Source organism: Flavobacterium sp. (genome assembly GCF_025352015.1).
Taxonomy (GTDB): Bacteria; Bacteroidota; Bacteroidia; order Flavobacteriales; family Flavobacteriaceae; genus Flavobacterium.
In genome coordinates this window covers 1-56,360 of sequence record NZ_JANXUG010000074.1, presented here as the reverse complement: position 1 = coordinate 56,360, position 56,360 = coordinate 1, and the positions used below count along the sequence as shown (strand labels likewise).

49 protein-coding genes and 1 tRNA gene are annotated in these 56,360 nt (G+C 33.3%); 23 read left to right on the top strand and 27 right to left on the bottom strand.

All coding sequences use genetic code 11. The annotated features are described in order from the left end of the window. Positions 1–22: 22 nt before the first annotated feature. The 8 genes from Q0Q96_RS07445 to Q0Q96_RS07410 form a co-directional block, all read right to left on the bottom strand. A complete protein-coding gene (locus Q0Q96_RS07445) occupies positions 23–523 on the bottom strand; it encodes a DUF5683 domain-containing protein (RefSeq protein ID WP_293873108.1) in 501 nt (166 codons plus the stop codon). 59 nt (positions 524–582) lie between these two features. Beyond that, positions 583–1,479, bottom strand: coding sequence for a ParB/RepB/Spo0J family partition protein (locus Q0Q96_RS07440; RefSeq protein ID WP_293873106.1), 897 nt, complete (start codon positions 1,477–1,479; stop codon positions 583–585). Positions 1,480–1,482: 3 nt separating this feature from the next. Then, positions 1,483–2,253 (bottom strand): AAA family ATPase, encoded by a 771-nt coding sequence (locus Q0Q96_RS07435; protein WP_293873112.1) that lies wholly within the window; start codon positions 2,251–2,253, stop codon positions 1,483–1,485. Positions 2,254–2,620: 367 nt separating this feature from the next. Beyond that, positions 2,621–3,502: an SDR family oxidoreductase gene (locus Q0Q96_RS07430; RefSeq protein ID WP_293873104.1), complete on the bottom strand. Its 882-nt coding sequence runs from the start codon at positions 3,500–3,502 to the stop codon at positions 2,621–2,623. A gap of 32 nt (positions 3,503–3,534) precedes the next feature. Further along, positions 3,535–4,662, bottom strand: coding sequence for a methionine aminotransferase (locus Q0Q96_RS07425; protein ID WP_293873102.1), 1,128 nt, complete (start codon positions 4,660–4,662; stop codon positions 3,535–3,537). 269 nt (positions 4,663–4,931) lie between these two features. Further along, on the bottom strand, positions 4,932–5,498 hold the full coding sequence (locus Q0Q96_RS07420; RefSeq protein ID WP_293873100.1) for a YceI family protein: 567 nt from the start codon (positions 5,496–5,498) through the stop codon (positions 4,932–4,934). 21 nt (positions 5,499–5,519) lie between these two features. After that, positions 5,520–6,152, bottom strand: a complete 633-nt coding sequence (locus tag Q0Q96_RS07415) for an NAD(P)H-dependent oxidoreductase (RefSeq protein ID WP_293873099.1) — start codon at positions 6,150–6,152, stop codon at positions 5,520–5,522. Between the two features lie 9 nt (positions 6,153–6,161). Then, the gene (locus tag Q0Q96_RS07410; RefSeq protein WP_293873097.1) at positions 6,162–6,620 is read right to left on the bottom strand and encodes a MarR family transcriptional regulator; all 459 of its coding nucleotides are present in this window, start codon (positions 6,618–6,620) and stop codon (positions 6,162–6,164) included. 164 nt (positions 6,621–6,784) lie between these two features. Here Q0Q96_RS07410 and Q0Q96_RS07405 point away from each other — a divergent pair, with 164 nt between their 5' ends. The 3 genes from Q0Q96_RS07405 to Q0Q96_RS07395 are packed head-to-tail and all read left to right on the top strand — an operon-like array spanning position 6,785 to position 9,127. Then, positions 6,785–7,102, top strand: coding sequence for a rhodanese-like domain-containing protein (locus Q0Q96_RS07405; RefSeq protein ID WP_293873095.1), 318 nt, complete (start codon positions 6,785–6,787; stop codon positions 7,100–7,102). Positions 7,103–7,159: 57 nt separating this feature from the next. Beyond that, the gene (locus tag Q0Q96_RS07400; protein ID WP_293873093.1) at positions 7,160–8,464 is read left to right on the top strand and encodes an NAD(P)/FAD-dependent oxidoreductase; all 1,305 of its coding nucleotides are present in this window, start codon (positions 7,160–7,162) and stop codon (positions 8,462–8,464) included. A gap of 3 nt (positions 8,465–8,467) precedes the next feature. Continuing rightward, positions 8,468–9,127 (top strand): M15 family metallopeptidase, encoded by a 660-nt coding sequence (locus Q0Q96_RS07395; protein WP_293873091.1) that lies wholly within the window; start codon positions 8,468–8,470, stop codon positions 9,125–9,127. Here Q0Q96_RS07395 and Q0Q96_RS07390 read toward each other — a convergent pair. The 7 genes from Q0Q96_RS07390 to tsaD form a co-directional block, all read right to left on the bottom strand. After that, positions 9,124–9,693: a hypothetical protein gene (locus Q0Q96_RS07390; protein ID WP_293873089.1), complete on the bottom strand. Its 570-nt coding sequence runs from the start codon at positions 9,691–9,693 to the stop codon at positions 9,124–9,126. The genes Q0Q96_RS07395 and Q0Q96_RS07390 overlap by 4 nt on opposite strands. Positions 9,694–9,696: 3 nt before the next feature. Further along, entirely contained in the window at positions 9,697–10,881 is a 1,185-nt protein-coding gene (locus Q0Q96_RS07385) for a class I SAM-dependent methyltransferase (RefSeq protein ID WP_293873110.1), read from the bottom strand. Between the two features lie 81 nt (positions 10,882–10,962). Then, positions 10,963–11,919: a zinc metalloprotease gene (locus Q0Q96_RS07380; protein WP_293873087.1), complete on the bottom strand. Its 957-nt coding sequence runs from the start codon at positions 11,917–11,919 to the stop codon at positions 10,963–10,965. Positions 11,920–12,081: 162 nt separating this feature from the next. Then, positions 12,082–12,720 carry a DUF4159 domain-containing protein gene (locus Q0Q96_RS07375; RefSeq protein ID WP_293873085.1) on the bottom strand — a complete coding sequence of 213 codons (639 nt, stop codon included), beginning with the start codon at positions 12,718–12,720 and terminating at the stop codon, positions 12,082–12,084. Next, positions 12,717–13,910, bottom strand: a complete 1,194-nt coding sequence (locus Q0Q96_RS07370; protein WP_293873083.1) for a thioredoxin family protein — start codon at positions 13,908–13,910, stop codon at positions 12,717–12,719. Before Q0Q96_RS07370 ends, Q0Q96_RS07375 begins: the two co-directional genes overlap by 4 nt. After that, positions 13,903–14,619 carry a 16S rRNA (uracil(1498)-N(3))-methyltransferase gene (locus Q0Q96_RS07365; RefSeq protein WP_293873081.1) on the bottom strand — a complete coding sequence of 239 codons (717 nt, stop codon included), beginning with the start codon at positions 14,617–14,619 and terminating at the stop codon, positions 13,903–13,905. Before Q0Q96_RS07365 ends, Q0Q96_RS07370 begins: the two co-directional genes overlap by 8 nt. A gap of 2 nt (positions 14,620–14,621) precedes the next feature. Beyond that, positions 14,622–15,644: a tRNA (adenosine(37)-N6)-threonylcarbamoyltransferase complex transferase subunit TsaD gene (tsaD, locus tag Q0Q96_RS07360; protein WP_293873079.1), complete on the bottom strand. Its 1,023-nt coding sequence runs from the start codon at positions 15,642–15,644 to the stop codon at positions 14,622–14,624. Positions 15,645–15,846: 202 nt separating this feature from the next. On the opposite strand from tsaD, the gene Q0Q96_RS07355 reads away from it, so the two are divergent. From Q0Q96_RS07355 to Q0Q96_RS12260, 8 genes are all read left to right on the top strand, one after another. After that, a complete protein-coding gene (locus tag Q0Q96_RS07355) occupies positions 15,847–20,286 on the top strand; it encodes a translocation/assembly module TamB domain-containing protein (RefSeq protein ID WP_293873077.1) in 4,440 nt (1,479 codons plus the stop codon). Between the two features lie 139 nt (positions 20,287–20,425). Beyond that, the gene (pfkA, locus tag Q0Q96_RS07350; RefSeq protein WP_293873075.1) at positions 20,426–21,412 is read left to right on the top strand and encodes a 6-phosphofructokinase; all 987 of its coding nucleotides are present in this window, start codon (positions 20,426–20,428) and stop codon (positions 21,410–21,412) included. 105 nt (positions 21,413–21,517) lie between these two features. After that, positions 21,518–22,525 (top strand): type I glyceraldehyde-3-phosphate dehydrogenase, encoded by a 1,008-nt coding sequence (gene gap / locus Q0Q96_RS07345; RefSeq protein WP_293873073.1) that lies wholly within the window; start codon positions 21,518–21,520, stop codon positions 22,523–22,525. A gap of 43 nt (positions 22,526–22,568) precedes the next feature. Further along, positions 22,569–23,420, top strand: coding sequence for an N-acetylglucosamine kinase (locus Q0Q96_RS07340; protein ID WP_293873072.1), 852 nt, complete (start codon positions 22,569–22,571; stop codon positions 23,418–23,420). 475 nt (positions 23,421–23,895) lie between these two features. Next, a complete protein-coding gene (locus Q0Q96_RS07335; protein WP_293873071.1) occupies positions 23,896–24,051 on the top strand; it encodes a hypothetical protein in 156 nt (51 codons plus the stop codon). Positions 24,052–24,407: 356 nt separating this feature from the next. Further along, entirely contained in the window at positions 24,408–24,590 is a 183-nt protein-coding gene (locus tag Q0Q96_RS12270; protein ID WP_366069151.1) for a hypothetical protein, read from the top strand. Next, the gene (locus tag Q0Q96_RS12265) at positions 24,591–24,974 is read left to right on the top strand and encodes a Fic family protein (RefSeq protein ID WP_366069158.1); all 384 of its coding nucleotides are present in this window, start codon (positions 24,591–24,593) and stop codon (positions 24,972–24,974) included. A 15-nt stretch (positions 24,975–24,989) separates the two neighbouring features. Further along, positions 24,990–25,361 (top strand): hypothetical protein, encoded by a 372-nt coding sequence (locus tag Q0Q96_RS12260; RefSeq protein ID WP_366069149.1) that lies wholly within the window; start codon positions 24,990–24,992, stop codon positions 25,359–25,361. 669 nt (positions 25,362–26,030) lie between these two features. Here the strand turns inward: Q0Q96_RS12260 and scpA are convergent. The 5 genes from scpA to Q0Q96_RS07305 form a co-directional block, all read right to left on the bottom strand. Then, on the bottom strand, positions 26,031–28,175 hold the full coding sequence (scpA, locus tag Q0Q96_RS07325) for a methylmalonyl-CoA mutase (RefSeq protein ID WP_293873070.1): 2,145 nt from the start codon (positions 28,173–28,175) through the stop codon (positions 26,031–26,033). Between the two features lie 2 nt (positions 28,176–28,177). After that, complete coding sequence (locus Q0Q96_RS07320; protein ID WP_293873069.1) at positions 28,178–29,539, bottom strand: methylmalonyl-CoA mutase subunit beta; 1,362 nt, start codon at positions 29,537–29,539, stop codon at positions 28,178–28,180. 9 nt (positions 29,540–29,548) lie between these two features. Further along, positions 29,549–29,902: a septum formation initiator family protein gene (locus tag Q0Q96_RS07315; RefSeq protein ID WP_293873068.1), complete on the bottom strand. Its 354-nt coding sequence runs from the start codon at positions 29,900–29,902 to the stop codon at positions 29,549–29,551. Positions 29,903–29,904: 2 nt separating this feature from the next. Next, positions 29,905–30,513 carry a uridine kinase gene (gene udk, locus Q0Q96_RS07310; RefSeq protein WP_293873067.1) on the bottom strand — a complete coding sequence of 203 codons (609 nt, stop codon included), beginning with the start codon at positions 30,511–30,513 and terminating at the stop codon, positions 29,905–29,907. 120 nt (positions 30,514–30,633) lie between these two features. Then, positions 30,634–30,708, bottom strand: a tRNA-Pro gene (locus tag Q0Q96_RS07305). Positions 30,709–30,856: 148 nt separating this feature from the next. On the opposite strand from Q0Q96_RS07305, the gene trxB reads away from it, so the two are divergent. After that, positions 30,857–31,804 carry a thioredoxin-disulfide reductase gene (gene trxB / locus Q0Q96_RS07300; protein WP_293873066.1) on the top strand — a complete coding sequence of 316 codons (948 nt, stop codon included), beginning with the start codon at positions 30,857–30,859 and terminating at the stop codon, positions 31,802–31,804. On the opposite strand, the gene Q0Q96_RS07295 is transcribed toward trxB, so the two are convergent. From Q0Q96_RS07295 to Q0Q96_RS07280, 4 genes are all read right to left on the bottom strand, one after another. Continuing rightward, complete coding sequence (locus Q0Q96_RS07295) at positions 31,805–32,641, bottom strand: DUF2807 domain-containing protein (RefSeq protein WP_293873064.1); 837 nt, start codon at positions 32,639–32,641, stop codon at positions 31,805–31,807. It abuts the gene before it with no gap. A 74-nt stretch (positions 32,642–32,715) separates the two neighbouring features. After that, positions 32,716–33,456, bottom strand: a complete 741-nt coding sequence (locus tag Q0Q96_RS07290; protein WP_293873062.1) for a head GIN domain-containing protein — start codon at positions 33,454–33,456, stop codon at positions 32,716–32,718. Positions 33,457–33,458: 2 nt separating this feature from the next. Continuing rightward, entirely contained in the window at positions 33,459–35,228 is a 1,770-nt protein-coding gene (locus tag Q0Q96_RS07285; RefSeq protein WP_293873060.1) for a PspC domain-containing protein, read from the bottom strand. Between the two features lie 4 nt (positions 35,229–35,232). After that, positions 35,233–35,562, bottom strand: coding sequence for a PadR family transcriptional regulator (locus Q0Q96_RS07280; protein ID WP_293873058.1), 330 nt, complete (start codon positions 35,560–35,562; stop codon positions 35,233–35,235). A 261-nt stretch (positions 35,563–35,823) separates the two neighbouring features. Here Q0Q96_RS07280 and Q0Q96_RS07275 point away from each other — a divergent pair, with 261 nt between their 5' ends. The 10 genes from Q0Q96_RS07275 to Q0Q96_RS07230 all read left to right on the top strand — a co-directional run bounded on the left by Q0Q96_RS07275 (position 35,824) and on the right by Q0Q96_RS07230 (position 46,857). Next, a complete protein-coding gene (locus Q0Q96_RS07275; RefSeq protein WP_293873056.1) occupies positions 35,824–36,279 on the top strand; it encodes a DUF4442 domain-containing protein in 456 nt (151 codons plus the stop codon). A 73-nt stretch (positions 36,280–36,352) separates the two neighbouring features. Then, positions 36,353–37,255 carry a TIGR01777 family oxidoreductase gene (locus tag Q0Q96_RS07270; RefSeq protein ID WP_293873054.1) on the top strand — a complete coding sequence of 301 codons (903 nt, stop codon included), beginning with the start codon at positions 36,353–36,355 and terminating at the stop codon, positions 37,253–37,255. 272 nt (positions 37,256–37,527) lie between these two features. After that, positions 37,528–38,097, top strand: a complete 570-nt coding sequence (locus tag Q0Q96_RS07265; RefSeq protein ID WP_293873052.1) for a nucleotide exchange factor GrpE — start codon at positions 37,528–37,530, stop codon at positions 38,095–38,097. 55 nt (positions 38,098–38,152) lie between these two features. After that, on the top strand, positions 38,153–39,262 hold the full coding sequence (dnaJ, locus tag Q0Q96_RS07260; RefSeq protein ID WP_293873050.1) for a molecular chaperone DnaJ: 1,110 nt from the start codon (positions 38,153–38,155) through the stop codon (positions 39,260–39,262). A 161-nt stretch (positions 39,263–39,423) separates the two neighbouring features. After that, complete coding sequence (locus Q0Q96_RS07255) at positions 39,424–40,347, top strand: ATP-binding cassette domain-containing protein (RefSeq protein WP_293873048.1); 924 nt, start codon at positions 39,424–39,426, stop codon at positions 40,345–40,347. Next, complete coding sequence (locus Q0Q96_RS07250; RefSeq protein WP_293873047.1) at positions 40,347–41,651, top strand: ABC transporter permease; 1,305 nt, start codon at positions 40,347–40,349, stop codon at positions 41,649–41,651. Before Q0Q96_RS07255 ends, Q0Q96_RS07250 begins: the two co-directional genes overlap by 1 nt. A 101-nt stretch (positions 41,652–41,752) precedes the next feature. Next, positions 41,753–42,856: an ATP-binding protein gene (locus tag Q0Q96_RS07245; protein WP_293873045.1), complete on the top strand. Its 1,104-nt coding sequence runs from the start codon at positions 41,753–41,755 to the stop codon at positions 42,854–42,856. Then, complete coding sequence (locus Q0Q96_RS07240; protein WP_293873042.1) at positions 42,849–43,538, top strand: response regulator; 690 nt, start codon at positions 42,849–42,851, stop codon at positions 43,536–43,538. Before Q0Q96_RS07245 ends, Q0Q96_RS07240 begins: the two co-directional genes overlap by 8 nt. Before the next feature lie 18 nt (positions 43,539–43,556). Continuing rightward, positions 43,557–45,491: a KUP/HAK/KT family potassium transporter gene (locus tag Q0Q96_RS07235; protein WP_293873037.1), complete on the top strand. Its 1,935-nt coding sequence runs from the start codon at positions 43,557–43,559 to the stop codon at positions 45,489–45,491. 10 nt (positions 45,492–45,501) lie between these two features. Then, the gene (locus Q0Q96_RS07230) at positions 45,502–46,857 is read left to right on the top strand and encodes an outer membrane beta-barrel protein (protein WP_293873034.1); all 1,356 of its coding nucleotides are present in this window, start codon (positions 45,502–45,504) and stop codon (positions 46,855–46,857) included. 45 nt (positions 46,858–46,902) lie between these two features. On the opposite strand, the gene Q0Q96_RS07225 is transcribed toward Q0Q96_RS07230, so the two are convergent. From Q0Q96_RS07225 to Q0Q96_RS07215, 3 genes are all read right to left on the bottom strand, one after another. Then, entirely contained in the window at positions 46,903–49,179 is a 2,277-nt protein-coding gene (locus tag Q0Q96_RS07225) for a BamA/TamA family outer membrane protein (protein WP_293873031.1), read from the bottom strand. Further along, a complete protein-coding gene (locus Q0Q96_RS07220; RefSeq protein WP_293873028.1) occupies positions 49,172–54,148 on the bottom strand; it encodes a translocation/assembly module TamB in 4,977 nt (1,658 codons plus the stop codon). Before Q0Q96_RS07220 ends, Q0Q96_RS07225 begins: the two co-directional genes overlap by 8 nt. 120 nt (positions 54,149–54,268) lie before the next feature. After that, complete coding sequence (locus Q0Q96_RS07215; protein ID WP_293873025.1) at positions 54,269–55,696, bottom strand: L-serine ammonia-lyase; 1,428 nt, start codon at positions 55,694–55,696, stop codon at positions 54,269–54,271. A gap of 139 nt (positions 55,697–55,835) precedes the next feature. Between Q0Q96_RS07215 and ytxJ the strand changes: the two genes are divergently transcribed. Next, positions 55,836–56,126, top strand: a complete 291-nt coding sequence (gene ytxJ, locus Q0Q96_RS07210) for a bacillithiol system redox-active protein YtxJ (protein ID WP_293873022.1) — start codon at positions 55,836–55,838, stop codon at positions 56,124–56,126. Positions 56,127–56,360: the final 234 nt, after the last annotated feature.

Genomic DNA, 56,360 nt, shown 5'->3' with positions numbered 1-56,360 from the left:
ATCCCAACAAAGCTATTTTCATTTAGAATTTGTAATTAAAAGTGAATCCCACATTGGGTTTGTAATCCATTTGATTAAGATACATTTCAGGTTTTAAAGACAATTTATCATTTACGTTAAACTGCGTAAAATGGGCATCTATATTGGCTTCCACTATATTTAAAACATAAAATACAACGCAAACCAATAAAGATAGATCTCTATTACGCTGGTAAAATCGTTGCGCCGCTATTAATCGGGCATTGTCAAGATATTGAAATTCATCGTCACTAAAACCTTCCAATCTTCGCTTGTAGGCATCGCGATAGTTATGGTATTTTTTATTATTGGTAATATAAAAGTACAGACTGGTGGCTATGGCGCCATAAACAATAGGGATTTTCCAATATTTTTTATTGTAAGCTTGCCCCAAACCAGGTACTATTGCCGAATAGAAAGCGGCTTTAGATGGTCTTAACGGATCAATTCCTTTAGATTTTATGCTATCTTTTGTTTTGATGGCAGTACCAATTTCTTGCGCCAAGAGATTTTGATTTCCAAATAGAAACAGGAGAACAGCTATTTTATAAATCTTATGCACTATTATTTTATTAATTTTATAATGCGGTTAAAATCTTCTTCAGAATGGAAGGGTATAGAGATTTTACCTTTACCATTTCCAATAATTTTCACGTCTATTTTTGAACCAAAAAAATTCACAAGTTCCTTCTTTTGTTCATCGTGTATAGTAAATGTTACTGTTTTTTTTGCCTTGGCTGTAGGGGGTTTAATACTATTTTGATAATTTTTGACCAATGCTTCTGTTTCACGAACGGAAAGGTTTTGACTTACAATTTTCTGATAAATATCGGTTTGAATGTCTTGGTTCTCAATGTTGATAATTGAACGACCATGTCCCATACTAATGAAACCGTCGCGGATTCCGGTTTGAATGATAGGATCTAATTTTAAGAGACGCAAATAATTGGCAATCGTAGACCGTTTTTTTCCCACGCGCTCACTCATTTGTTCTTGTGTCAACTGAATTTCGTCAATCAATCTCTGATAAGAAAGAGCAATTTCTATGGGGTCTAAATCGTGACGTTGAATATTTTCTACTAAAGCCATGATCAATGACTCGTTGTCGTTGGCAATTCGGATGTAAGCAGGAATGGTGGTAAGGCCCACTAATTTTGATGCACGCAAACGTCTTTCTCCCGAAATTAATTGGTAGTTATTGTAATCTAATTTGCGAACGGTAATCGGTTGAATAAGTCCTAATTCCTTAATGGATGAAGCCAATTCCTGAAGCCCATCTTCATTAAAATTACTTCTAGGCTGAAACGGATTAATCGTAATGGCATTTATGTCCAATTCGATGATATTGCCAACTACTTTATCTGCATTTTTATCATTAACCGATCTAATATCATTGTCAGGATCTTTCAACAAAGCCGATAATCCTCTCCCCAACGCTTGTTTCTTTATAGCTTTTGCCATGGCTTATTTGCTGTTTTTCTTGATAATTTCTTGTGCCAAACTTAAATAGTTTGTAGCACCTCTACTAGTAGCGTCAAAGTTAATAATACTTTCGCCAAAACTTGGTGCTTCGCTTAATTTTACGTTGCGCTGGATAATGGTTTTAAAAACCATGTCACTAAAATGTTTTTGCACTTCTTCGACCACCTGATTCGACAAACGCAAACGCGAATCGAACATCGTTAACAAAAGCCCTTCAATATCCAAATCGGGATTATGAATTTTTTGAACACTTTTAATTGTGTTTAGCAATTTTCCTAAACCTTCCAAAGCAAAATATTCGCATTGAATTGGAATCACAACACTATCAGCAGCGGTCAACGCATTTAAAGTTAGCAATCCTAATGAGGGAGCACAGTCAATTATAATATAATCGTAATCATCTTTTATACTTTCCAACGCTTGTTTGAGCATGTACTCGCGGTTTTCTTTGTCGACCAATTCGATTTCAATAGCAACCAAATCAATGTGCGACGGAATTATCCAAACATTTGGGGCGCTACAAGCAATTATAGCTTCTTGCGGAGTATTGCTATGTTCCAAAATTTGATAGGTTCCAATACTGATGCTTTCTATATCAATGCCCAAACCAGAACTGGCGTTGGCTTGCGGATCTGCATCAATTAAAAGCACTTTTTTTTCTAAAACACCCAGTGATGCTGCAAGATTTACAGAAGTTGTTGTTTTTCCAACACCACCTTTTTGATTGGCAATAGCAATGAATTTACCATGTATTCTTTGTAGATTTTGAGTGGTAAAAATACAATTATTTACGGCTTTGCCAAGTGATTTTTGTTAACATTGTTGTAAAGTCCTGAGAGAGAGGAAAGAAGAAAGAGAAAAGAAAAAAGATTTAAAATTTTGAGGATTTGAAATCAATATTATTATCAAAAAGGCTTATTTTTTAATGTATACCTAACAATAAACAATAAAAAGCAAAGAATTGCAGGTAATACAATTAGTAAAACAATTCCTGTCGATTTTAAAGTTATATATTTTGATAACGTTTCTTTAAAATACCTTTTGTAACAAAGATTAAAAACACAATATCTAATAAGTAAAATAGTTAAATTATATATTCTATTTTTCTATAATCCATATTCTATTTACTTCCCTTATTCTTAATCATTGCCTCTAACATATCCCACATTTCCTGTGGTATTTTTTCAAGCATATTAAATTGTCCCGCGCCTTGTAACCATTCGCCGCCATCAATAACGATTACTTCTCCGTTGATATAAGCCGAAAAATCGGAAACCAAATAGGCGGCTAAATTGGCCAATTCCTGATGATCACCCACACGCTTTAAAGGCACTTTTTTTGCCATATCAAACTTTTCGGCTAAATCTCCTGGAAGTAATCTGTCCCAAGCACCTTTGGTTGGAAATGGTCCCGGAGCAATGGCGTTCATTCTGATTCCGTATTTTGCCCATTCTACAGCTAAACTTCTCGTCATAGCAAGCACTCCCGCTTTGGCGGTTGCGCTTGGTACGACATAGCCTGAACCCGTCCATGCATAAGTGGTTACAATATTCAGGACGTTGCAATTGGTTTGTTTTTCGGCAATCCAATGTTTTCCGAAAGCAAGCGTGCAGTTTTTAGAACCTTTTAAAACAATGTCAATTATGGTATCAAAGGCATTGACAGATAATCTTTCGGTTGGTGAGATGAAGTTTCCGGCTGCATTATTTAGTAAAACATCTACTTTACCAAAAGTTTTTATTACTGCTGCAAGCATGGCTTCGACTTGGTCATAATGGCGCACGTCGCATTGTATTGGTAAGCACTTTCCAGAAGTTGTTTTTTCTAATTCGGTTGCTGTATTTTTTAACTTTTCTAAATCGCGAGAAGTAATGGCGACTTTAGCACCTAATTCCATGAAATATTGAGTCATGGCTTTGCCTAATCCGCTTCCGCCGCCGGTCACTACGATTACTTTATCGGATAAAGCATTGTCACGAAGCATTTTTGCTGAAAAATTCATAAGGTTTAATTTTTAGTAAATATATATTTTAATTATAATTTTTGCAATCTCTCTGCAGCTTGTATCAAAGTCTGATCATCTTTCGCAAAACAAAAACGGATGCATTTAGTATCTTTTCCATTAGCATAAAAAGTTGAGATGGGAATGGTTGCTACTCCAAATTCGATTACCAATCTTTTTGTAAAATCTAAATCATTTTCGTCAGAAATAGCGGCATAAGAGGCAACCTGAAAGTAAGTGCCTTCGCAAGGTAAAAGTTGTAGTTTAGTGTCTTTGAGTAAATTTCTGAAGAAATCTCTTTTTTGTTCGTAAAAACATCTTAAACTCTTCACATCAACACTATCTAAATACTCGGAAATGGCTATTTGCGAAATACTATTGACACTAAAAACCATGAATTGATGCACTTTTTTGATTTCTTTCATCAAATGTTCTGGAGCAATAGCGTATCCAATTTTCCATCCTGTAATGTGAAATGATTTTCCAAAAGAAGAAATGCTTATGCTTTTATTCCAAAGTTTTGGTCGATGATGAACAGAAATGTGAGCCTGTTCAAAGGTGATGTATTCATACACTTCATCTGAAAGAATAAGCAGGTTAGGGTAGGAGTCTACTAATTTTTCTAGTTGAAAAAAATCAGTTGAAGTCCATGTTTTTCCAGTTGGATTATGCGGATTATTGATGATGATGAGTTTGGTAGTATCGTTTGTAACTATATTGATGGTTTCCCAATTTGGGGTGAAATCATCGTTGAGTAAAACTCGGATTGGCTTGGCACCAATTAACAATATGGGCGCCTCATAACAATCATAACTTGGGTCCAAAATAATAACTTCTTCATTGGCATTCACCAGAGCTTCTAGGGTGGCAAATATTCCTTGTGTAGCACCAGCAGTAATCAATATTTCGTCCTTTGGATTAACTTTTCGTTTATAAGACTGTAGTATTAGTTCAGCAATCTTCTCTAAAAGTGGCTGATAGCCGCTCATGGGCGTATACTGATGTACGTTTTGTGACGCTAACTTAATTAGTATATTAGTTAATCTTATGTCAACTGAAAAATTTGGGAACCCTTGCGAAAGGTTGATGGCGCTGTAATCAATTGCCATTTGTGACATAATGGTAAAAATACTTGTTTTTATATGAGGTAGTTTTGACATTTACTTTTTTTGAAACCTAAAAGTACAAAAAAAGCACTTCCAAACGGGAGTGCTTTTCAACATAAAATTATGGTAGTATTATTTTTTGTTAGTTTTTGGCATATCAGAGGCAACTATATCTCGGATACAAACATATTTTCGTTTTTCTTGATAAGAATACAAATTATAATTCTTGTTGTAGAAATCGAATCTAATCACAAAGGCAAAAAAATAATAAAAAAAACCTCGAAAAGTTTATTTTCGAGGTTTTGTGTTTTTTTAAAACAAGATTAATACTGTAGCGTCACAGTTAAAGTAAAATCATCGTAAATCGCTTTGTCACCAATGCTTTCAAAGAAATTTTTTGAATTGTATTTAATACCATATTTTGTTCTATCGATAGTTACAGCTGTTGTTGCGGTATTTCCTTTTGCATTCAAATCAAAAGTTACTGGATTTGTAATTCCTTTGATGGTTAAGTCACCAGTTACAGTATAAACCCCGTTTGGTTTTGCAGTAATTTTTTTAAACACTAAAGTTGAAGTCGGATACTTTTCTGTACCAAAAAAATCTTCTGATTTCAAATGACCATTTAGTTTTCCTTTCCAATCCCCTGTTAAATCTGTAGAAGTCAGCGAAGTCATATCAACAGTGAAATTTCCACCAGCTACTTTTCCGTCCTTAAAAATTAAATTTCCGTCTTTTAAATTTACAGTTCCAGTGTGTTCTCCAGTTACTTTTTTACCAACCCACGTAATGGTACTTTTTTGAGCATCAATTTTTTTTGATTGTGACATTCCAGCTGTAGTTCCTAAAATTACTACTAATGCAATTGCGATTTTTTTTAAATTTTTCATTGTTTTTCTTTTAAGTATTGATTATAAATTTATAAATAATTCTTCGTTTGATTTACGTACTTTAACATAATGTTGGGTTGCGTCTTCTTCATGGCGGTACCCAATGGTTGCAATCACAACCGCATTAAGACCTAATTTGTCTAAACCTAATATTTCATTTACTTGCTCTGGTATAAATCCTTCCATTGGAGTTACATCTATATGCAATTCGGCAGCACTGTTCAATAAATTGCCTAGAGCCAAATACGTTTGTTTGGCAGTCCAAATATTTCTAGCATCTTCAGGTAAGCTTGTTACTTTTGATTTCATAAAATCAATATATCCTTGAACTGATTCTAGTGGAATTCTTCTAGTTTCGATTAGATTTTGAAAATACGAATCGATTTCAGTTTCGCCAATGTTGGTAATATTAGCAAAAATAATTACTTGCGATGCGTCAACAATTTGCGATTGTCCCCATGCTGCGGGTTGTAATTTTGCTCTTAATTCTGAATTTTCAACAAAAATTACTTTGTACGGTTGTAAACCATAAGAAGAAGCGCTTAATTTGATAGCTTCTTTTAAAGTTTCTAAATCTTCTTTGGATACTTTTTTTGATGTATCAAATTTTTTTGTTGCGTAACGCCAATTAGCGTTTTTAATAAAGTTGCTCATAGTTAAGTGTTAAATTATTGTTCTATATTTTTCTAATAAGATATTCAGTTGCTGTAGTTCTTCAGCAGATAAATTATTTGCAAAAAGTTGTTCGTGAGCTATCACAACTGGATCTAATTCAGTCAAAACGGCTAATCCTTTTTCTGTAATCAAAATTTCAATTTTTCGACGGTTATTGGGACAAACTTCGCGTGTTACATACTCTTTCAATAACAATTTATCAATCAATCTAGTGGTGTTGCTGCTTTTGGACAACATGCGTTCTTGAATAATGCACATGTTTGCTGGATACCCTTTTTGTCCGCGTAAAATTCTTAAAACGTTATATTGTTCTCTCGAAACATCGTAAGGCTTTAAAATTTCATTAAACTTATCTACTATAACATTTTGGGTATAAGAAAAATTTAAAATAACTTTTTTAGCAGCGTCCAAGGTAACTGTTGATTTTATGAGATCTTCGATTTTCATTAATGTTTGTACAAAATTTGTAGATACAAATGTAAAAATATTTATTGTTGTACGTACAAATGTTGTGTTATTTTTTTGTTAATATTTATTTTAGATGTTAAGAGAATGTATTTCGCTTTATTCTTTATTTTAAAATAAATACATTAGCTGATTAAAAAAAAAATATGGATTTATCACAGCAAGATTGGAAAAAACAGTTGGACAGAGACCAAAATGCGGTTATTCTTGATGTTAGAACATCAGATGAATGTAGCGACGGAATTATTCCACAAGCTATTTTTAATGACATTTATAAAGGTCAACTATTCATAGATAAATTAAATGAGTTAGATATTTCCAAAAATTATTATGTTTATTGTAAAGCAGGAGCAAGGAGCGCACAAGCATGTGTTATTATGAATCAAATGGGTTTTGAAAATACTTATAATCTCGTTGGTGGTTTTATGAAATGGATAGGAGATGTGGCTTTTATGGAGGATTAATAATTGTTATGAAGTAATGCTTCGTAACTTTGTAAATCAATACCTAGAAGTTCCAAAATGAATATTCCAAATAGCACTCAAAAAAGAGTTATAATCATCGGTGGTGGATTTGCAGGCATTGCTTTAGCCAAAAAACTTAAAAACAAAAATCTTCAAGTAGTTTTGCTTGATAAACACAATTATCATACGTTTCAACCCTTGTTGTATCAGGTCGCAACAGGGGGATTAGAAGCCGGATCGATTGCGTATCCTATTAGAAAAGTCATTCAAGAATATCCCAATTTTTATTTCCGAATGACATCAGTAAAAGAAATTGATACGCCAAATCAAAAAATTATTTCTGAAATTGGAGATTTGCATTATGATTTCTTGGTCATTGCCACAGGTTCTAAAACCAATTATTTTGGTAATAAAGAAATTGAGCGCAACGCAATGTCGATGAAAACTATTCCGCAATCGCTTAATATTCGTAGTTTAATTTTAGAAAACTTTGAGCAAGCTGTCTTAATTAAAGATGAAACCGAAAGAAATGCTTTAATGAATTTTGTCCTTGTGGGAGCAGGACCTACAGGAGTTGAACTCGCAGGTGCTTTGGCAGAAATGAAAAAAGTTATTCTTCAAAAAGATTATCCAGATTTAGATATTTCTAAAATGCAAATTAATTTGGTGCAAAGCAACGATCGGGTTTTGAATACCATGAGTAAAAAATCTTCAAAAGAGGCGGAAGAATTTCTATTAAATTTAGGAGTTAAGATTTGGAAAAACATTCGAGTTACCAACTACGACGGAAGGATAATCACCACAAACACCAGTTTAAATTTTGATTCTGCCACCGTTATTTGGACTGCGGGAGTTCAGGGGGCTAAAATTAATGGATTGGATGCTAAATCGTTAGTAGAAAAAGTGGACAGAATTCGGGTCAATCAATACAACCAAGTAGTTAGTTATAACAATCTGTTTGCTATTGGCGATATTGCTTCTATGGAAACTCCAGATTATCCGCAAGGACATCCGATGATGGCACAACCAGCACTGCAACAAGGAAAATTATTGGGCGAAAATTTAATCCGTTTAATTCATAAACAAAAAATGACTCCTTTTGAATATAATGATAAAGGTTCCATGGCCACTATAGGTCGAAACTTGGCGGTTGTCGATTTACCACACTACCACTTTAGTGGCGTTTTTGCTTGGTTTGTTTGGATGTTTGTGCATTTGTTTTCACTTATTGGCTTCAAAAATAAAGCAGTAGTTTTCCTTAATTGGGTTTACAATTACATTTGGTTTGATCGCGAAGGACGCCTAATCATTAGACCTTATAAAAAGAAAAGCTTTACTACTTTTACTAGTGATGAGATTTAAAGTATGAAAAAAGTAATTTGTTTATTGCTAATTAGTTTACTGTTTTCCTGCAAAGCAACTTACATTGATTCGAAGAAATCTTCGGTTTTATTGGATATAACAAAAGAAGTAGATAGTAATGCTTTTGTTAATTTAAGGAATTACAGTCGCGATTTTGTGTTTGACATGAAATATGCAACTACCGATAATTTTCTAAAAGAAAAAGTATATCCTTGTGATGAATGTTTTCTTCGAGTGAAAACCGTAAAAGCCTTATTAGTTGCTAATAAATCGTTTTTAGAAAATGGTTTTAGAATAAAAATCTACGATTGTTATCGTCCGAAATCCATTCAGAAAAAAATGTGGAAAATTGTTCCAGATGCTAATTTTGTTGCTAATCCCAAAAAAGGTTCTATTCACAATCGGGGTGGCGCTGTAGATATTTCACTTGTCGATTCGATTGGAATAGAAGTAAATATGGGAACCAAATTTGATTTCTTTGGTGAAGAAGCCAGTCATAATTATCAAAACCTTTCACCAGAAATACTTTCCAAAAGAAAATTTTTAAAAGAAATAATGCTTCAGAACAATTTTAAATCTTTTGATTCCGAATGGTGGCATTACAATTTGAAAGGAAGTAGCAAAGATAAAGTTGAAAATTTAAAGTGGCATTGTTTGGATTAATTTTCGATGCACTTCAAATAATCAATAAAGTAATTTTCGGGCTGATATACTTTTTTATCCAAATCAGAAATTAAGCTTGTTTTGAAAGGAAAATCTATGGTTTCACCGGAATATTTGACTCTCATAAAGGTTACAGGCGACTCCTTTAACGAGTCATAATTTTCTTTTGAAAATACGAACGAACCACTCATAACGCGACTATTAATATCTTTATCGTTTCGTAATAATGTACCACAAGTTTCGTTTCCGGCGTAAAGTAAGGTTACAATTTTTCCATTATTCAACTGCAAATAAATTCTTGAATTCGAATCAAAACAATTGGCTTTGATAAAATTTGAACTTCGTTGCAAAATTTGGGTTTCTAGACCTAAAACTCCATTGTTTTTGGACAAAGCAAAAAAGAAATTTGTAGAATTTCCAGCAAAACTTCTCTCAAAAATAATAGATTGTTTCAAAAGTTTATATGTCCCTAAACTGTCGGTTATATTGGTGTCAATTTCACAAGGTTTTTGAGCATAGAGACTTAAATTTAATAACAGGAATAAGGATAATATGTAATTTTTCATTGGTTATTTTAATTTGTTGCAAAGTAAAACTATTTTATCATTATTCATATCGGTTGTAAAAAAACAAAATAAATCGCCACCATCTTTAATTGCCCATTTATTTCTAATATAATCTACAGTTTCAGGAAAGTTTCGAGTAGTAATATTTGCTTTTTCTCCTTTAAAAATTGACTTCATATTTTGCTTATTATAGTCCAATTTTTTTAGAATTTCGAAAATTCTTCCAGGAAAATCAATTAAGTTTTTCGAAGTATATAAATGCGAATGTTGGTGTAGTTTTTTAACCTCAAATTGCGTTGTTATTTCTTTAAAACCAGCCGCTTTCATAATAGCAGCATTAGGTTCATAAAGATATTTTTCGGGTAATGAATGCTCGTCTAAAACAGTATTTGAACTTAAATAAAATGAAAAATATTCGCTATTGTTTTTCAATAGATTAACAGCAATTATAGTAATTGATTGATTATAACTTTTTTGTAAAACCCAGAGCAATTCCTTAACTTCATTTTCGAGTGCAACAACGTGAATGGAAGATACATTTTTTAACTCTGATAAACCTGCTGTTATATCAAGAATGGGTGCTGTTTTAATCATTATTTTGTCAGAAAAATTAAAATAAAAATCTAATAATTCTGGGACATTTGGCGAACAATCGTTGAGCATAAAAACCTTACCTTTTGATTCATTTCGTCTGGAAGGATCAATATAAATCCAATCGAATTTTTGATTTAATTTTTTGATAATGTCTGCACTATCGCCAGTCAAGCATTGAATATTTTTTACATGTAATTGCTCATAATTATAAGCTACGATTTGCGATAGTTCGGGGTTGATTTCGCAATGGATTACCTGTTGTATTCTCTGTGCAAAATAATAATCATCTACACCAAGACCTCCAGTCATATCAATCAGTGTAGAGCCCGAGACCAGTTTAGACTTGTAGTCTGCAGTTTTTTCGGAGGAAGTTTGTTCTACAGAAACTTTAGAAGGATAAATGATGTTTTTGGTGTTAAACCACGTAGGGAGTTTGGTTAAGGCTTTTTGTTTTGCTGTAATTTGGTTTAAAATTGCTATCCAATCTTGGTTAGAAAACTTGTTTTTTTGTAAAGCCAATTTGGTTACATCAACAGTGAGATTTTGTGAAATTAAATCCTGAATTTCTCTGGCTAATAAGGATTCTCTTTGCATCATAAAATTTTATTTGATAACAACAAGTATAAAAAAAACTCGCCACAAGTAGCGAGTTTCGATAAAAAATATTTTATACAATTATGGCTGTGCAAAAGAAAATCTTGGACCTCCAGAAATAAAGATGGCACTAATTCTTGATTTTTGTCCTAAAGAAAACATATACATTCCTCTATCATCAGTATAATCCATATAATTCATGGTCATTTCAACAGGTGTTCCTGTACAAGTACTGTAATGCGGGTACGTTGGTACGCCAAAGTTTGCTGAATCGTGATTTGGTGTATCTGCAACCAAATCATCGCCACAAGTTGCATCACCCCAAATGTGACGCAAGTTTAACCAGTGACCTACTTCGTGAGTAGCAGTTCTGCCTAAATTGTAAGGATAACTCAAACTTGAATTGCTGGTAACTCCAAAATATAATGGGTCAATAACGACACCATCGGTGGTTAATGAACCTCCTGGAAATTGCGCATAGCCTAATATTCCGCCACCAATTGTTCCTACCCAAAGATTTAACTTTGTTGATGCACTAGTTGGATTTAAGCCTCCAGATTTAACTTTTTTAATCGCATCTCTTGTTCCCCAAGAAGTTTTTGTTGTTGCCTTTCTAATTACTTGATCTAAAACAAACGAAATCCCTATATTGGCTTTAACCCCCGAAAACAATGCGGGAACCTGATTATAGTCAGTATTTAGAGCATTGTAATCTTTATTTAAAACATCAATTTGTGATTGTATTTGGGTTAAAGAAATATTTTCTGCAGCCGTTCTATACAAAACATTGACCACTACGGGTATCTCAATTTTGCCATTTACAAGACGATTTTGATGTAGCATAGCATTTTCAGTAAACGCTTCTATTTGATTCATTCTGACAGCTAACTCGGGATTTTCTAAAAGTTGTCTTTGCAAAACTTCTTGAGAAGCACATGTTCTTTGAAAAGTTTTTTGTTGGATGTTACTTGTGTTATCTTCTTTTTGACACGAAAATAAAACTAGCATAAATGCTAATACTAGACAGATTTTTTTCATTTTATTGTATTTTTTAGTTAATAGGTTATAACAATTTTAATAAAAATTACAATACATTACATAAAAAGGAATATTACTTTTCAACAAATCGATGAACAACATCCATTTTGATGATTATTTAAAGTTAACGATTAAAAAAGTGAAGATAAAAACTATGCGAAATTAGTTGTTAAAAACATAGTTCAAAATATTAGCACCCATTTTAAGGGCTTTTTCGCGAACCTCTTTCGGATCGTTGTGCACTTCTGGGTCTTCCCAACCATCGCCCAAATCGCATTCATAAGTAAACATAAAAACCAAGCGGTTGTCAATGAAAATGCCAAAAGCTTGTGCTCTTTTACCATCGTGTTCATGTATTTTTGGTAAACCAGTAGCAAACAAATTTGGTTTTTGAAAAATAGGATGATTAGCAGGAATTTCAACCAGGTCATTATTTGGAAAAATTCGCTTTATTTCTCGCCGAATGTATTGATTCAAACCATAATTATCATCGGCATGAAGAAAACCACCAGAAAGCATGTAGTTCCTTAAATTAACAATTTCGGCATCACTAAAAACTACGTTGCCATGTCCTGTCATGTGTACAAAAGGATAAGCAAAAATGTCTGGACTTCCGGGTTCAACAGTAGCTGGCTTTGATTTTATGTTGGTGTTAATGGTTTGATTAGCATATTTTATCAAATTGGGCAACGAGGTCGGATTGGCATACCAATCACCGCCACCATTGTATTTTAACAAAGCAATTTCTTGGGAATGAACCAAATTTGAAGTTATAAATAGAAATAATATTATTTTTTTCATTTGATGTGTTTTTTGGTTTCTTCTAAAAGCAAATCGAATTGATCACTTTTAAATTTTAAATTAGTAGCAAAAATTTTTCCTTTTTGAGCAAATTCTTGGGCTTGTTTATAGTCTTTTACCTTTGTAAATAATTGAGACATTAAAACGTATTTATCTATTGATTCTCCCTTACTCAACAAATATTTTCCCCAATTTATGGCTTGTAATAAACCATTTTTGTCATTTATGTCATGAAGATAAGTATTACAAATATCGTAAAGTAAAACAGTATCATTCCATGAAAATTTCTCCACATTATCTGATGTAATTTTTTGATATTTTTTCCAATTACTAGTGCCTGAAAGAATTTGTATATCAAATCGATACAACAAGGAATCTAATTGCTGCATGTTAAACGATTTGGCAATCAATCTTTTATTATCATAATTGATAGTATCAAGAGCTTCAACTAGAGGTCTTAAGTTTTCGGAAACGGTATAAATTATTTTTTTGTCAACTCTGGTCGGCGATACTACTTTATAAAAAGCCTCTTTGTTTTTGATAACGAATTTGAATTCATCGCAATCAAAATTATTAATTCCATTAGAGAAAACTTTCCAATTGGGCTCTGTAAATCGTTCCGATTCGGTCTTTGTGCTAAAATATTTTTGAGTAATTGATGTTGCATCTAAACCCGCTTTTCTCACTGAAGTGATGTATTTCAAACATTTGTCTGAATTTGACGGATCATTATTGAAAGAATTTTTTAGATAAGGTAACTGATTTTCAGGAAGCAAAACATTATTTCCTTCGGATAGAAAAGCTTCTTTTTTTAACTCTCCAACAGCACAATACAAAAGGTTTTCATTCGAGTCTAAAAAAGCAAATGTTGGAAAACTTCCGACTTTAAAAGTATTCTGAAATTTGGCTTTTAGTTCTTTTCCATAGCTGGAAGTGGCATCAATCAATACACAAACAAAATTTTTTCTATAAAAACTTGTAACGGTACTATCAGTAAAAACCTCATTTTTCATTTTGTTGCAGTGAGGACACCAGGGGGCGTAAAAAAAAATGACCATCGGTTTTTTTTCAACTTTTGATAACGTAAGCGATGTATTATAATTAGTATCAATAAATAAAGTTTGTTTTTGACTAAAAACAGTCGCAGAATGATGGATAAAAAATAAAAGTAAAATAAGTTTTTTAATCATTTTGCGGTTCATTTATAAAAAATACGCTGTGACAGGCTACAATTGCTGCTGTTTCTGTCCTCAAACGTGTGGCACCCAAAGATACAGGAATAAAATTATTTTCAAGGGCTAGTTGGATTTCTTTAACAGAAAAATCTCCTTCAGGACCAATTAAAATTGTAACATCTTGATTGATTTTCAGTTCGTTTTTAAATAATTTTTTTAAGGTTTCTTCGCAGTGTGCAATAAATAATTGTCCTGATTTTTTTGTTTTTAAAAAATCTTTAAAGCTTATCGGTTCGTTTAGTTTAGGTAAATAATATTGTAAGGATTGTTTCATAGCACTTTCCAAAATTTTCTGAAACCTATCGATTTTAATAACTTTTCGCTCGGAATGTTCGCAGATTATTGGAGTTATTTCTTGTATTCCAATTTCTGTTGCCTTTTCCAAAAACCATTCATAGCGTTCATTCATTTTGGTTGGAGCAACAGCAAGATGCACGTTAAATTTAGGTATTTCTTGCTTTTCGGTTTCATTAATTTTAACGGTACATTTAGTATCAGAAGCTAAGATGATTTCAGTTGTAAACAGAAAACCTAATCCATTGGTTACATATAAAATATCACCTTCTTTTTTGCGTAACACTTTAATAATATGCTTGCTTTCATCTTTATCGAAAATAAAAGAAGTAGTCGTTTCGGTTAGGTTTGGATTATAGAATAATTGCATAATCAAAAGGCAATTCGGGCTTTAGAAACCACGTTAGTATCTGAAAATTTATCTTTCAAAAACTTTTGATAACCAACAATACCTATCATTGCGGCATTATCTGTTGTGTATTCAAATTTAGGAATAAACGTTTTCCAACCGTATTTGCTTTCAGCTTCTTTGAGCGTATTTCGAATCCCTGAATTAGCAGAAACGCCACCACCAATAGCAATTTGGGTAATGCCAGTTTCGGCAACAGCCAATTTTAATTTGTCCATCAAAATATCAATGATAATTTGTTGCACCGAAGCACAAATGTCAGCTTTGTTTTCTTCGATAAAGTTTGGGTTTTCAATCATTTTTTTTTGAACAAAATATAAAATTTGTGTTTTAAGTCCTGAAAAGCTAAAGTTTAAATTGGGAACTTTTGGTTTGGTAAAATTATATTTTTTGGGATTACCATTTTTTGCAAATTGATCAATTAATGGACCACCGGGATAAGGTAAACCCAATATTTTTGCAGTTTTATCAAACGCTTCACCTACGGCATCATCAATGGTTTCACCAATGATTGCCATATCAAAAAAATCAATAACCTTTACAATTTGGGTATGACCGCCAGAAATTGTCAAAGCCAAAAACGGAAAAGTAGGTTTGTCAAATCCCTCTTCATCAATAAAATGCGCCAGTATATGCGCTTGCATGTGATTCACCGCTATTAATGGAATTTTCAGAGCCATCGCCATCGATTTGGCAAAAGAGGAACCCACCAAAAGCGAACCCATCAGTCCAGGACCTTGTGTAAAAGCAATCGCTGAAAGTTGATTTTTGGTAATGTTAGCCTTTTTCAAAGCCATATCAATTACGGGAAGTATGTTTTGTTGGTGCGCTCTTGAGGCTAATTCTGGGACAACACCACCGTATTCTTCATGAATATTTTGTCGTGCGACTACATTCGAAAGGACTTTATCATTCACTAAAACAGCAGCTGCTGTATCATCGCATGAACTTTCGATAGCCAATATAAAAACTTCTTTGAGATGCATAATAGGAGCAATTTTTGATTTATATTTGACAATCTATAGAAAAAATCAGCTGTAAAGATTTTTTGCAAAGGTAATTTACTTTGGTAAGCCATTATAATAATTGGAAAAAATTAAAACAAATAGCGGTTTTAAAAAATTTCGAAAGATTCTATTTCGAACGATTGTTGGGCTAATTTTACTCTTATTATTAGTCAGCATTGCTTTGTCGTTACCTGTTGTTCAGACCAAAATTGCACAATATGCCACCGAAAAAATTAATAAAGATTATGGTACTCACATTAATATAGATGCTGTTGCCATTACCTTTTTTGGCGGTATTAAACTAAAAAAAGTTTTAATATTAGACCATCATAATGACACCTTAATTTATTCCCAAAGAATAAAAACCACTGTTTTAGATTTCAAAAGTGTAATGTATGGCAACTTGATTTTTGGCGATTTATGGTTGGACAATTTCTACCTGCAAATAAAAAATTATAAAGGAGAAAAAGAAACTAGTTTAGATAAATTTATAGCAGCTTTTGATAATAACAAACCAAGTTCAGGTAAGTTTTTGATGACCTCAAAAAACATTTTCCTGACCAAAAGTAGGTTTGAAATGCTAGATAAAAATAAAGCAAATCCTAAAGATGTAGATTTTACGCAGCTCGAAGCCAAGCTTAAGGATTTCAAAATAAAAGGACCTAACGTTACTTCAACCATAACGTCAATGACATTCCATGATCATAGGGGTGTAACTGTCAACAATTTGCATGCTGAGTTTACTTATACCAAGAAAAATATTAAGCTAGAAAAGCTGGAATTGAAAACCAAAGAATCTTTTCTAAAAGGAACAGTTATTCTTAATTACAATAAAAACAACCACGATTTTAGTGATTTTAATAATAGAGTAAAATTTGATATTGCTATTGATAGCGCCATATTATCTACCAATGATATTCGTCATTTTTATATAGAATTAGATAAAAATCAAAAATTTTATTTGAATTCAAAAATCAAAGGAACGCTGAATAATTTATATGCTACAAATTTGTATTTGCAGGATAAAAAAAATTCGATCATAAAAGGGGATGTTAATTTTAAAAACCTTTTTCCCCACAGTCCTGGAAATTTTTATATGAAAGGAAATTTTAGCAAAATATCATCTAACTATACCGACTTAATAAAACTTTTACCAAATATTCTTGGTAAAAAATTACCCTCTTCGTTAGCGAAATTAGGACAGTTTAATTATACAGGAAAAGTTGAACTATCACAAACTTATATCAACACTAATTTTGTAATGAATACAGCTCTCGGTATAGTCGAATCTGATTTGCACATGTCAAATCTCAATACCATTGACAATGCTAAATACGATGGTAAAGTTATTCTCGACGGATTTGATATAGGAACTATGATTGATAATAAAAGTATCGGCAAAGTGTCTTTAAATCTTGATGTAGCAGGCAAAGGATTTACAAGAAAATATTTGAATACTACAATTGTTGGCGATGTTTTTCAGTTGAAATACAACGACTATAATTACACTAAAATAATTGTTGACGGAAGCTTTAAAGATCCGCTTTTTAAAGGAAAATTTTATATAAATGACCCTAATTTGTTTATGGATTTTAACGGAATTCTTGATTTGTCTAAAAAAGAAAATATTTATGACTTTCATACCAAAATTGATTATGCTAATTTACAAAAACTCAATTTTATTAAAGATTCCTTATCGGTATTCAAGGGCGATATTGTAATCAAAGCAAACGGAAATTCATTGGATAATTTAAAAGGCGATTTTTTGTTAACCAATGCTTCTTATCAAAACAAAAAAGATGTTTATTTTGTAGATTATCTCAATGTGAATTCTAGTTTTGATGCCCTCGGAGAAAGATCAGTTGTGGTGAATTCGCCCGATGTTATCCAAGGTTCATCGGTTGGGAAATACAAACTTTCTCAACTGCAACAAATGGCAGAAAACTCACTAGGCAGTTTATATCAAAACTATAAGCCTAATAAAGTATTACCCAATCAATATTTGAAATTCGATTTTTTGTTCAATAACAAAATTATTGAAATTTTTAATCCCAACATTTCATTATCCAAAAACACTACTCTCAAGGGAAATATAAGTTCTGATACTAAAAATTTTAAACTCGATTTTGTATCACCCAAAATAATTGCCTACAACAATACTTTTGATAATTTGTTGGTTAAGGTTGATAATAAAAATCCTTTGTATAGTTCTTTTATTCAGTTGGATTCTATCAAAACCAAATATTACAAAATAAGAGATTTTAGTATGATTAACACCATAGTTAATGATAGTTTATATTTCAGGTCCGAGTTTAAAGGAGGCAATCAAGGAAAGGATTTTTATAATTTAAACTTTTATCATACCATAAATAAAGACAATAAAAATGTTGTTGGATTTAATAAATCGGAATTGAAATTTAAAGATTATTTATGGTATTTGAACGAAAACAATAATAAAGAAAATAACAAAATAGTTTTTGACAAAAAGGTAACTAATTTTTCTTTTGAAAACTTGATACTTTCGCACGAAAATCAACGTGTTAGTTTTGTTGGATTGCTTCAAGGTAAGCAAAACAAAGATTTGGAACTCACCTTTAATAACGTTGAATTAAATAAAATCACACCCGACGTGGAGAAATTTATTTTTGACGGAAATTTGAATGGCAAAATTAATTTCAAGCAAAATAATACTGTTTTTCAACCAACCTCCTTATTAAAAATAGATAACTTATCCGTCAATAAAATTGCTTTAGGAAATTTGAATCTCGAAATCAAAGGGGACGAAACATTGAGTAAATTTCACTTAAAATCAAATTTAGACAATCAAAACATCGATTCCTTTGTAGCTGAAGGTGATATTTCGGTTTTTGATAATAAAACTGCGCTAGACATTGATTTGAGTTTTGATAAATTTAATCTGGGAGTTTTAGGAAAAATAGGAGGTGATGTTATCACCAATATTAGAGGATTTACGTCGGGAAATGCTAGGATAAATGGTGATATTACTCATTTGGATTACAACGGACGATTGAGTATTAACGACGCAGCATTAACCATCCCGTACCTTAATGTGGATTATAAATTTGATAATAATTCAATTGTAGATGTTACAGAAAATAAATTTATCATACGAGAAACGAATATTACCGATACCAAATTCGATACAAAAGGAATAATCAACGGATTTATCAAACACAATCAATTTAGCGATTGGCAATTAGATTTGAATATTAATACAAATAGATTATTGGCTTTAAATACTGTTGATCAAGAAGATACTGCTTATTATGGCACAGCATTTATGAATGGTTCGGCCTCTATAAAAGGACTAACAAGCAACTTGATGATAAAAGTAGATGCTGAATCTGCAAGAGGAACTGATATAAAAATTCCTATAAATAATGCAGAAGCTGTTCAAGAAAACAAATACCTACATTTTTTAACGCCACTAGAAAAAAAGAAACAAAAAACAGATAAGAGTAAAATAATTCCAACTAAAAATTCAAACGGACTGGAATTGGAATTTAATTTTGATATCACTGAAATTGCCAATATCGAGGTAATTCTTAACAGAGAAAGTGGTCACGGAATGAAAGGAAAAGGAAACGGAACACTGTTATTTAGGATAAATACGTTAGGGAAATTTGAAATGTTTGGTGATTTTTCGGTGGTTTCAGGTTCTTATAATTTTAAATACGGCGGATTAATAGGAAAAGAATTTACTGTAAAAAAGGGCGCTTCTATTACTTGGTCTGGTGACCCGTTAGCAGCATCACTTAATCTAGAGGCTGTTTATAAAACTACTGCGAATCCAGGTTTGTTAATCGATAATCCCTCTTTTAATAAGAAAGTAGATGTTGAAGTTATCATTGGAGTTAAAGGAAATTTAACTAATCCTGAACCCGATTTTAATATCAATTTTCCTTCAGTTGCCAGTTCATTAAAGTCTGAATTACAATACAAATTAGATGATAAAGATGTGCGTCAAACCCAAGCTTTGTACCTATTGTCTACAGGAAGCTTTTTAAGCCAAGACGGAGTCAATCAAAGTCAGCTGTCCAATAATTTATACGAAAAAGCGAGTAGTCTTTTTAATGATATATTTTCTGGAACAAATGATAAATTACAGTTAGGAATAGATTATGTAACAGCGGATAAAAGAATAAATCAGCAAACCAATGGACGATTTGGAGTTACGGTTTCATCCAAAATAAATGATAGAATTACCGTCAATGGTAAAGTAGGAGTGCCCGTTGGAGGAATTACCGAAACAGCTATCGTGGGCGACCTAGAAGTACAATATCGTGTAAATACGGATGGAACTTTGAACTTAAGAGTTTTTAATAGAGAAAACGATATAACTTATATTGGTCAAGGAATTGGTTATACGCAAGGTATAGGTATGTCGTATGAAGTCGATTTTGATACCGTCAGCGAATTAATCAACAAAATTTTTAAAAACGCCAAAATCGCTAAAGTAGAACCCAATAAAAGCGACACAATTCATGACTCTAGTTTACTGCCCGATAATATGTTTATTAAAGATAAACATCCAGCAGAAAAGGACAAGAAAAAACCAACTGTAGCTCCAAATAAGGATGCAGTTCCAACCGAAGATTAATAGTTGTTTACTTCACTCAATTTATTAACCCAAAAACTTATCAACGAAAACGATTGAATTTATCCAATTTTGTTATTATGACAATAATTGGGTTAAACAATGCTACTTGTTTGCTAATTTTACATTTTAAACCAAAAAAATGTCAAAAACTATAAAGAAAATAGGTGTTTTAACTTCGGGCGGAGATTCCCCCGGGATGAATGCTGCCATACGTTCGGTTGTAAGAACCTGTGCTTTTCATAGTATAGAATGTGTCGGAATTTACAGAGGATACCAAGGTATGATAGAAGGCGATTTTAAAGAAATGGGACCCCGAAGCGTTAATAATATTGTAAATAAAGGTGGCACCATTTTAAAAACGGCGCGATCAAAAGAATTTATGACCGCTGAAGGCCGACAAAAAGCACATCAAAATTTAGTAAATGCCAATATAGACGCGTTGGTGGTTATCGGTGGCGACGGTTCTTTTACGGGTGCCGAAGTTTTTAATAACGAATTTGGCTATCCTGTAATGGGAATTCCAGGTACGATTGATAACGATATTTTTGGCACAAGCCACACTTTAGGTTTTGATACCGCTTTGAATACTGTGGTAGAGTGTATCGATAAAATTAGAGATACTGCCAGTTCTCACAATCGACTTTTTCTGGTTGAAGTTATGGGAAGAGATGCAGGTCATATTGCCTTAAATGCCGGAATTGGCGCTGGAGCAGAGGAAATTTTGATTCCCGAACAAGATTTAGGATTAGAACGTCTTTTGGAATCTTTACGAAAAAGCAAAGCCTCTGGCAAATCATCGAGTATTGTAGTTATTGCCGAAGGCGATAAAATAGGAAAAAGTGTCTTCGAACTCAAAGATTACATCGAAGAACACATGCCCGAATATGATATTCGTGTTTCTGTTCTTGGTCACATGCAACGCGGCGGTGCACCATCTTGTTATGACAGAGTGTTAGCCTCGCGTTTGGGGGTAAAAGCCGTTGAATCCTTATTGGAAGGAAAATCAAATTATATGGTCGGAATTTTGAGTGATAAAGTAGCCCTAACACCACTTGAAAATGCTATCAAAGGACATTCAGAAATTGATAGAGAGCTATTGCGAGTTTCAGAAATTATGTCAACGTAAGAGCAATAAGCCTTGAGCAATATGCTAAAGTCAAGCAATAATAAAATAAACACAAATCTGCTTACAGCCAAGAGCTTCAAGCATAAAGCAATTAAATAAAAACAAATGAAAGTAAAATTAGGAATAAACGGTTTCGGAAGAATTGGAAGAATAGTATTCAGGGAAACCTATAACCGTGACAATGTAGAAGTAGTAGCCATAAACGATTTATTAGATGTAGATCATTTGGCTTATTTATTAAAATACGATTCGGTACACGGTCGTTTTAACGGAAAAGTTGAAGTAAAAGACGGAAAACTATATGTAAACGATAAATTCATCAGGGTTACAGCCGAAAGAGATCCTAAACTAATCAAATGGGATGAGTCGGATGTTAATGTAGATGTTGTGGCGGAATGTACAGGGTTCTTCACTACAATCGATACTGCAAAAGCGCATATCGATGGTGGTGCCAAAAAAGTTATTATCTCTGCACCTTCAACAGATGCGCCCATGTTTGTAATGGGTGTAAATCATATCGAAGCTAAAGCTACTGATGTAGTGGTTTCAAATGCTTCTTGTACTACCAACTGTTTAGCACCATTGGCTAAAGTAATCAATGATAACTACGGAATAGTTGAAGGTTTGATGACCACAGTGCACGCTTCAACATCAACACAAATGGTTGCTGACGGCCCTTCTAAAAAAGACTGGCGAGGCGGACGTGCTGCAAGCGTAAACATCATTCCATCGTCTACAGGAGCAGCAAAAGCAGTGGGGAAGGTGATTCCTGCCTTGAACGGAAAGCTAACAGGAATGTCATTCCGTGTGCCAACTATCGACGTTTCTGTAGTTGATTTAACGGTAAAGGTTGCCAAAGAAACTTCGTACGACGAAATCATGACAGTATTAAAAAAAGCCTCTGAAAATGAATTAAAAGGAATCCTTGGCTTCACCGAAGATGATGTAGTATCCCAGGACTTTGTGTCTGATTCCAGAACGTCCATCATTGATGCCAAAGCCGGAATTGGTTTAAATGCAACCTTCTTCAAATTAGTATCTTGGTATGATAATGAATACGGATATTCGAGCAAATTAATAGATTTAGCAGTGCATATCGCAAGTTTAAAATAATAAACAGCGTTAAGATTTACCCATTTTTAATTCCTAATTATATATGAAATTATTAGTTGATAGTGGATCAACCAAAGCCGATTGGATTGCCATTGACGATAACGGGAAAGTGCTTTTTACCACCCAAACGTTGGGTCTAAATCCAGAAGTTTTAGACAAAACCGAAATCATTCATCGTTTGGATGAAAAATTCGATATCTCTCATAATAAAAATAAGGCAACAAACCTTTTCTTTTATGGCGCAGGTTGTGGCACAGACCGAATGAAAAATTTTTTAACCAAGGTTTTTGAGGAATATTTCACCCATGCCACAGTTTCAGTTCACGAAGATACTTACGCCGCGGTTTATGCCACCACTCCAAAAGCTCACCAAGCCATAGTTTGTATTCTCGGTACAGGTTCAAATTGTAGTTATTTTGATGGCATAGTACTGCATCAAAAAGTGCAATCATTAGGTTACATAGCAATGGATGATTGCTCCGGAAATCGTTTTGGCAGACATTTGTTAAGAGGCTTTTCTTTCAACAAAATGCCCAAAGCTCTAGCAAAAGAATTTCAAGAAGAATACAATCTTGATCCCGATTATATTAAGAACAATTTATACAAATTACCCAATCCCAATGCTTATTTAGCCACTTTTGCAAAGTTTTTAATCAAACACAAAGAAACCGATTTCTGCAAAAAATTCATTTACAGCGAAATGGAAGATTTTGTAGAAAACTACATCAAACAATTTGATAATTACAAACAAATTCCCGTTCATTTTGTGGGTTCAATAGCCTTCTATTTGGTCGATGAATTAAAAGAAGTTTTAACCAAACACGGTATCACTATCGGTAACGTACTCAGAAGACCCATTGATGGTTTGATCGCCTATCATGTGATGAATAAATAAAGTATCACTTTATACATAGTTACCATTATAAACTCAAAAATGTTTTAAGCAACCTTTGAGGTTCACAAAGCTTACTACAAAATCAATTAATAAAACCCAAAAAAGCAAAAGAGGTATTTTTTCAACCCTAGCAAAAAGACCTCCAAGTTACAAACTACATAAAGAGCAGCGGCATTATCATAACGCTACAACCCTATAGTAGTTCCTGCTGTACGTAAGAAAAGTATTCAAAAAATTGAAAGTTCGTTTGATGACTTGTAAAAGATGTTTACTATATTTGACTTAAAATAAAGTAATTTTTATCGCACATATACACCCAAAAATAGTTGGCTTTGTGTGATTTTGTAGCACATATTCACAAGTTTGGGGTAATTTTAGCAAAATGACAATCTAATAAATAACAATCGAAATTTTAGTAGAAAGAACATTAACTCAATTTGACAGTAAAAAACTTGTTGATTGGGCTATAAACGTTTTGGAATTAGGTTTTGAAAGTGAAAATTTATTTATTTTGGCAGGTTTAGATTTTGACACAACTGAAGAACGGGAAAAATATTTTTCGAAAAGTATAGGTGATTTAAAGCTTGAAATTGAAAAAGATGATAATCGAACATTACAAAAAAAACTATGAATAACAACTACTACAACGGATTTGGGCAATAGGATTAAAGAAAGTTAGTTTTGTATTTGGATGATTTGGCTAATCCGAAAATGGGGCTTAATTTAGTACCAAAACCGCTGTAATATCGGAACTTCTGGAAAAATAGCCCTTCAGAACAATTTTTCTCAATGACCGCTCGGCTATGCCGACAATCAGATAACCATCGTTTCTTATCCACGACGTTCTCCCAACAGTCGCCTTTGACGCCTTTCTATAGGGAGTAATCTCACTGAAAAACGAGGGAAAATACAATCGGTCATTAACAACAATAATGTTGGACGTTCACGAAAAAAACCTATCTTTGATAATATCAAATGATAGAATCAATGAAACCACCTTGCCACATTACTCCAAAAATTCTAAAATTGATAAGTTCTATTTCAGAGAAAATAGGAGCAGTAAATGCTAACTTTCTTAACAAACAATCTCCACAACTTTGTAAACAGAATAGAATAAAGACAATTCATTCTTCACTGCAAATCGAAGGCAATACTCTGACCGAAGAATAAATCACCGCGTTAATAGAAAACAAAAAAGTTATTGGTCCAGAAAAAGTTGTTTTAGAAGTTCTAAATGCTATCAAAGTTTATGAAAAATTAGATAGTTATAAATTTTATTCTGACAAAAGCTTCTTAAAAGCGCATCTCGAATTAATGAAAGGACTAATCGAAAGTGCCGGAAAATACAGCAAACAAGGCGTTGGAATAGTCAAAGGAACAATAGTGGAACACATTACTCCGCCTTATGAAGATGTGCCTCATCAAATGAAAGATTTATTTGAATATTTTAAAGATGCTGATGAATTGACGTTATTAAAAAATTGTGTGTTTCATTACGAAATGGAATTCATTCATCCATTTTTAGATGGAAACGGAAGGATGGGAAGGCTTTGACAAACTTTGATTCTGATGTCTGAATATCCAGTTTTTGAATTTTTACCCTTTGAAACTTTAATCATCAAAACCCAAAATGAATATTATAAATCTTTAGCTTTAAGTGACAAGTCTGGAAAGTCAACTTTCTTTATCGAATATATGCTTGAAGTTATTGAAAAGTCATTGGAAAATTTACTCAATTACAATAACAGAGTTTTAAAAGATATCGATCGTTTAAAATATTTTTTAAAGCTTGGCATAAAAGAGTTTAACCGAAAAGATTACATGAACATATTTAAAGATTTATCATCAGCTACAGCAAGCAGAGATTTAAAAAAAGGAATGGAAATGAATAGGCTTGAAAGTGTTGGTAATCTCAACAAAACGAAATATATAGTTAAATAATTACTGTTATTAAGAGCAAATTTCTTTAGGGAGTGAATTCCCTGAAAAACGACGAGAAAGCCGAGCGGTCATTGTAGGCAATTTTCCAAAACTGTTAAATAGTAACCATGAGAAATAATTTACGCCTTAAAGGTTTGATATCATTCAGCTTTGTGATTTTTTACTACCATTCTTTCAGACTAGTTCGGACAAAGTTCTGAAAAATTCTCCAAGATATAAAGGTGAATTTACTGGCTATGTTCAAGATTCCCTAAATTTTAAAAGAAGTTGTAACAGATTTATACGGAAATTTTACTGTAGTGATAAAAAAATGATTCTAATACTACTTTAGTAGTTTTTAAAGAAAAAGATGATAATTATATTGTATTTGAATTGGCTACTTTTTTCGATAGAAACAAGTGAATTAACATCCGAAATACCATTTCAAGAAAATCAAATAAATGAATTTCACTTTGATTATTTAATTAATATGTAATAAAAATATATTAAAATCTAAAAAAAACATATTGCTACTAGTTATAACCGGTTTGAAGAAATTGAGGTTAATAACTTTAATTAAAGTTTATTTTGTAGTAGTAAAAAATTATTATTTACATTAAAAGGAAAGTCAATAATAAATTCTAAATTTTATAATAAGCTGCATATTATAAAATCACAAAACACAACCCCTTACTCTTGTAACAAAACCTCCAAAATACTAATGGCGGCTTCACTTATTTTAGTACCAGGACCAAAAACCGCTACAGCACCCGCATCAAACAGAAATTGGTAATCCTGCGCAGGAATTACGCCGCCTACGATAACCATAATATCTTCGCGACCATAATTTTTTAATTCCTCAATCACCTGTGGAACCAGCGTTTTATGTCCCGCAGCAAGTGAAGAAACACCAAGAATATGCACATCGTTTTCAATAGCTTGTTTGGCAGCTTCTTTTGGCGTTTGAAACAACGGACCAATATCTACATCAAAACCTACATCGGCATAACCCGTCGCGACTACTTTAGCACCACGATCATGACCGTCTTGACCCATTTTTGCAATCATAATTCTAGGACGACGACCTTCTTTTTTGGCGAAGACATCGGCCAACGCTTTTGCTTTTTCAAAACGCTCATCGTTTTTTATTTCTTTACTATACACGCCGCTAAAACTTCTAATTTGTGCTTTATACCTTCCGAAAACAACTTCTAAAGCAGCACTAATTTCGCCCAATGTAGCTCTGTTGCGTGCTGCTGCTACCGCCAAAGATAATAAGTTATCATTTTGTTTTTGTGCACAATCCGTTAATTTAGCCAAACATTCGGCTACTTTATCATTATCACGTGTGGCTTTTAGGTGTTGCAAACGCGCTATTTGTTGTTTGCGCACCATGTCATTATCGACATCCAAAATCTGTAACGGATCTTCTTTTTCCAATCGGTATTTGTTGACTCCCACAATAATATCTTGATTACTATCAATACGTGCTTGTTTTCGTGCCGCCGCTTCTTCAATACGCAATTTCGGAATTCCCGCTTCTATGGCTTTGGTCATGCCGCCTAATGCTTCAACTTCTTCAATAAGTGTCCAGGCGTTTTGTGCAATTTCGTTGGTCAAACTTTCTACATAATAACTTCCTGCCCAAGGATCGACGGTTTTACAAATTTTGGTTTCTTCTTGTAAAAATATTTGGGTGTTTCTGGCAATTCGAGCAGAAAAATCAGTGGGTAATGCAATGGCTTCGTCTAATGCATTGGTATGTAAAGATTGTGTTCCTCCAAATGCGGCTGCAAGTGCTTCAATTGTTGTTCGAGCCACATTATTAAAAGGATCTTGCTCGGTTAAACTCCAACCAGACGTTTGACAATGCGTTCGCAAAGCCAATGATTTTTCGTCTTTTGGACTAAACTGTTTAAGCAATTTTGCCCACAACATCCGTCCGGCACGCATCTTGGCAATTTCCATAAAATGATTCATGCCAATTGCCCAAAAAAAGGATAGGCGAGGAGCAAAGTCATCAATTTTCATTCCTGTTGATAATCCTGTTCGAATATACTCTAAACCGTCGGCTAATGTGTACGCCAACTCAATATCGGCGGTGGCTCCAGCTTCCTGCATGTGATAACCCGAAATAGAAATCGAATTGAATTTTGGCATTTTATTGCTTGTATATTCAAATATATCTGCAATAATTTTCATCGAAGGCGTAGGCGGATAAATATAGGTGTTGCGCACCATAAATTCCTTCAAAATATCATTTTGTATCGTTCCCGAAAGTTGTTCAAGAGCAATGCCTTGTTCTTCTGCAGCAACTATGTAGAATGCCATAATAGGCAAAACGGCACCGTTCATGGTCATAGAAACCGACATTTCATCCAAAGGAATTTGGTCAAAAAGTATTTTCATATCCTCCACCGAATCGATGGCAACTCCAGCTTTTCCAACGTCACCAAAAACGCGCTCGTGATCCGAATCATAACCTCTATGAGTGGCTAAATCAAAAGCAACGGACAATCCTTTTTGTCCAGCAGCGAGATTTCTTTTGTAAAAAGCATTACTATCTTCAGCAGTTGAAAACCCAGCATATTGACGTATAGTCCAAGGACGACGCACGTACATAGTTGTATAAGGACCACGAAGGTTAGGCGCAAAACCTGCGGCAAAATCAAGATGTTCTAATCCTGCAATATCTTCATCAGAATAAATAGATTTTAGCTGAATACCTTCGGCAGTCAGAAAGTGGTCGGACGTAGCTTCTGCGTTGGTAATATCAACCGATTTTTGATTTTCGACTTTCAATTCAATTTGTAGGTGTTGGATGTTTTTTCTCATGGTTATACTTCTTGAGATAAACGTTCTTGTTCTAATTTCTCTGCCAATCTTTTTTCGATAATCGGTGTAATCAGCGTTTTTCTTGGATTTTGTTTTACAAATGGAAATAATTCCAAATCGTGTTTCATGCGGTCATTTTTGTTATGATATTTATTGGTTCCTAATAAAATTTCTTTTCCACTATCAAACAATTCCTGTTCTTTGGCTGCGCTTTCGCCAATTTTTTTCTGAATCTTTCCTTCAATTAATTGCGTTATAAAGCCACTATTGGCTTCAATATCTTTGAAAAGCAGCAATGATTTTTCGGCTAATTGTTCGGTCAAAGATTCTATATAATAGGAACCATCAGCAGGATTACTGACTTTGTCAAAATAACTTTCATGTTTTAAAATCAATAATTGATTTCTAGAAATCCTATCGCCAAATTCATTGTCCTTATGGTATAAAGCATCATAAGGTAGGTTTGTAATGCTATCAGCTCCACCTAAAACCGCCGAAATACATTCAGTCGTGGTGCGCAACATATTAACGTTATAATCGTAAAGTGTTTTGTTGCGTTTTGTAGGGGTAACGACGATATGGCAATCAAAAGTGTGATTATATGCTTTAGCTAAAGTATTAAATAATAATCGCATGGCACGAATTTTTGCAATTTCAAAAAAGTAATTCGTCCCCACAGCTATTTCTATAGTAATAGGATGATTGATTTTTGGAATTCGATTAAAATATTCATTAACATGCGCTAAAGTATAGGCAAGTTGCTGCACCATATTGGCACCTGCATTTTGATAAGTTCCAGCATTTATAGTAAGAAACGGTAAGCTTGTATTTTCAGCAATGTTATTTAGCTCTTCAAAATCTTTGTTTAGGTTTCCAAACCAGTTTCCGTCTTTGACTAATTGCCCAATTGAATCAATTTGAATGATACAATCGATATTGTTTTTTAAAGCATAAGCATTACTATTTTTTACAAAATCGATAGAAAGAAAAGGCAAATAAAAAAAATAACGTGTATTTTTTACAGGAAGATTTTGCATTAAGTCGGTTATGGCAACATTCTCATTTTGAATCGTAAAACGAATGCTTTCTGCACCGCGCTTTAGGGATTCTAAAGCTCTTTTATTGGACAAAGCAACATCGTGAACGTAGATGTTCTGTAGGATTTCAAAAGGCGTGGTGTTTTCCTTTGTGGCAAACTTTACATCCAAATCATCGTTGTGATAAAATGGTTTTACCTTAATGCCTTCTGGGCTTTCCCAAACCAAAGTGTCATTATAATTGGCACCTTTTAGTTCGTATTGAATTTGTTGTTTCCATTGTTTAGAAGAAACAGGATCGAAACCATCAAATAAATGTTCTGCCATAAGGTAATTTTATAAAGATTTTGATTTCGATTGCTCTTCCTTTAAGGAATCGCCTTCAAATTCAATAATGTAAATATCTTCACTATCTCGTTTCATATAATATTTTTCACGAGCATATTTCTCTATTTGATCAGGATTTTTAAGGATTTTAATGTTTTCTTCATCTTTATTAATTTCGTCCTGATAATATTTTTTATTGTCCTCGAGTTCGTTTAGTTGCTTATTGATAATTCGATGTTCTATGTATGAAGTATTGTCTAAAAACAGCATCCAAACCGAAAAAAAAACCAACACAATAACATATCTATTTCCAAGAATTTTAAGAATAGGATACTTATCGGTTAGATTTTTAAAGGTGCTCATTGTTATGTAATTCTTTGATTGATTACAGCTCTTACCACATCTATGGCAACGGTGTTGTATTTGTCATTCGGAATTATGATATCTGCGTACGCTTTTGTAGGTTCAATAAATTGCTGATGCATAGGCTTTAAAGTCGTTTGGTATCGGTTTAGTACTTCTTCCATATCGCGACCGCGTTCGGCAATATCTCTTTTTAAACGTCGAATTAATCTTTCATCAGAATCGGCATGAACAAATATTTTAACATCAAACATTTCACGTAATTCTGGGTTAGCCAAAATCAAAATACCTTCTACAATCATAACTTTTCTGGGATGTGTAATGATGCTATCATCTGTGCGATTGTGTGTTACAAAAGAATAAACGGGCTGTTCAATTATTTCTCCTTTTTTTAGTTTGGCAAGATGTTGTACTAATAATTCGAAATCAATAGCACGTGGATGATCAAAATTGATGAGTCCTCTTTCCTCAAAACTCAAATTATTGTTTTCTCTGTAATAAGAATCTTGAGAAATTACTCCTACTTCGGTTTCCGGTAATTCATTTATAATTTGTTGAACAACAGTTGTCTTTCCGCTTCCTGTACCGCCAGCAATTCCAATAATTAGCATATGTAGTTGTATTGTTTTTGTTTCAACAAAAATAGAAATTATATCGGATGCACATTTTGTTTTTGGATAAATATTAAAAAACAAAAATCCTTCCCGTTTAACAGAAAGGATTTTATTGAGTCGGGGTGGCAGGATTCGAACCTGCGGCCTCCTGCTCCCAAAGCAGGCGCGATAACCGGGCTACGCTACACCCCGAAGCTGGTGCAAATATAAAACTAATAATTAGTTCTCAAAATGTTTTATGGCATTAATAATTCTTTACGTCAAAATAGTTTTTTATAGGTTACTTTGCAACTAAATTTTTATTAAAAACTTACCTTTGCGCAAAATAAAATTACAAATTATGTCGGATACAATTGAAAAAGTAAAGTGCTTAATTATAGGTTCTGGACCCGCTGGTTACACTGCAGCAATTTATGCAGCTAGAGCTAATATGTTCCCAGTATTATATCAAGGAACCCAACCAGGTGGTCAATTAACTACGACTAATGAAGTCGAAAACTGGCCAGGAAATCCTGAAGGAATCACTGGTCCAGAGATGATGATTAATATTCAAGAACAAGCAAAACGTTTTGGTACCGATGTTCGTGATGGATGGGCTACCAAAGTAGATTTTACTGATAGTATCCACAAAGTATGGATTAATGATACGAAAGAAATTCATGCGGAAACAGTTATAATTTCAACGGGTGCTTCAGCAAAATATTTAGGAATACCATCAGAACAGCATTATTTGCAAACTGGTGGCGGTGTTTCGGCATGTGCCGTTTGTGATGGTTTCTTTTACAGAGGTCAAGAGGTGGTTATAGTTGGCGCCGGAGATTCAGCGTGTGAAGAAGCACATTATTTATCAAAATTGTGTAAAAAAGTAACCATGTTGGTTAGAAGTGAAAAGTTTAGAGCTTCGAAAATAATGGAAGAACGTGTTCGCAAAACAGAAAATATTACAATTTTGATGCATCATGATACTGTTGAGGTTTTGGGTGATGGGCAAGTGGTAACTTCTGTAAAAGCCAAAAACAAAACTACTGATGCTATTTTTGATATTCCGACGACCGGTTTCTTTGTAGCCATTGGACACAAGCCCAACACCGATATTTTTGCAGACTTTTTGAACCTTGACGAAACCGGTTATATTATCAATGAAGCGGGAACTTCAAAAACAAATGTTGCGGGAGTATTTGTAGCGGGAGACGCCGCAGACCATGTTTATCGTCAAGCGATAACTGCTGCAGGAACAGGTTGTATGGCAGCATTGGACGCTGAAAGATATTTAGCGGCGATGGAGTAATTAATTTTTAAAAGACTTTTTCTTCAACGTAGCATTTTCGGTGAAATGCTTTAAATCAATTTTTGGTTCGCCAAACAACTCTATTTCGCTGTTGCCCGAAGCATTGATTGTAACAAAATTACTAATGTTTATTCTTGTTTTTGAATATCCAGAAGTTTCTAAAAATGCATTTTTGGCAGTTAATTTTTTTCCAGTAAAATCAGTGTTATTATCTAATCGAAGTTTTAATTCCAATACATCACCTTCTATATCGGCAGATGATTTTTGATACATATCAAATCGCATTTCGCTGCTTGTAATAAGTGCTTTCACATAAGCGCTTTTGCTGACGTCAATAGCCGTCCTATCGGATTTTAAATTCAATTCAACTTTAGATTTATCGTTTGCCATTAAGGTAAAATTTTTGGTTTTGGCATTCAAAAATAATTTTGCATAATCATAACTTTTAAAAGTAATATTGTCTAAAGTAACTTCTGTAAGCGACGTAACATTAGTTTCATTTTTAGCATTCACCAAATTAAATTTATCAGTATAAGTAACACGAATGCTTAATTTTTTGAAGCTAGAAATGTCTTTAGCGGTTGAAATTCTTAAGTTTTTACCAATAATCTTAAAGTCAACAAATTCAATTAAATTATCATCAGCTTCAATTTCTAAACCGCATTCATTTCCTTTAACCAAAAAAACTTCCAAGTTGTCTTCGACTTCTAAACTCTCGAAGTTTTCGGTTTTTTTCTGCTCTAGTTTAACTATCCTTGAACCTTTTATTTTTTCTTTTTTTTGAGCAAAAGAAACAACTGCAAGGCAAAGGAAGCTTACTAAAATAATTTTTTTCATGAGTGTTGGTACCATTAGTTTTGTCAAAAATAGAAAAAAAAACATCCCAATTTTCATTGCGATGTTTTATTAACTTAATCTTTGGAAACGCTTCCACCCGAACTTTCCTCTTTGATTACTGTTTTGGGTAAACCACTGTAATCGATGGAGCCGCCACTTGAGGCCTTTGCATTTAAGCTAATTCCAGGATGTACATTGATAGTTCCGCCACTTGAAGCCTTTGCTGTAATCTCATTAACTAATAAATCTTTGGCTTCTATAGAGCTACCACTAGAGGAAGCTGCATTTAATTTTAGCGCTTTTCCTTTTAAGTTTAAGGTACTGCCACTGCTCGATTCGGATTTGATAGTATCATATTCTACATTGAGTTCGGTTTCGCTTCCACTACTAGTTTTTATCAATAAATCAGTTCCACCAAAGCTGTTTTTAGTAGAAACAGATGAACCGCTTGTGGATTCAACTGAAGTTAAAGTAGGCAATTTTATATGAATAGTTTTTGCTTTTGCCTGATTAATATTTTCGTCGGCGGTTATGATAAGCAAACCGTTTTCTACTTTTGTCGTAATGTGTCCTTGCAAGTTTTCATCGGCTTCCACTTCTATAAAGTAACTTTCAGATTTTTCTAAAGTTACTATCAGTCCGCGGCTGACCTCAATTTTCGAAAAATTGTTTTCCACTTTTCGGATTTGTCGGGTTACATTTTCATTGCCGTCTATGCCATCATCCCAATTAATATTTGCATGACAGGAACTAAATAATAGCGCAGCAATAGACACAGCGATAATTTTGGTACAAAATACAATGAACTTTACCATGATTAATTAGTTTTGATTATTATTCCGTTTTTATCTACTGAAAGTTTTCCTTGTTTTTCCTTTTTTGCTGGCTTTGCAGTTTCATTTACGATTACACTTTGACCGTTAACTTTTACAGTAGTTGTTACAACATTATCAGTTTCTCTGGTATTACTTTGAATAGTTATGTCATCAGCATTCTCAACATCGTTATGTTCATTTTCATCTGCGGGACAGTTTAGACATTTTACCTTATTGTTGTCAACTTTATAAATGTAATAATCAGAACTAAAATGCAAATTAAAATAGTCGTTGTCTGATTCATCAAATGCTTCGACACTTTTATCCACTTTGAATCGTATTCCTTTTGGTAAATATAAATACAATTCGATGTGCTGATCTCTGTATTTACTGGCGATTTCGGTTAGTAAATAATTGTCTAGCAGTAAACGATTACCAACAATTTTATACCCATATCTTATTTTTTCTGCTCTTGCATTAGCTTCATTATAAGATTTTCCTTTTGCTAATTTTTCTATTTGTAAATATGCTTGTGGTTTATCGGTAGCTTTTATTTCAAACCGAATGTTGTTGGAATAAATGACTTCATGCTTTGCAGAATCTTGAGTAAAGATAAAATCTTCATGCTCGTTACTGTTTTTTGAAAAGAAATCATTGGTTACAAATTTAATTTGCAAAGTATCCACAGGGTTGATGTTTATAGTTTCGTTTTTAACCGATTTTCCGTCAAAAGCCAGTTGAGTAGCTTCGTTTATTCCTAACGAAATAAGGATTCCTAAAGCGATAATCCAAAGAGCCAACAAACTATATTTAGCTACATTCCCAATTGATTTTAAATTGACTACTAACAATTTTAATCCTAAAATTAATAAGAAGAAAAATGGAATTCCAAATACCAATAAGAACAAGATACCTTGAATCCAAAGTGGTGTTTCAAGACCAATTGGTGTATTTATATGGTTCAAAATTGTTATAGATGGTAACGATGAGGAGAACATCATAATAATAGATGCTATAAAAATTCCTAATAATGCAAAAGAGGAAAATAGCACTATGAACGCTCCTAATACTTTGGCAAACGCCCGAAATATTTTTGTGAATACTTCCCCAATGCCATCTGCCATTTTTTCTGCACCAGTTTTGACTTGGTTACCCATTTTATCGTAATCGGCGTTTTTGAATTTGTTGGTTACACTGTCAAATTCTTCTCTAACTTTCTTTTCGATATTAGAAATAGTTACTGGTTCCCCCGTCATTTCTAGTTTTTCAGAAGTAGTGATAGCTTTTGGAATGGCGATCCAAAGAACGAAATAAGCAACAATTCCTGCTCCGAATCCTGCGAAAACAAAGATTAGGAATGCTATTTTAATCCATACTGCTTCGATTCCTAAATAGTAACCTAAACCTGAACAAACACCCGCAATAGTTCCCTTGTCTTTGTCGCGATACAATTTTTTGGTTCTTGTATATTGGTAATAAGGTTCTTGTTGTTTTTTGGTTGCGTCATCATCAATGCGGTAATCTTCGGGCTGACCCATAATTAAAATTACTTCATCAACATCTTTATTGTTAATTACATGTTTGTCGCTTTTTTGTCTTTCGGTAAGCAATTCCGCCACGCGCATCTCTATGTCTTTCATAATTTCATCTTGACCAGAGGAGTTTGAAAGGGAACGTGTTATTGCTTCAAAATATTTTGTTAATTTTTGGTATGCATCTTCATCTATGTGAAAAACCAAACCACCTATATTGCTATTTACTGTTTTGTTCATGATATTATTTTTTAGTTGTGATAATGTTCACAGCATCTGACAGTTCTGTCCAAGTACTGTTTAATTCAGTTAAAAATGTTTTTCCTATTTCGGTCAATCCATAATATTTTCGTGGTGGCCCAGAGGTTGATTCTTCCCAACGGTAGTTGAGTAAACCGTCATTTTTTAGTCTTGTCAGTAGTGGATAAACTGTTCCCTCTACCACAAGCAATTTTGCGTTTTTTAAAGTGTCTAATATTTCAGAGGTGTATGCTTCTTTGTCTCTCAAGACACATAAGATACAAAATTCTAAAACACCTTTACGCATTTGAGCTTTTGTGTTTTCAATATTCATAATACATGATTTTACTTTTTTTTGTGATTAACTAATTCGTTTTTTTGATTGATGATTTTTTATATATTTTACTATGCATTTTGGTTGATTAAAGTTTTTATAAATATTACTATGGATACCCTATTGATTTCTTATGCAAAGATACAATTTAAAAATAGTATTATGCAATACAAAGTACTAAAAATTAACATTGATTTAACATTTATCAAAAACGGATTTTAAATTTCTTTTTTAGTACTTTTGAAATATAATCATCCATTTATGAAATATACTTCATCAAAATTGAATACTTTTTTATTTTTAAAATTACCATCTGCATTTTGGTGCGGCGTACGGGTAAGTTCTATTTCTAGTAATCAATGTGAAGTAACAGTGAAGCATCGTTGGTTTAACCAAAACCCATTTAATTCTATGTATTTTGCAATACAAGCCATGGCAGCCGAATTAACAACAGGGGCTTTGGTTATGTTGCAAATAAAGAATAGTCAAAAAAAAATCTCAATGCTTGTTGCAAATATGAATGGAAATTTCTCTAAAAAAGCGACAGGAAAAATTACATTTACTTGTAGCGATGGTTCTTTAATAACGGAAGCAATTCAAAAAGCTATTGCCACCGGCGAAGGACAAACCATTTGGATGAAATCAATTGGCGTAAACGAAAAAGGAGAACAGGTTTCTGAAATGAATTTTGAATGGAGTATTAAATTGAAACAGTAAACAAAAGTTAAACCTAGTTTAATTAGGTTTAATTTAGGAGATGCTGTTTATAACTTTGGAAAAATAATATATAATGAAAATTTTAATAACTGGCGCAACAGGATTAATTGGTACCGAATTAGTAAAATCTCTTTTGGCAAAGAACCATACTCTAAATTATTTAACAACTGATAAAGCAAAAATTGAGAGTAAATCTAACTATCATGGCTTTTATTGGAATCCACAAGAAGGAAAAATAGATGAAAATTGTTTGTATGAAGTTGATGCTATTATTCATTTGGCTGGCGCTAATATCGCAAAACGTTGGACAAACAAATACAAACAGGAGATTATAGAAAGTAGAACTCTTTCTAGCGAATTACTCTATAATTTAATCAAAAAAAATCATGGTTCAGTAAAACAACTTATTGCTGCTTCCGGTACCGCTGTATATCCTGAAAGTTTTACTCAAGTTTATGATGAAACAACCACTGCAAGTGAAGATAGTTTTCTCTCAAATGTAGTCAAAAAATGGGAGGAAAGTGTTAACCGATTTGAAGTCTTAAATATAAAAGTCTGCAAAATACGTACGGGAATTGTACTTTCAACTATAGGTGGCGCTTTGCCTGTAATGGTAAAACCAATTCAAATGGGTTTTGGTGCGCCAATGGGTAACGGAAAACAAATACAATCTTGGATACACATAAAAGACTTGGTTTCATTATATTGTTACGTGGTAGAAAATAAATTAGAAGGTTTGTATAATGCGGTTTCGCCAAATCCCGTGACCAATGAGGAATTAACCAAAGTAATTGCCAAGACAATTCATAAATCTATTTGGCTTCCTAACATACCAAAATTTGTAATGAAGCTTATTTTAGGAGAAATGTCATACTTGCTTTTTTCGAGTAAAAATATAAGCTCAAAAAAAATTATGGATAAAGGTTTCCAATTTCAATTTTCCAAAATTGATGAAGCAATTAACGATTTATACTAATAAAAAAAGTGCTGTTGTTTAACAGCACTTTTTTTTACTATAAAGATTGTGAATTAATAATTATTACAGCTTTGAACAAACCCAAATGATTTTTTCAAGTTATCAAACAAATTTAATTAAAACGAAAACGTAATAGTCTTAAAATTTTATTAAAGTTTGGTTAAGATAATTTTCAGTTTCTTGCATATTATTTTCATTTTTGCAAACAAAAAATGTGACAATTTGACAATTTAAAAGATTTGGCAGTACTTTTGCAATCAAATTTCAAGCAAATGAAAATTAAAAATATATTTAAAAATAAAACAGAAATGAATACTGAAAACACAGATAAGCAACCCATTGAAAACGAGTCAGAAAACGTGATTAATGGAGTTGAAACTGCAGAAGAGTTAAGCATTGAAGAACAATTACAAGAAGATTTAGCTAAAGAAAAAGATAAGTTCTTGAGACTTTTTGCCGAATTTGAAAATTATAAAAAAAGAAATGCAAAAGAGCGAATGGATTTATTCAAAACAGCTAATCAAGAAGTTTTACAAGTTTTATTGCCAGTTTTAGATGATTTTGATAGAGCCCTTATTCAAATTTCGAAAATAGAAGATGAAGTTTTATTGAAAGGTGTGGCATTAATTCATGAAAAATTGAAAAATGTACTTGCTTCAAAAGGTTTGGAAGAACTTGAAACTCGGATAGGTGATGTTTTTAATGCGGATTTTGCCGAAGCAATCACTCAAATTCCAGCACCTAGTGAAGATTTGAAAGGCAAAATTGTTGATGTTCTAGAAAAAGGATATAAATTGGGCGACAAAATAATTCGCTTTCCAAAGGTTGTCATCGGAAATTAACTCAAATTTCTTCCTTACCATTAACAACTGACCAAATAAAATTCAATAGTAATTTATGAAAAAAGATTTTTACGAAATTTTAGGGATTTCCAAAAATGCCTCCCCCGAGGAAATAAAAAAAGCATACCGAAAAAAGGCTATCGAATTTCACCCGGATAAAAATCCAGGAAACAAACAAGCCGAAGAAAATTTTAAAACTGCAGCCGAAGCTTATGAGGTTTTAAGTGATGCCGATAAAAAAGCAAAATATGATCAGTTTGGTCATGCTGCTTTTGAAGCTGGTGGCGGATATGGTGGTGGACATCATATGAACATGGATGATATATTTAGTCAATTTGGTGATATTTTTGGTGGCGGTGGATTTGGAGGATTTGGCGGTAATTCTAGCGGACAACGTCGTGTAAAAGGAAGTAATCTTCGTATAAAAGTAAAACTTACGTTGGAAGAAATTGCCAACGGCGTGGAAAAAAAAGTAAAAGTAAAACGTAAAATACAAGCATCAGGTGTTAGTTACAAAACCTGTTCTACTTGTAATGGTCAAGGTCAAGTTTTGCGGGTTACAAATACTATTTTGGGTCGAATGCAGTCTGCTACAACCTGCAATGTTTGTGGAGGAACTGGACAAACTATAGAAAGTAAACCTAACAATGCCGATGCACAAGGAATGATTTTGGAAGACGAAACCGTTTCTATCAAACTTCCAGCGGGAGTTGTTGACGGTATGCAATTAAAAGTTTCAGGAAAAGGAAACGATGCTCCAGGAAACGGAATTGCAGGCGATTTAATTGTTGCTGTAGAAGAACTGGAACACGAATTTTTAAAACGTGAAGGCGAAAATCTTCATTATGACTTGTACATTAGTTTTCCCGAAGCTGCCTTGGGCGTTTCAAAAGATATCGAAGCTGTAAATGGTAAAGTAAGGATTAAATTAGAAGAAGGCATACAATCAGGTAAAATTTTAAGATTAAAAGGAAAGGGAATTCCAAGTTTAAATAGCTACGGAAGCGGCGATTTATTGGTACATGTAAATGTTTGGACTCCAAAGAAATTAAGTAAAGAACAACAACAGTTTTTTGAAAAATCGTTAATCGATGATAACTTTATTCCTCAACCTCAAAAAGAAGATAAATCTTTTTTTGAAAAAGTAAAGGATATGTTTTCATAGTTAAAAAAATATATTTACATTTGGTTATTACTTGGAAACAAGTAATTTCTTTTTCATAGCAATTTTTCCCATCCCGGCTTAAAAACTTGGGTGGGTTTTTTTGTTTTCATTAACATTATTTTTTGAGTATTTCGTTACTTTTACCAAAATTAAAATAAAGCATGAACAATATACTTGAAGTAAACAAGGTCGTTAAGCAGTATGGCGATTATACAGCCCTCAACGAAGTTTCTTTAACTGTTCCTCAAGGAAGTATTTATGGACTTCTCGGTCCCAATGGTGCTGGAAAAACTTCACTGATACGAATTATCAACCAAATTACTATGCCCGATGGTGGAGAAATCCTCTTGGGTGGTGAAAAACTAAAACCCGAAGACGTTAGTGTTATAGGTTACATGCCCGAAGAAAGAGGCTTGTACAAAACCATGAAAGTAGGCGAGCAATGCCTGTATTTGGCTCAACTCAAAGGTTTATCAAAAAATGATGCCAAGAAACAATTAGATTATTGGTTTGAACGATTAGAAATTCAAGGTTGGTGGAATAAAAAAATTCAAGAACTATCTAAAGGAATGGCGCAAAAAATTCAGTTTGTGGTTACCGTTTTGCACAAACCTAAATTGCTTATTTTGGATGAACCTTTCTCTGGTTTTGATCCTGTGAATGCCAATTTGATTAAAGACGAAATTCTGGAATTGAATAAGCAAGGAACTTCGGTAATTTTTTCGACACACCGAATGGAAAGTGTTGAGGAAATGTGCGATTATATTGCTCTGATTCACAAGTCAAATAAGCTTATTGAAGGTAAATTGACCGATGTTAAAAAACAGTTTAGAACCAATAATTATGAAATAGGAATTTTGAGCGATAACATCGAAGGTTTGATGTATGATTTGTCACAAAAGTTTACTTTATCTCAAACGGATTTCAAATCCCTGAATGACGAATTAAAATTAGAAATCAATCTTGGTTCCGCTACTCCAAATGAATTATTGAATATTTTAGTGCAAAGAGGTCAAGTTACCCATTTTGTCGAAAAAATCCCGAGTATGAATGATATTTTTATCCAAACTGTAAGCGAGAAGTAATGAGCAAAGTAGTACTTATCATTAAAAGAGAATTTATTGCCAAAGTGCGCAATAAATCGTTCATTGTAATGACTTTTTTAAGTCCGTTATTGTTTGTGGGAATCGCGGTTTTTGTTGGCTATTTGAGTACAATGAAAGCTGAATTAAAAACAATTGCTATTCATGACGAAACAGGAAGATATGTCAACCAATTTAAAAGCGACAACGAATACAAGTACGTCGATTTATCTCAAGTTGATTTAAACATATTGAAAGATAGTATTGTAAAAAAAAGCTATGAAGGGCTGTTAATCATCCCAAAAGCGGACGATAATACCAAACTCGAAAAAGGAATTCAATTTGTTTCTAACGACAGTCCAAGTGTTTCTTTTATTAATGATTTGCAAGATGTAATCGCCAAAAAAATAACCAGCGAAAATCTTCAAAGTGCTGGTTTAGATACTTTAAAAATAAATAATGCTAAAGCTGACGTTATCATTAATTTAGAAAAAGCTTCGGGAGAAGCTGCTCTAAAAGGTTTAAACGAAATTAAGATTATCATCGGTGGCGCGTTTGGTTATCTGATTATGATGTTTATTATTTTGTATGGTAATATGGTGATGCGAAGTGTAATAGAAGAAAAAACATCCCGTATTATTGAAGTGATTATTTCATCGGTTAAACCATTTCAACTGATGATGGGAAAAATTATTGGTACCTCTTTAGCAGGAATTTTGCAGTTTCTAATTTGGGCACTTCTAGGATTGACCGCAATGTTTGTAGTTTCGAGCATTTTTGGTGTTCATGTGGGAGCAACCGCCGGTGTTCAAGATCAAGTCATGCAGTCAGCACAACACGATATGTCGGGAACGATTTCTTCTTACATAAAAGAATTATGGAATTTACCCATTGCAACTATTCTAATTTCATTTATCATTTATTTCATTGGAGGCTACTTTTTATACAGTTCGTTTTACGCCTCTATTGGTGCCGCTGTTGATAATGAAACCGACTCACAGCAATTTCTTTTGCCCATCATTATGCCTTTAATATTAGGCGTTTATATAGGTTTTTTTACCGTAATGCATGATCCCCACGGAACCATAGCTACAGTGTTTTCAATGATTCCGTTAACTTCACCCATTGTAATGATGATGCGAATCCCGTTTGGAGTTCCAATGTGGCAAATTATAGTTTCGATGGCGTTACTTTTTTCAACTTTCCTAGGGGTGGTATGGTTTGCAGCCAAAATTTATCGTGTTGGAATTTTGATGTATGGTAAAAAACCAACTTGGAAAGAACTCATTAAATGGATGAGATACTAAAAAAACAAAATCTTTATAAAATCTTTATACTTTCTACAACTTACCTTATATTCTACTTATAACTAATGCTGTAAATTTGTTGCATAATTTATTACAAAATTATGACCATATTAAAAACCCAGAGCAATTCATATGTCATCAGTATACTTTCAGTAGTTACCATTTCTTTACTGGGATTGCTAGTTCGAGATGTCATCGATTATAAAATTTTTGGTTATTTACTCCTTTTTTTGGTTTCTATTTTAGCCATTTTTTTAGATATAAAACCTGTTTTGTTATCAGCAGTTTTAAGTGCTTTGGCTTTAGATTTTCTGTTTATAAAACCGTACTACACACTTCATATCGATAACGCTCAAGACGCTTTATTACTGCTTTTATTTTTTATCATTACATTAATCAATGCTGTTTTGACTTTTAAAATCAAACGGATGCAAAAAGCCATTCATATTAAAGAAGCTCGAGCCAATACCATGAAGTTGTACAACACTTTATTGGATTCTCTTTCGCACGAACTGCGAACACCTATTGCCGCTATTATAGGTTCTATTGATACTTTACAACAAAACAATGTTACTTTATCTGCTGAAATCAAAACCAATTTATTCAACGAAATCGCAAATGCTTCCATGAAATTAAATTATCAAGTAGAAAATCTTCTTAACATGTCACGTTTAGAATCGGGATATATTCAACCCAAAATAGATTGGTGCGATGTAAAAGAGTTGATTTACAATGTTTGCAATAGATTGACCGATGAATTAAAACAACATAAACTAGAAATTGAAACTGAAGATAATTTGCCGCTTTTTAAATTAGATTATGGTTTGATGGAACAAATTCTTTATAACTTGATTTACAATGCCACACAATACACACCAAAAGGAGCTAAAATAAGAATTGAAGCCAAATATGAAGTAGATGCAGATTATGAAGTGCACATAGACTTAATAAAAAAATGCGTTATAACCATTTCCGACGATGGTTATGGTTTTCCAAAAGATGAAATAAACAAGGCTTTTGATAAATTTTATCGCTTACAGAATTCAAAAACCGGCGGCACAGGTTTGGGATTGTCTATTGTAAAAGGTTTTGTAGAAGCACAACATGGAACTATTAAATTAACCAATTCCGATGATGGTGGAGCTGTTTTTGAAATGACTTTTGCCGTTGATTGTTTAGCTACTAATACAGTTCAAAATGAATAATTGCGCTACAATATTAGTTATTGATGACGAAAGCCAAATCAGAAAACTTTTAGAAATTACATTGGAAGCTAATGGTTACAAACTGCTTTTTGCAATCAATGCTAAAGAAGGAATCACGATGGCAGCCAGTCATCAACCCGATTTAATCTTACTAGATTTAGGTTTACCCGATGAAAACGGACAAGTGGTTTTAAAACAATTGCGAGATTGGTTCCAAAATCCAATTATTATTTTATCTGTAAAAAGCACTGAAGAAGAAATTGTAAAAGCGTTAGATAGTGGTGCCAATGATTATTTGACCAAACCCTTTAGAACTCTTGAATTGCTTGCACGAATAAGAACTGCTTTGCGTGGTAATTTCAATCAAAGTCTAGAATCAGTCCTAGTTTTTGGTAACATCACTGTAGATTTTGCTTCCCGAATTATCAAAGTTAAAGATGAAATAGTAAAATTGACGGCAACCGAATATAATTTGTTTGCATTATTGTTAAAAAACGACGGAAGAGTTTTGACACATCAATACCTTTTAAAAGAAATTTGGGGCAATAGTTTTGCAGAACAAACGCAATACTTGCGAGTTTTTGTAGCGCAGCTTCGTAAAAAAATTGAAGAAGACCCTAATCGTCCACAATATATCATTACAGAATCAGGAGTAGGATATAGATTTAACACCAGCGAATAATCAAATAATTTTATTAATATGAATCAATCTACTAAACATAAAATTACTGCGGTAACTTTATTAGTGGCTCTAGGAATTATCTATGGTGATATTGGTACGAGCCCATTATATGTGATGAAGGCTATAGTCGGAGAAAAACCCATCAATGAACTCCTTGTTTATGGTGCGGTCTCTTGTGTGTTTTGGACACTAACTTTTCAAACCACTTTAAAATATATTATTCTAACGCTTTCTGCCGATAACCATGGAGAAGGTGGTGTGTTTTCGCTTTATGCTTTAGTAAAAAGATTTGGGAAAGGCAAATTAGTAATTCCTACAATTCTTGGAGCCACCACACTTTTGGCAGATGGTATTATTACACCGCCAATTTCGGTAGCATCGGCTGTTGAAGGATTAAGTGATATTATTCCTGATATTCCAACAATTCCTATAGTTGTAGTAATTATTTCCTTGCTTTTTATCTTTCAACGATTTGGCACTCATAAAGTGGGGTCTATTTTTGGTCCTGCTATGTTTGTTTGGTTTTGTATGCTATTTGTATTAGGGCTTTCTCAAATAATACATCATCCAGCTATTTTAAAGGCTTTGAATCCAATGTATGGTTATGAATTATTGACACAATATCCAAAAGGATTTTGGTTATTAGGCGCTGTATTTCTTTGTACAACTGGTGCCGAAGCTTTGTATTCCGATTTAGGACATTGTGGTAAAGAAAATATTAGACTCACTTGGGTTTTTGTCAAAATAAGTTTGGTGGTCAATTATTTGGGTCAATCGGCTTGGCTGATGAATCAAGGAAAAGAATTTTTATCAGGTAGAAACCCTTTTTATGCTATCATGCCTCAATGGTTTTTATTATCGGGTGTAATTATTTCAACTATTGCAACTATTATTGCTTCTCAAGCATTGATTACGGGGTCATTTACACTTATAAACGAAGCTATTTCTTTGAATTTTTGGCCTAGAGTTACCATAAAAAATCCAACTAATATGAAAGGACAAATCTATATTCCTTCCATTAATAATCTATTATGGTTTGGTTGCATCTTGATGATTTTATATTTCAAAAACTCAACCAATATGGAGGCTGCTTATGGTTTTTCAATTACTATCGCCATGATGATGACTAGTTTTTTATTGGCGTATTTTTTGATTTATATCAAAAAAGTAAAAACTTCTTTGGTGACAGTCATTATGGTAGTTTTTGCAATCATAGAAATCTCGTTTTTCATTGCCAATGTTTCCAAAATTAAACAACGATGGATGTTCTTATTTTTCGAATTATTCATCTTTTTAGTAATGTATGTTTGGTATTATTCTCGAAAAATTAATAATCGCTTTATCAAGTTTGTCAATTTAGTAGAGCAAACACCACTATTAAAAGAATTGAGCGAAGATGACAGCATACCAAAATATGCTACTCATTTGATTTACCTTTCAAAAGCTGATAAAACGTATGAAATTGAAGAAAAAATAATCAAATCTATCTATGCCAAAAAACCTAAAAGAGCTGATGTGTATTGGTTTTTGCACATCAATAGAACCAACGATCCTTTCGCATTGAATTATGAAGTAATAGAAATTTTGAACGATAAAGTAATCAAGGTAGCTCTCAATGTTGGTTTCAGAATTCAACCAAAAGTAGAGTTGTATTTCAAAAAAATTGTCCAAGAACTGGTTGATGGTAAAGAACTAAATTTGCACATACGTGCTGACGGTTCTACAAAATATAATAGTGAACCCGATTTTAAATTTGTCATTATTGAAAAATTTATTTCGGTCGAAAACGACTTTGGTTTCAAAGAAGGTTGGATGTTAACTTCCTATTTTTGGTTGAAAAAACTATCTTTATCCGATGAAAAAGCTTTTGGACTAGATAAAAGCGATGTAGCTACAGAAGAATATCCAATGATTTATACGCCAGTTGCTAAAGTTGAATTAAAAAGAAAATAAAAAAAACAGAATGAAAAAAATACATTTACTTTTTGCGTTATTATTATCAGGAATATGTTGGGCACAACAAGATACCATTAAAGCAAAAATTCCGTTTGAAGGTCAAGATCAATCATGGCAAAACGGTTCTGACAGACGAACAGTACCGCCAGTTTTAACCTCTAAATATTTTGTAGGTAGTATTATGATTGATGCCAATTATACACATTCCTTTAATAATCCTAATGACAATACCGTTGTGGGATCAACTTCATTGGCTAGAAATAATGAAATACAAATTTCGAGTGCCAATATTGGTGGTGAATTTAATTATGAAGGAGCAAGAGGCAAAATTATGATGCAGTTCGGAACTCGTTCTACTATTATTCCGCGTAATGATTATAGCGTTTATCGAGGGCAATATCAATTAGACAATGTGTATCGCTATTTGTCTGAAGCTTATGCTGGTTATCATTTTAATAAATGGTATGGCATCAATGTAGATGCGGGAATGTTCATGTCTTATTTAGGTTTGAATTCTTATTACCAAGTCGAGAATTGGGAATATCAAGCCTCATTTACTTCTGATAATACCCCTTGGTTTTTTAACGGAGTTCGAGTTCAAATTTTCCCAACCAAAAAATTAAAAATTGAAGGCTGGTTAGTTAACGGTTGGCAAAGTTATGGAAAGTTCAACAGCATGCCGGGAATAGGGGGAAACCTAACTTACTGCCCGAGCGAAGCCGTAAAATTACTTACCAATGATTATTTTGGGACTGATGCCGCTGGTTTAAAGAATAGAGTTCGTTTTCATTCCGATAATAGTTTGTTAGTTCGTTATTTTAATCACCCCAAGTCAAAAGGAATTAGCAAAGCCGCTTTTTCATCTACTGCTGACATTGGTTTTGAGCGTGGCGATGGCGTGGCAGGATTTAACGGAAATGATGCAACTCCTTCGCAATATTTCTTGAGTGGCATGTGCTACAATCGGGTGTGGTTTAACCAAGATAAAATGGCATGGACTATCGGCGGCGGATTTATGACCAATCCTGGCAGGTATTTAGTTTTATATCCTACAGGTGATGCTAGTCCGTTACCAAATCCTAATAATCCAACTCAGACGCAAGGAACACACCCTTTTTCTGCTAATCCAGGGGATGAATTTAAAGGTTGGGATTGTTCCACAGGTTTCGATTTTATGCCTAATCAAAGCATCACTTTTAGAGCAGAATTTGTACATAGAGAATCTAGTGTGCCCTACTTTGCAGGTAGTGGTGGTGTAACTTCGCCTTCAGGATACACGACAACACCGCTGCCACCAGATTGGAAACCAGATTTAGTCAAAATGGAAAACCGAATTGTGTTTGCGGTATTGTTTAGGATTTAATATGTTTTCAAACCTGACAACTTTTTAAACCTGTCATGTTCAACTTTAAAAGGGATAACCAATGGCTAAATTAAACAACAGATTTTCTTTTCGCCACGACCCACTTCCAAGGTTTATTTGGTCAATTACCCATCGTTGACCATCGGGTAAATAGGGTTTTCGGATTGGAAAAGCTAAATCAGTTCTTAACACCAAAAAATTAAAATCAAAACGCAACCCTGCACCAACACCAACGGCAATTTCTTTCATAAAATCTTTTGTAAATTGAGAACCGGGTTTGTTTACATCTTTGTTTAAAAGCCAAATATTTCCAGCATCCATAAATAAGGCACCATTAATAAAACGGTAAATTTTACTTCTATATTCGGTGTTAAATTCTAATTTTATATCGCCCGATTGATCTGGAGTAAAAACACTTGAATTATTTGAGGCATCATAAGTTCCTGGCCCTAATGCTCTTGAACGAAAAGCACGCAAACTGTTTATGCCACCAATAAAAAATTGTTTACTAAACGGAATTTTATCAGAATTGCCATAAGCATAAGCTCCACCAACAATGATTCTACTTTTTAATACAGAATTCTTACCAAGCTTGTAAGTGTATTTTAATTCGCTTTGAATTTTTATGAATTGGCTAAATGGAATATCAAAAACTTTTATCGAATCGCCTTTTTTGATGTTGGCATTAGTGATTAATCCCGTAATATTTCCAGAAAAATCGATGCCGCTTTTAAAATAAAATGTATTTTTCTTTTTTTCATTCATCTCGTTGGTGTAAGTGTAGGCGTAGGTTGGTCCAAAAATTAATTGTTTTTCTATTACATTTTTCAGCGACGGATTTGCTGCAACTTGATCGTTATACAAATTAGTTACATTTTCTGGGCTGGCAAAAGTGATTTCAGTAAGATTTAATTGGTGTTCTTTTCTCAAATTTTCTTTCCACGCATAACCAAACGAAGCTTTGAAGGTTTGTAACGAATATAATTTTTGTCTGTTCTGAAATTCGTAACCAATAGTCGCATTTGTTCTAGGTACAAATCCGCTAGAAGATTTAAGCTTAAATGGTGTGATAAATCTTGGCCATACCAAACTCGCTTCTGACCCAAGACGGTATACATTAAATCCGTTATTTATGCCGCCTAATTGCACCTCAAGTCCGCCAAAAACTGAAATAGTCAATAATTCGGCACCATGAAACGTATTGCGGTTGCTCCAATTTACTTTTAATTCGGTTCCAGTATAATTTGCCGAATTGGTTTTTCCCAATATTTCAACGCGAATTGATTTTTGTGGCATTGGAGACAGATAATAATAGGCAACTAAATAATTTCCTATGGTATCTGATACTTTAAACTGATTTTTCACAAACTTAAAAGTACCTAGATTAACTAATCTATTCAACGATAAACTGTGATTTGTTCTATTATATACATCACCTTTTTTGAAATAGAGCGTTCGGTCAAAAATTCGAGGTTTAAATAAATTGTTATTTCCAATAATCGTAAAATCTTCGTATTTTTCAGCTTTTGAAAGCGTATCTACGGCAATCGAAAAATTAGGATAAATAATAATTTTATTGATTTTATAGACCAGTTTTGACTGCGCTGGTGCATCCGATTTAACTTTTAAAATCAGGTCTACGTCGTGTTTCCCCACAGTGCTGTCCACTTGAACTTTTAAATAATTAGCATTAAAATAGTAAAATCCTTTTTCCTTTAGCAGGGCATCAATCCGAATTCTTTCTGCTTGTATCACAGCAAGATTGTAGGCTTCCCCAACTTTTAACAAACTTTTAAGTTGCGTTTGTCTGACCGCTGATTCAACATCGGTAGAATCTATTGGGAACTGAACAGATTTAATTTTATACTGTTTACCCGGAATTACGGTATAATCTGCTCGTACTTTTTTGCCAAATTTTGTCGAGTCAGCGCTTGTTCTTGTGTTAAAATACCCGTTGTTTTCAGAGAAATTCTGCAATAAACTTCGGTTGTATTCTAAATCAACCTGACTGAACAAAACGGGTGCTTCTCCAAGCGTGTATTTTAGCCAGTGGCGAAACCCTTTTTCTTTTTTGACATCTCCTGCAAGATTGTAAAAGAATAATTTTGGACGTAGCCCTAGTATTTTTTTATTCGGAATCGGACGCGTAATTTCATTGAGTTTTGATTGTAACGCTTTACGTTCTTTGCGCGCAATCGAGTTGTCTTTGACATTCACATTTGCACCAACGTAAAGCATTTCGCCCTCGGGTAACTGTTTTGTCACGCCACAAGAAGTCGCAAGTAATAGAAGTAGGGCAGCCAAAACTAAATTCTTATCCATTTGATTTCTTTTTAGCTTTTGGTTTACCAGTCTCTTTTTTGAAATTAAATAATTCTTTGAATTTGTTGTAATCCAAAGTGATGATAAATCCAACACCCGTTTCAATCACTTGTCCTTGTAATGCTACTTGGTACAAGTTTTTACGGTAAGCCCGCAGTTTATAACGTCCGTCTTTTGAAACTAAATATTCTCCCGAAATATCCCCAGCAATCGTGCTTGTATCTTTGTTTTTTTGTTCAGGACCTTCAATCCCAAAACTGCTTCCTACGGTTACTTTTAGTCGGTCATTCAACAATTTTTTGGAAAACCCCACATTCAAATCAGTTTTATTTTCTTTTTTACCAGTAGTAAAATCCTGCGATGAATCGATGTCAAAATTTAGTTCAAAGCCTTTGATAAAATCCCCAGCAAGATTATTGAGTTGTTGTGACAAAATTTTGCTCGCACTTTCTCTTGCCAATGAAGAGGCAGTATTGCTGCCACTTTGGCTAGAAAATGGATTTTCTCCAATGAATCGATTTAACAATAACAGTGCAAAAACTTGTTTGTTTAACTCATCGGGTTCTTGACGTAAACGTGCTAATTTTGCTTCGGTTTTACTGATGATTTCGCTCGAAACTGAATTGTTCCCTTTTGGTAAAATAATGTCAAACGTAATATTGGGTTTCAATAATTCGCCATTCATTTTTAGTTCTGTTTCAAACGGAATTTTTTGTTTGTACGTGTTGCGCTCTTCTGGAGTCAACAATCCTAACTGATCATTAAGCAAATCTAATGGCGCACTTTCTGTTTTATAAACTGCAGTAATGACAATATCAGCCGTTGTGGGTTCTCCAGTCCAAAGTAGGTAACTTCCTTTTTTGATAATAAATTTTCGTTTAACAAGATTAAAACTCATTTCATAACTACCTTCTTCCAATTCATAGCGCCCAACTAATGTTGTTTTTCCAGATGAATCAATGCCACCAGTAAGTTGCGCTTCGCCCTTTAACTTCAGTAAATCGCCATTGGATTTATCAATTAATAACGATAATTCAGCTTCTTTATCCACTTCAATAGTTACAGAAGCGTCGATGCCTTTAATTGCTGTTTCACTAATCATTTTGTCAGCGGTCAGTGTTATTAATTTAGGCTGAACTTGATCAATAAATTCTACAATTCCTTCCCTGTCGGCTATTGACGGGTCGTCTTGGGGCAAAACAATTGTAAATTTCGTGTCTTTGTTTATTTTGATAGTTCCATCAATTTTTGGATTGTCTATGGTTCCTGTAACCAGTAAATGATTGTCTAAAAATAATTCACCATAAAAAGTATCATTATCTTTGGCTTTTGAATTTATAGCTTTAAAATTAGCAGCATCAACGGTTAAGTCAAATCCCAGATTGCTATAATCTTGATTATTAATTTTTCCGCTGATGGTCAAATCGTTATCTTTTTCGTCTTTGATGGTAAAATTATCGAGAAGGATTGCATTTTCAACAAAAGACAGGTTATCATTGATAGCTTTAAATTTGGAGTTCAGTTTCGTGGCTTTGAAACCAACGTCATTAAATTGTAAGGTACCAAGTAGTTTTGGACTGCTGGTTTTGCCCGTTATTTTAAAATTTCCCGTTAAAAAGCCAGCTCCATCGGTAATATTATCCATAGAAAAACCTTGAATACTTTTTATATTCAACTTTTGAATGTTTAAGTTAATGTTCAAATTATCATCGATAGCACCATAAGTTCCGTCTAAATTCACCTGATTTTCTTGCCCGGTTATTGCTATGTTGGCAGTGTAGGTATTGGCAATTTCGTTATTAACTTTTACATTTATTGTTCCTAAAGTGTCTTTTTTAAAAGTGAAATTGTCAATTTTTAAATCGGCGGTGAAAAGTACTTTTGAAATCAAATTTTTTAATAAAGCAGTACCATTTACAGTTCCGTCTATTTCTAAATATTTCATTTTAACAATATTCGAAATGGTTTTTATTTCAAAATTTTTAAAATCAACTGTTAGTGGAGCATTGGTTTCCATTGATTTGGATTGTAATTTGATACCTTTTCCTTCTTTGCTCAAATTGAAATCATTTACAAAGATTCCGTTTTTGGCAAACAGAATTCGATTATCATTAGATACAGCCCAAGATTCATAATTTAATAACAGCTTTTTTGGATCTAATGAAATTTCATCCCCGCCATTTTTATCTTGTAATTTGCCATTAATTTGGTAGCAATCTTTATTTTTAAAATCTTTTACTACTAAAGAATAATCCAAAACATTATTGGCAACTTGTCCGCTTATACTTGTTTTTGGAATTTCAAATTGTGTGTTTTTTACTTGATCAACACTCAAGTTATAAAGCAGTATTTTATCTTTGTTGTCTATTTTTAAAATGCCGTTTGTAATGCTATTGGAGCCATAAACTAGTTTTGGAATCAAGCCATTTACAACGATTGTATCATTGACCGTATTATACCTACCCGTAAAATCTATAGGCTCTAAACTTTTTAAATCTGGAAGTATTTTTAGTAAAATGGGAGTGCTTTTGACGTTTACTTTAAAGGCTACTTGTTGGTTGTCACGAGGAACATTCTTTGAACTTGATTTTAAATTGTAGTAATTAGAAATACTATTTTTTACAGAATTGGCGATACTGGACAATTTATATTTTCCTTTAAATTCAACATCCATAAACTGCGATTTTAACAGGATTGTGTTTTTTTCTGATGTTGAAACGGCAAGAATATTTATCGAATCTGTAGCAAATTGGTCTTTATCGTTGGCAATAATCAAGTTGTGAATGCTGGCTTTCCCGTTTAAATAATCTAAATCGGCGGATTGAATGTCTGCATCAAGAACAGCACGCAATTTTAACGCTCCTGCGTGAAGATGGAGCTTTTTCAAATCAGCAATATCAATGTTAAGATGTAGTGTTCCCGCAGGATATTTATCCTTAAAACTACCGCTCGAAATGAGATCAAATTGTAAGTTGGGGTCTTTCAAAAAAGCAATTGTGTTAAATAAACCCTTGTTTATGGTGCCATTTACCACTAAATTTTGATAATTGTAATGATTGAAATTTGCTTTAATAACGGTTGCATTGGCGGTAGCACTAGCCGATTTTGGGTTAAAACCATTTCCATTTACATTCATTTTTACCGTTATTTTTCCAATAGAATCGTTTTTCAAAAAACTGCCCAAATCAAAATTAACAACTAAAGCCTCAAACTTATATTTTTCTTTATTTTTAATGCGTCGGTCTAAATTGCCTACAATTTTGGCACTACCAGTACTAGTTACAAAATTTGCATTAGTGCTAAAATTATCGATGCTTCCTTTAAAAGTTCCTTGGGTTCTCAATTGCGAAGGAAGTTGAATGGTATTGGGAATCGTATTTTTTGGGATTAAATTATAGACATCTTTGGAGCTCGTTTGAATGTTTTTGACGTTCAAATCGAAAAAAGTTTTGTTCACATCGGGCAAACCAGTAATGCTTCCGGCAGCATCAATTTTTGTTGTTCCTATACCGCTTACTTGAAGTTTAGAAATCAACAGCTTGTTAATTTTACCCGAAATAGTGGAATTCAATAACAGCACCGCATTTGGATTATTTTTGAAAGGATTAGTCGCCGAGAGTTGCGGCGCAAATATCAAAATGTCTTTAAAGCCCACGCGACATTGATTTAAATTGGCGTTAACCGAAATTGCCGCTGGATTTTTAGAAACACTTGCTACCGACGGATAGTGTACAATGATTTTGTTTTTAAGAAGCGTTTGTGGTGTTTTTAGATATAAATTTTCTAAAAAAGCAGTTTTTTGACCATAAAAAAACTTTGTTTTTAAAGCATTAATTTTAAGTCCGCTTTTTTCGGCGAGCAGTAATGCACTGATTTTACCTGAAATACTAGTTGCCGTGTACTTAATTTTGCTTGCGTCAAGAGTTACATTTTGTAGTTGTAAATGGTTGTAATCTATTCCTTTATGAATGTAAACTGCGTTATCGTCATTATAATTTAAAGCTACATTTTTAAAATTAATTTGATTTAGCTTTATGTTCCAATTAGTAGCTTTAGAAATGGATGCCGCTGCCAATTCCTTTTTTAAATTTGTTAGTTTGCTGTAATTCAGAGTTCCTGAAGCGTTGGACAATGCAATGTTATCAAGCGAGATTACATGATTTTTTTGGTCGAAAAAAGTTTCTTTAACCAACAGTTTTTCCAAATTGATAGCCGTTAGCAACTTCGATTTTTCGTCCTGATAGGTTGTGTTGATTTCTGATAAATCAATAGTTCCAAATTTCAGTTTTATATAGGGCGTTATTGATTTCCCCGTTGCAATAATTACAGTATTTATCGGGATTCCTTGATTGTAAGACAATTGTAAGCCAGACAATTTAATTTTTGGAACCTCAAAATTCATTTGATTCAAATCAAAAGTTTTGATTTTGGTAGCAAGATGCTTTAATTTTAGTTTCAAATCACTATTTGAAATGGCATCTTTGTAGTGAATCCTGACCTGGTTCAGCGCTATTTTATCCATTACAAATTCCATGGGTGGCGATTTGTTGTCAGGAGTAGTATTTGTAAATGACTTGATGATGTAATCAAAATTGAATTCAGCTTTAGAATTCTTGTCAATATTGGCTATAATCCCATCCAAAGCAGCTGCATTAATTTCGATCTTATTATTGAATATTTGTAATAAATTGAGATTTGCCGCAATTTTTTTACCATACAAAAGCGTATCTTTTTTTTGATCTTCAAGATAAATCCCTTCTAAAATAATATCTTTTGGAAAACCAATCTGAACTTTATCTAGTTGAACTTTAGTTTTAATTTTACTCTCAAGGTAGGTTATGACTTGGTTTTTTGAAAATCTTTGAACAGCAGGAATTTGTAGTGCAATAATTAATAGTAACACTGCTCCACAAATTAGGAGCAGTATCCAAAGCAGGATTCTTAAACCTTTAGTAAAATATTTTTTCAAACCAAAAATCTAAAATTTAATTAAGATGACAATTTCTTGTGACATTATTGCACGAATATAAAGGTCTAAATTTAATCATGAAAAAAGATTACATAATTATCTTAAAGAATTATAATATTTTTAACAGTCCGCCATATTCACTGCCACAGCCAGTCCGCCTTCTGAAGTTTCTTTGTATTTAGAGTTCATGTCTTTTGCAGTTTTCCACATGGTTTCAATAACTTTATCTAGTGGTACTTTAGCATTTTTAGCATTGGTTTCCATGGCAAGTTCTGCTGCATTGATGGCTTTTATAGCGCCCATAGTGTTGCGTTCGATACACGGTATTTGAACTAAACCACCTACAGGATCACAAGTCATTCCTAGGTGATGTTCCATCGCAATTTCGGCAGCCATCAGCACTTGATCTGGAGTTCCTCCCATGACTTCGCACAAAGCTGCTGCAGCCATAGCAGATGATACACCTATTTCGGCTTGGCAACCACCCATAGCCGCTGAAATAGTAGCTCCTTTTTTAAAAATACTGCCAATTTCGCCAGCTACTAGCAGAAATTGTTTGATGGCTGCTTCGTCGGCATCATGATTTTCTATAACTAAATAATACATTAACACTGCAGGAATAACTCCTGCACTGCCGTTTGTTGGTGCTGTTACAACTCTACCCAAAGCAGCGTTTACTTCATTAGTTGCGAGTGCAAAACAAGAAACCCATTTCAATATTTGTCGAAATTTTACTTCGGTTTTCCGAATGCACTCTAACCATTCTTGTGGGTTAGAATAATTGGCTAAACCTATCAATCCTTGATGCATATCAAAAGCGCGTCTTCTAACATGTAAACCGCCGGGCAAAATCCCTTCGGAATGACAACCAATGTACATGCACTCCAGCATGGTATGCCAAATCCGAATTAATTCATGATGAATGGTTTCCTCGTTTCGCATCGACTTTTCGTTTTCATAAACAATTTCAGAAATCGATTTTTTTTCAGCGATTGTATATTGAAGAAGCTCTTCGGCGTTTTGAATAGGAAACGGAAAAGCGCATTTTATTTCTAATTTTTTCTTGGCATTACTACGTTCTTCTTTCACGACAAAGCCGCCGCCGATAGAATAAAAGGTAGAAATGTATTGCGTATCATCATCCAAATAAGCCGTAAAGGTTAATCCATTGGCATGAAAAGGGAGAAAATTTTTGTTGAAAACAATGTCTTGCAGGAAATAAAATGGCAAACTGACCGTGTTTCCTAAATTGATTGTGTTTGTATCTTCGATAGTTTTTACAATTCTAGCAATGTCTTGAACTGGTATAAACTCTGGGTCTTGACCACTTAAACCTAACATAATTGCCAAATCGGTCGCGTGACCTTTGCCTGTTAAGGAAAGTGAACCGTATAAATCAACTTTGACCCGAGTGATGGTAGGGAAAAGATTTTCGTTTTGCAATTCAGATAAAAATCGTTCTGCAGCCCGCCAAGGTCCAAGTGTGTGTGAGCTTGAAGGACCAACACCAATTTTGAGCATATCAAATACCGAGATGCATTCTTCCATCGATTATTTTTGATTTAATTACGGCAAATATATAGAATTACAGTGTAGCAAAGTTACATCTTGCCATGCTTATTGCGCGTTGTTATGGTTTTATAATTGTATTTTTGCAACAGTTATAAATCGGTAATAAAATGAAATTATGAGTTTATTAAAAAATATATTTGGGACAAATGAAGAACATAAATCGGCTTTAAAAGTAGGATGGAGGTTGCTGACTGATGTGGAGCAATTGAATGAAATTATAACCGCTTCGGTCGAGAATCCTGTAGTTATTTTTAAACATAGTACGCGTTGTCATATCAGTAAAATGGTATTGCGACAGTTTGAAAATGATTTTGATTTGGAAGAAAAAATTATTCCTTACTTTTTAGATTTAATAGCACATCGTTCTATTTCAAATGAAATTGCTGTTCGTTTTGTCTTATCCTAAAATACGTTGACCTTTTTTTAGGTTTAATAATTATTTCAAATTTATACTTTATTGCCGGAACATTGATAAGTTTTTTAAAAAATTCCCTTCGGGTTTTAAAAGCTTATCAACATTCCTACGACGCTAAAGTAGAGACTTTAACTCGTTTGTAGTTTTTGTTTTCTTGTTTATTATATTGTAAATGAACTTCTTGTGGTTTTTTAAAATCTAAACTCCAATGCATTCTCAAATTGT

What these genes read in the sequence shown, in the direction of transcription:
- Q0Q96_RS07440 (WP_293873106.1), bottom strand. Translation starts at nt 1,479, where the DNA reads ATGGCAAAAGCTATAAAGAAACAAGCGTTGGGGAGAGGATTATCGGCT.
- Q0Q96_RS07430 (WP_293873104.1), bottom strand. Translation starts at nt 3,502, where the DNA reads ATGAATTTTTCAGCAAAAATGCTTCGTGACAATGCTTTATCCGATAAA.
- Q0Q96_RS07425 (WP_293873102.1), bottom strand. Translation starts at nt 4,662, where the DNA reads ATGTCAAAACTACCTCATATAAAAACAAGTATTTTTACCATTATGTCA.
- Q0Q96_RS07420 (WP_293873100.1), bottom strand. Translation starts at nt 5,498, where the DNA reads ATGAAAAATTTAAAAAAAATCGCAATTGCATTAGTAGTAATTTTAGGA.
- Q0Q96_RS07415 (WP_293873099.1), bottom strand. Translation starts at nt 6,152, where the DNA reads ATGAGCAACTTTATTAAAAACGCTAATTGGCGTTACGCAACAAAAAAA.
- Q0Q96_RS07410 (WP_293873097.1), bottom strand. Translation starts at nt 6,620, where the DNA reads ATGAAAATCGAAGATCTCATAAAATCAACAGTTACCTTGGACGCTGCT.
- Q0Q96_RS07405 (WP_293873095.1), top strand. Translation starts at nt 6,785, where the DNA reads ATGGATTTATCACAGCAAGATTGGAAAAAACAGTTGGACAGAGACCAA.
- Q0Q96_RS07400 (WP_293873093.1), top strand. Translation starts at nt 7,160, where the DNA reads ATGAATATTCCAAATAGCACTCAAAAAAGAGTTATAATCATCGGTGGT.
- Q0Q96_RS07395 (WP_293873091.1), top strand. Translation starts at nt 8,468, where the DNA reads ATGAAAAAAGTAATTTGTTTATTGCTAATTAGTTTACTGTTTTCCTGC.
- Q0Q96_RS07390 (WP_293873089.1), bottom strand. Translation starts at nt 9,693, where the DNA reads ATGAAAAATTACATATTATCCTTATTCCTGTTATTAAATTTAAGTCTC.
- Q0Q96_RS07385 (WP_293873110.1), bottom strand. Translation starts at nt 10,881, where the DNA reads ATGCAAAGAGAATCCTTATTAGCCAGAGAAATTCAGGATTTAATTTCA.
- Q0Q96_RS07380 (WP_293873087.1), bottom strand. Translation starts at nt 11,919, where the DNA reads ATGAAAAAAATCTGTCTAGTATTAGCATTTATGCTAGTTTTATTTTCG.
- Q0Q96_RS07375 (WP_293873085.1), bottom strand. Translation starts at nt 12,720, where the DNA reads ATGAAAAAAATAATATTATTTCTATTTATAACTTCAAATTTGGTTCAT.
- Q0Q96_RS07370 (WP_293873083.1), bottom strand. Translation starts at nt 13,910, where the DNA reads ATGATTAAAAAACTTATTTTACTTTTATTTTTTATCCATCATTCTGCG.
- Q0Q96_RS07365 (WP_293873081.1), bottom strand. Translation starts at nt 14,619, where the DNA reads ATGCAATTATTCTATAATCCAAACCTAACCGAAACGACTACTTCTTTT.
- tsaD (WP_293873079.1), bottom strand. Translation starts at nt 15,644, where the DNA reads ATGCATCTCAAAGAAGTTTTTATATTGGCTATCGAAAGTTCATGCGAT.
- pfkA (WP_293873075.1), top strand. Translation starts at nt 20,426, where the DNA reads ATGTCAAAAACTATAAAGAAAATAGGTGTTTTAACTTCGGGCGGAGAT.
- gap (WP_293873073.1), top strand. Translation starts at nt 21,518, where the DNA reads ATGAAAGTAAAATTAGGAATAAACGGTTTCGGAAGAATTGGAAGAATA.
- Q0Q96_RS07340 (WP_293873072.1), top strand. Translation starts at nt 22,569, where the DNA reads ATGAAATTATTAGTTGATAGTGGATCAACCAAAGCCGATTGGATTGCC.
- Q0Q96_RS12270 (WP_366069151.1), top strand. Translation starts at nt 24,408, where the DNA reads ATGAAACCACCTTGCCACATTACTCCAAAAATTCTAAAATTGATAAGT.
- Q0Q96_RS12260 (WP_366069149.1), top strand. Translation starts at nt 24,990, where the DNA reads ATGTCTGAATATCCAGTTTTTGAATTTTTACCCTTTGAAACTTTAATC.
- scpA (WP_293873070.1), bottom strand. Translation starts at nt 28,175, where the DNA reads ATGAGAAAAAACATCCAACACCTACAAATTGAATTGAAAGTCGAAAAT.
- Q0Q96_RS07320 (WP_293873069.1), bottom strand. Translation starts at nt 29,539, where the DNA reads ATGGCAGAACATTTATTTGATGGTTTCGATCCTGTTTCTTCTAAACAA.
- Q0Q96_RS07315 (WP_293873068.1), bottom strand. Translation starts at nt 29,902, where the DNA reads ATGAGCACCTTTAAAAATCTAACCGATAAGTATCCTATTCTTAAAATT.
- udk (WP_293873067.1), bottom strand. Translation starts at nt 30,513, where the DNA reads ATGCTAATTATTGGAATTGCTGGCGGTACAGGAAGCGGAAAGACAACT.
- trxB (WP_293873066.1), top strand. Translation starts at nt 30,857, where the DNA reads ATGTCGGATACAATTGAAAAAGTAAAGTGCTTAATTATAGGTTCTGGA.
- Q0Q96_RS07295 (WP_293873064.1), bottom strand. Translation starts at nt 32,641, where the DNA reads ATGAAAAAAATTATTTTAGTAAGCTTCCTTTGCCTTGCAGTTGTTTCT.
- Q0Q96_RS07290 (WP_293873062.1), bottom strand. Translation starts at nt 33,456, where the DNA reads ATGGTAAAGTTCATTGTATTTTGTACCAAAATTATCGCTGTGTCTATT.
- Q0Q96_RS07285 (WP_293873060.1), bottom strand. Translation starts at nt 35,228, where the DNA reads ATGAACAAAACAGTAAATAGCAATATAGGTGGTTTGGTTTTTCACATA.
- Q0Q96_RS07280 (WP_293873058.1), bottom strand. Translation starts at nt 35,562, where the DNA reads ATGAATATTGAAAACACAAAAGCTCAAATGCGTAAAGGTGTTTTAGAA.
- Q0Q96_RS07275 (WP_293873056.1), top strand. Translation starts at nt 35,824, where the DNA reads ATGAAATATACTTCATCAAAATTGAATACTTTTTTATTTTTAAAATTA.
- Q0Q96_RS07270 (WP_293873054.1), top strand. Translation starts at nt 36,353, where the DNA reads ATGAAAATTTTAATAACTGGCGCAACAGGATTAATTGGTACCGAATTA.
- Q0Q96_RS07265 (WP_293873052.1), top strand. Translation starts at nt 37,528, where the DNA reads ATGAAAATTAAAAATATATTTAAAAATAAAACAGAAATGAATACTGAA.
- dnaJ (WP_293873050.1), top strand. Translation starts at nt 38,153, where the DNA reads ATGAAAAAAGATTTTTACGAAATTTTAGGGATTTCCAAAAATGCCTCC.
- Q0Q96_RS07255 (WP_293873048.1), top strand. Translation starts at nt 39,424, where the DNA reads ATGAACAATATACTTGAAGTAAACAAGGTCGTTAAGCAGTATGGCGAT.
- Q0Q96_RS07250 (WP_293873047.1), top strand. Translation starts at nt 40,347, where the DNA reads ATGAGCAAAGTAGTACTTATCATTAAAAGAGAATTTATTGCCAAAGTG.
- Q0Q96_RS07245 (WP_293873045.1), top strand. Translation starts at nt 41,753, where the DNA reads ATGACCATATTAAAAACCCAGAGCAATTCATATGTCATCAGTATACTT.
- Q0Q96_RS07240 (WP_293873042.1), top strand. Translation starts at nt 42,849, where the DNA reads ATGAATAATTGCGCTACAATATTAGTTATTGATGACGAAAGCCAAATC.
- Q0Q96_RS07235 (WP_293873037.1), top strand. Translation starts at nt 43,557, where the DNA reads ATGAATCAATCTACTAAACATAAAATTACTGCGGTAACTTTATTAGTG.
- Q0Q96_RS07230 (WP_293873034.1), top strand. Translation starts at nt 45,502, where the DNA reads ATGAAAAAAATACATTTACTTTTTGCGTTATTATTATCAGGAATATGT.
- Q0Q96_RS07225 (WP_293873031.1), bottom strand. Translation starts at nt 49,179, where the DNA reads ATGGATAAGAATTTAGTTTTGGCTGCCCTACTTCTATTACTTGCGACT.
- Q0Q96_RS07215 (WP_293873025.1), bottom strand. Translation starts at nt 55,696, where the DNA reads ATGGAAGAATGCATCTCGGTATTTGATATGCTCAAAATTGGTGTTGGT.
- ytxJ (WP_293873022.1), top strand. Translation starts at nt 55,836, where the DNA reads ATGAGTTTATTAAAAAATATATTTGGGACAAATGAAGAACATAAATCG.